This is a genomic window from Cohnella rhizoplanae (assembly GCF_948329515.1).
Classification (GTDB): Bacteria; Bacillota; Bacilli; order Paenibacillales; family Paenibacillaceae; genus Cohnella; species Cohnella rhizoplanae.
In genome coordinates this window covers 1-57,671 of record NZ_CAOJCN010000016.1, presented here as the reverse complement: position 1 = coordinate 57,671, position 57,671 = coordinate 1, and the positions used below count along the sequence as shown (strand labels likewise).

The window sequence follows — 57,671 nt, the reverse complement described above, 5'->3', positions numbered from 1 at the left end:
GCGCTCGTCGATGCCCCGATGCAGCAGCTGCTCCAGATGCGATACCTCGATCCGCATCAACGCCTCCTCTCGCGAGACGACACCCTCCGCCGCCAGGTCGACGGCGATCCGCAGCGCCGCCTGGGCATTGCGCTTGCCGCCGCGCGTCTGCAGCACGTAGAGCTTCCCGTGCTCCACCGTGAATTCGATGTCCTGCATGTCCGCGTAGTGCAGTTCGAGCCGCCCGCACAGCTCGCTCAGCTCGTCGAACACGCCCGGCATGCCGTCCTTTAACGTCGCGATCGACTGAGGCGTCCGTACGCCGGCGACGACGTCCTCTCCCTGCGCGTTCATCAGATACTCGCCGAACAGCGCCCGCTCTCCCGTGGACGGATTGCGCGTAAAGACGACGCCGGTGCCGCAGTCGTCCCCCTTGTTGCCGAACACCATGCTCTGAACGTTGACCGCCGTCCCCTGCTCGTCGGGGATACGGTTGATCTTGCGGTACACCTGCGCTCGCTGGTTATGCCAGGACTTGAACACGGCTTCGGTCGCGAGCGACAGCTGATCGTGCGCATCCTGGGGAAAGTCGATGCCCGCGAACGCCCGGACGCAATCCTTGAATTCCCCGATCAGCCGGATCCAGCCCTCGGCCGGCACTTCCTGATCCTGCTCGACGCCGAGCTCGCCCTTCAAGCGGTGCAGCAGCCGTTCGAAGCGGAACGCTTCGATGCCGAAAACGACCTGCCCGAACATCTGGATCAGACGCCGATAACAATCGTAGGCGAAGCGGGCGTTGCCGGTGGAGGCGGCCAGCCCCTGCACGGTGCGGTCGTTCAGTCCCAGATTGAGGATCGTATCCATCATCCCGGGCATCGAGTCGACCGACCCCGACCGGACGGAGACGAGCAGCGGATCGGCCGGGTCGCCGAGCCGCTGCCCCTTCTTCTGCTCCAGCCGCGCGACGGCTTCGTTCATCTGCAGCTTCAGCTCGCTGGAGATGCGATTGCCCGCCCGGAAAAAAGCGCGGCACGCCTCGGTCGTCACCGTGAACCCGGGAGGCACCGGCAATCCGACGCGCGTCATCTCCGCGAGATTCGCGCCCTTCCCGCCCAGCAGCGACCGCATCCCCGAATTGCCTTCTTCAAAGGAATAAACCCATGACGTAACGCTCATCAATCCTCGACCTCATTCTCTCCGACCGTCTCCAGGCAGCCGTCCTGCCCGCATACGCCGTATATTTTTTTCACGCCGTTGGTCGGAATCGTAAACATGACCTGCTGACAGTGCTTGCAGATGACCATACCGAGCTCGTGACCTGGCGCGGTTCCCTGTAAGGCGTTCGTCGCATTCGACATGCTGCTTCTCCTCCCGGCGGTCGCTTGAACCTACCGCCATTGAATTTTATTGTGTGTCATAATTATATATATGAGTCATTAATAATGCAATAAGTAGTATTAAAAAACAAAAATAAATGATTAATGAGACCTATAATGATGTAAGTGACTCATATATAAAACAAAATCGCGCCTCCTATTGTAGGAGACGCGATTTATGAACAAGCTTTCTTTCAATTGCTTTATTTCATTTCGAGATCAAGCAGGGACGATCTCGGCATGCACATATCCCTGCCTAACGCCGATAAGCGCATTTGGCGCTATCTCAGCCCGTACATGCCCCTGCCCGCCGCCGTTAAGCGCAATTGGGCACGATCTCCGCCGCACATACCCCGGCCCGCCGCCAATAAGCGTATTCCATTCGGGCACTATCTCGTCCGGCTAGCCCCGCAGCAGCAGCGTGTTACTTACCCTTGATGCCGAGCGCCTGCTTCAGCTTCGTGAACACTTCGGTGTTCTCGTAGATGCCGGTGAAGAGCTGCGCGTTGCGGCCCATCGCCGTGATCGGAATATCGACCGCCGTGTGGCCCGACGTCGTCCAGTCGACGACGAAGTTCTGCTTGGAGCCCGCGATAGCGAACGGTCCGTCCTCCTTGGAGATGCCGTCTCCCGACTCGTCGTCCGCGTTCGCTTCCTCGATCGAGAATCCGCCGGTCTCATGGTCGGCGAGCACGAGCACGAGCGTGTCCGGGTGCTTCTTGGCGAAGTCCTTGGCGACTTGGACGGCCTGATCGAGCTGTTGGCCTGCCTTGATCGTCATCTTGGCGTTGTTTTGGTGGGCGAACTCGTCCGTGCCTTCTTCTTCTACCATAAGGAAGAAGCCTTTTTTGTTGGTTGACAGCGTGTCGATCGCCTTCTTGGTCATCTCGGGCAGCGATACTACGGGGTTGTAGATGTCGCCTTCGCCTTCAGCCTTCTGCTGGAACATTTCCTCGTTAGCGAACAGGCCGAGCAGCTTGCCGCCCTTCGCTTTTTGCAGATCCGTCTTGTTCGAAACGTAGCTGTAGCCGAGCTGCTTGGCCTTGTCGATCAGGTTGCCCTGCGTGCCCTTGCTCTTCTCCGAAGGATCCTCGGCCGGCTCGTCCTTGAACTTGCCGGGATTGCCCGCCGGATACCAGAAATCTTCGCCGCCGCCGAGGAGGACGTCGATCTTGCTCTTGGTCAGGTATTGCAGCGCGATATCGCTTTGCTTGGAGCGGTCTTCTACGTGCGCGCCGAACGCGGCGCCGGTAGCGTCCGTCACCTGGCTGGTCGTGACCACGCCGGTAGCCTTGCCCTGCTCCTTGGCGAGCTCCATGATCGTCTTGACCGGCTTCTTGTTGGCGTCGACGCCGATCGCGCCGTTATACGTCTTGACGCCGCTGGCATAAGCGGTGGCCGATGCCGCCGAATCGGTGACCGGCACCGTGGAGCTCGTATGAATCAATCCGGCGAACGGCATGGCGTCCATCGCCAGCTTGCCCTTCTCGCCGACCGTCGCGAGACGGATCGCATTGCGCTGCGCCGCGCCCATGCCGTCCCCGACGAATAGGATGACATTCTGGGTCTGAGGGGAAGCCGCTTCAGCGCGGTCCTGCGTATGGCCCGTAACGGCACCGGTCGTGAGGATGGCGGCTGTAATCGTTCCTGCGAGCGTTGCTTTAAAAACTTGCTTCGATTTAAGTTTCAAAGAATTCCCCTCCTCATTTGGTATACAAGCTTATACTAGAACTCCTGCGTTAAGCGCGTGTTTTCGATTTATCTGCCGCATGTAAAATGGGGGGATTCTCATTTACGAAGAATTTGTTGCCGATGACGATGCAAAAAGCCCCATCGAAGCGGCACGGTTCATGCCATTCTTCGACGGGGCTTTTTCCCGTTCTGGTTCGTTCCCGTTATAAGACGGCCGACGCTTGTCCCAGCAATGAAGCGATCTCCTCCACGTCCGCGCGCTGTCCCTTGGCGATTTTGATCGTTTTCCGTTCCGGCGGCCCGCTCCAAGACGCCGGAAAAGCGATGCCGTCGGCATTGAATACGGTAAAGCTCACCGCATCCTTCGACGTCGAGATGACCGCGGCATACTTTCCGTTTTTGAGATAATGCGGCTTCTTGTACTGCATGCGCTCGAGCGCGTCCGGAACGACCCGGAAACACAGCTCCCGGAGGGCCGCGCACAACTCGGCTTGCCACGGCTCCTTGAGCTCGGCGATAAATTGCGTGATTTCCGGGTTCTGGCTCATGTTTTCTCTCCTCCGCAAACTTGAGTTGGACAGGTTTCTGCTAAGTTGACGAACGCCGAACGCTTATCTCGACACGCGCCGACCGTGTTATCTCTTTTTTAATGCGGCGAGCTGATGGCGCAGTTCTGACTCTAGCGGCCTGAGGTCGGCAGTCTCCTCTGCGGCGTCCGTCTCGCGGAGCCGCCGCAGCTCGATCCCGCCTTCGCCGAATCCGTAGGGATCCGGCATGCGCGCAGCCCAGGCGTACGCCTCTTGCTCGGAAGCCGCCTCGAGCAGCATATAACCCGCGACGACCGGATCGTCGGCCCCGCCGGAGGGGCCGGATATCATGGCCGGCGGTCCGCCCGCCCGGGGAAAGGACATCCGCATGCCGCCTGCGCTGGGCAGCAGGGTCGCCGCTTCGACGAGCACGCCCGCCTCCTTCATTCTCCGGCTGTAGTCCGCGAACGCCGCGGCTTGCTCGCGCTCCGGTCCGATGCCCGCCTCGAAGCGTGCGCTGGCCTTGATTAGGATCATATAGCGCATGATCGATTTCCCTCCCTGGATTTATGCCGTCCTAGCTTCAATCGAGGAAAAAGGACTTCAGCACCGGCGCGAGTACGTCCATCGACACGTTGTGATTTTGCCCTTTCAGCAGACGCGACTCGCCTCCAGGCACGACCGCCCCCACCTGCCGGACCGCCTCTTGGAGCGCGGCCGGGCTCTTGTCGCCGCCGACCGCCAGCACCGGGATTCGGATCGAAGCGAGCCGCGCCTCGGGAAGCGAATAATCGCCCATAATCGCAGCATCGTACGGCAGCGTGTGGGCGACGGCCCTAAGCCGCGGCCAGAACGGCATGATCCGCATCATCGCGACCGCAAAGCCGGGGGCGCCCATCAGCCGCAAAAAATACTTGACCGCTTCGTCCCGGCGGTCATCGGCAAGCAAGCGTTCAAGCTGCGCCCGTTGCACGGCAGGCGGGACCGGTCCCTTCATTCCCGCCAGATACGGAGGCTCGTAGAGCGCGAGCCGTGCGATGCCGGCGCCGCTCGATGCAGCTTCCAGTGCCAGCGCGGCACCCGAAGACAGGCCCCACACGCGCGCGAAGCCGCCATTCACCTCGATCACGGCGTTAAGATCCTCGATCTCGCGGTGTACTGCGTATGGTCGATGATCGCCGCTGTCCCCCCTGCCCCGCCGGTCATAATTAATAACCTTAAAGTCCGACGCCAAGAGTTTGGCGAGCTTCTGCAAGCCGGGAAAAGTCCTGTAGCTGAACGCGCCCCCGACCAGAATAACGACCGGACCTTCGCCGACCGCGTCGTAGGCAATTCGCGTCCCGTCTTTGGATACGGCATGTTTTGCCGCCCCTGATAACGTCTTCATCGTTCAGCCCATCCTTCGTCAATTCGAACTAGTAGGACCGCCGGTCGCGGCCTGCGCCGCGCATTCGGCCGCGCGGCGGCGCATCAGCGTCTGCTCGCGCTGGTTCTGCGTCAGGGATGCGGCCCGCTCGAACGCCTCCTTAGCCTCTTCCATGCGCCCGAGCTTCGCGAGCAGATCTCCGCGGACGCTCGGCAGCAAGTAATAGCCCCGCATGGCAGGCTCGTCCGCCAGCCCGTCGACGATCTGCAGCCCGAAAGCCGGTCCGAAGGCCATCGCGATCGCGACGGCGCGGTTGAGCTCGACGACCGGCGAAGGCGCCGTCCGGGACAGCGCCTCGTACAGCGCGGCGATCCGCGCCCAATCGGTATCCTCCGGCGTGAGCGCCTGCGCATGGCAGGCAGCGATCGCGGCCTGCAGCGCGTACGGCCCGAGCGGCCGGCCCAGGCCGCGCGCGCGCTCGAGCGCTGCCAGCCCGCGGCGGATCAGGAGCCGATCCCATAGCGCCCGGTTCTGGTCCATGAGCAGGATCGGCTCGCCCGAGGGACCGACTCTCGTCTTGAACCGCGACGACTGGATCTCCATCAGCGCGACCAGCCCGTGGACCTCCGGCTCCCGGGGCGCGGCCTCCGCCAGCATGCGGCCGAGGCGCAGCGCTTCCCGGCAGAGCGTCGGACGCATCCAGTCCGAGCCGGCCGTAGCCGAGTAGCCTTCGTTGAACATGAGGTAGACGACCTCGAGCACCGACGACAGCCGCTCTTCGAGCGCGCGGCCATCAGGCGTCCCGAACCGTTCGCGGGCGGCGGCGAGCGTCTTCTTGGCCCGGACGATCCGCTGCGCGACAGTCGGCTCCGGGACGAGGTAGGCGCGGGCGATCTCCTCCGTCGTCAAGCCGCCGAGCAGCCGCAGGGTCAGCGCGACGCGCGCTTCTCTCGACAGCGACGGATGGCAGGTCGCGAAGATCAAGCGGAGCAGCTCGTCGCCGATCTCGCCCGACTCCGCGGTTATGTCGTCCTCGGTGTACAGCGCGCAGCCGCGGCCGTATTCCTCGTATTTGCGGTCCCGCAGCTTGTTCCTCCGCAGCAGATCGATCGCCCGGCGCTTGGCCGTCGTCATGAGCCAGGCTCCCGGATTGTCCGGGATGCCGGTCTCCGGCCACCGCTCGAGCGCGATCACCAGCGCATCCTGCGCCAGATCCTCCGCCAGGCCGACATCGCGGACCATCGTCGCCAGGCGCGCGATCAGCTTGGCCGATTCGATACGCCAGACGGCGTCGATCGCGCGATGCGCGGCCTGGCCGTTCATGGCCTTCTAGGCCCTTCCAGCTGCTCGCGCAGCGCCTTTTCCTTGGCCAGCGTCTCCGGGTCCTGCGTCAGATCCGACATGTCGAAGATCTGGCGAAGCTCGATCTGGCCTTCCCCGAATCCGTGCGGATCCGGCATCCGCAGCGCCCACTCGAGCGCCTCTTCCCTGGAGCCGACCTCGATGATCGTAAACCCGGCGATAATCTCCTTGGCCTCGGTGAACGGGCCGTCCGTAATCTTCGGCTTGGCGCCTGGCTCCGGATAAGAGATTCGGATGCCCGACGAGGTCGCATGAAGCCCGTCCGCCGCGATCAACACCCCCGCCTTGGCGAGCTCCGCGTTGTACCGCTGCATCGCCGACACCAGTTCCTCGCTCGGCATGACGCCGGCTTCCGAATCCGAAGTTCCTTTGACGATCATCATAAAACGCATGGTTATTCCTCCTTTTATATGACAGGTCCCGCTTGCCGCCGCTTGAGACGGGCGCGCTCCCTGCGCTTACATGAACACGACGACCGGCAGCCCGGCAAATCGACACGCGTTCTAAAAAACTTTTTGTCCGGACTATTTATTTATCTATCTATCTATCTATCTATCGTAACTAGGTCATTTATCTAGCAAATTAATCCTACCATAATGCAGCTGCACGGCGGAGGCGATTTGCCCATCCGGGTCGCCGGCACGCCCATCGCCTTCACTGCGAGAGGCGATCTGCCCATCCGGGTCGCCGGCACGCCCATCGCCTTCACTACGAGAGGCGATCTGCCCATCCGGGCCGTCGGCACGTCCATCGCCTTCACTACGAGAGGCGATTCGCCCATCCGGGCCGCCGGCACGCCCATCGCCTTCACTACGAGAGGCGATCTGCCCATCCGGGCCGCCGGCACGCCCATCGCCTTCACTACGAGAGGCGATCTGCCCATCCGGGTCGCCGGCACGCCCATCGCCTTCACTACGGGAGGCGATTCGCCCATCCGGGCCGCCGGCACGCCCATCGGCTTCACTACGGGAGGCGATCTGCCCATCCGTGCCGCCGGCATGCCCATCGCCTTCACTACGGGAGGCGATTCGCCCATCCGGGCCGCCGGCACGCCCATCGCCTTCACTACGGGAGGCGATCCGCCCATCCGGGCCGCCGGCCCCCATCGCCTTTCATCTAAGACGCAACGCCATCCAATCCTCGTCGAAGTACCGTCCGCCGTATTTGATCGCGCGCCGCTCCGTGCCGTATACTTCGAAGCCGAGGGACGCGTAGAGCCGCTTGGCCGGCAAGTTGCCCGACATGACCGCCAGGTTGATCTGCTCCATGCCGTCGAGCGCGCGGGCTCTGCGTATCAGGTCGAGCATGAGCGCCTTGCCGACGCCCGCGCCTCGCGCGTGCGGGGCCACGTATACGCCGTACACGTTGCCTTTGTGCGCGGTCTTCATGCCCTCCTCGCGGACGAAGGTCGCGATGCCGGCCAGCGCCCCGCCTTCGCGTACCTCTGCGCCGCCTTCGCCTACCTCTCTGCCGCCTTCGCCTACCTCTCTGCCGCCTTCGCGTGCCTCCGCGCCGAGCACGAACCTGCCCGCGCCCCGCTTGATGCGCTCCGCGAACATTTCCAACGTGAATCGCGACTCCCGCTCGTAGGTCGATCCATATGCATCCGGGTCGGTCATGAGCGCCTCTAACCGAATCTGCCGGTAAGCCTCGGCGTCGGCCTCCTCCAATACGCGAATAAGCAATCCGCTCTCTCCCCTCGATCGGCCATTTTATCCCATCATAACATGCGGTCTGCCCGCCGCTACCGAGCAGCCGATATCTCTCTCCCGACACCTCAACCTCAACCTCAACCTCAACCTCCGCCTCTATCGACTCCTCCGCTCTCTTCCACCTCGTTAAACTTCCGCCCGACTCACTTCCGCCTCGTTTCCTTTCGTCCCACTCCACTTCCGCCTCGTTTCTAGTTCAATGCCGAAGGGTGCTATAATCGTAGAACAAGCAGGTCAGACCCGCACCGCATATTCGAGCGAGAATCGGAGGAGAGAGCATGGCCGATCGTACACGGCTTGACCGCAAACGTCCGGTGTCCCTGAAGGACTTTGACCCCGGCGACACGGGCGGCATCGAGAGCAAGGAGCAGGTGGAAGCCGAGATCGAGGCGCTGCGCGAACGGCTGCGCGAGGCGCAGGAGAAGCTGTACGCGAGCCGCTCGCACGGTGTGCTCGTCGTATTCCAAGGCATGGATTGCAGCGGCAAGGACGGGACGGTCAAAAAGGTGTTCTCGGCGTTCAATCCGCAGGGCTACCGGGCGGAGAGCTTCAAGACGCCGACCGAAGAAGAGGCCGACCACGACTTCCTGTGGCGTACCCACAAGCTCGTGCCCCGCAAGGGTTACATCGCTTCGTTTAACCGATCCTACTACGAAGACGTGCTGATTACCCGCGTTCACGGCCTCGTCGACGACAAGGAAGCGAAGCGCCGCCTCGAGCATATTAAAAACTTCGAAAAACTGCTGGCCGACAGCGGCGTGATCGTGATCAAGATCTTTCTTCACATCTCCAAGAAGTTTCAGCTGGAGAAGCTGCGCGACCGACTCGCGGATCCGGACAAGCTGTGGAAGTTCGATCCCAACGACCTGAAGGAACGGCAGCACTGGGAGGAATACGCCCGAGCCTACGAGGACGTATTCGAAGTGACCGGCACGAAGCGTAACCCTTGGCATATCGTCCCGGCGGACAAGCGCTGGTACCGGGACTACCGCGTGCTGCAGATCGTCGCGGAAGCGCTCGACTCGCTCGACCTGGCGTATCCCAAGGTAGACCCTGCCATATTCGGCGAGATCGACCTCGAAGAGGAGGTCGCGCGGGACGAGCGGGAAGCCCATGAGGCGCCGGCGGCACAGGAACCGCCCAGACCGGCCAGGTCTTCCAAGTCCAAGTCTGCCAAGCCGCGCAAGGATGAAAAATAAAGCAAAGCCTTCGACCGAACGCAAATTCGGCGAAGGCTTTTTTTGACGCTCTCGGCTGCCGCGCGCGGACAAGCCTCCCAAAATAAATACGGGCGACCGCTTGTCCCCCCTGTTATTTCCATTTCCGATGTGGTGAAGAATCAGTATTCAGCTGGCGCGGCCAGCGAAAAAAAACATCATGGAGGCGATTGCGATGCTTACACCGGTCGTGGGTACGTTTAGAAACGAACAGGACGTGATCGGCGCGATCGAAGCGCTCAAGGCGGCTGGGTGGAACAAAGAAGATATCTCCGTCGTCAGCCACAAGCGCGAGGCCGTCCATCACGTGGACACGGTCACCGGCACCAGCAGCGCGGAAGGCATGGTCACGGGCGGCGTGGCAGGCGCCTTCCTAGGCGGAACCGCGGGACTCCTCGCCACGGCGGGCCTGCTGTTCATTCCGGGCCTCGGACCGTTGCTCGCGGCTGGACCGATCGCGACCGTCATCGCCGGCGCCGCGGTCGGCGGCAGTACGGGCACGCTGATCGGCGGTCTCGTCGGACTCGGCATACCCGACCGCGAGGCGGAGATCTACAAGACGTTGGTCGAACAGGACCATCTGCTCGTCATCGTGAAGACCGATAGCGCTCAGCGTTCTGGCGTAGAGAGCATCTTCCAGGCGTTCGGCGCGATCGAGCCGCGCTCGTCCGCCGTATCGTTGGAGCAGGCTCCGCAGCCGGATGCCGCAGCCGTGCCCGCCGACGAGATGCGCGTCTATATCAGCGCCAAGGACGGCGACGTGCCTACGCCCGTCAAGGAACTCGTTATTCCCCACGAGAACCGGGAGGTCTGACGGATGCGCGGCAAAAGCGCGGCGCTCGCCTCGGTCTCGCTCTCCGTCTTCGTCCTCTACGCCGTCAAGACGATGAAGAAGACGATGGCGACGCTCGATGAAGCGAACCGCACGCTGATAGACGTCAAGAACTCCGCCTTGCAGGCGACGCACGACGCCACGGCGCTGATTCATACCGTTAACCGTACCGTTAAGGACGTTAAAGGTCGCATCAACACCGTGGATCCGCTGCTCGAAACTACGCATGAAGTCGGCGACGTCCTGCACACGATCGCGCACTCGGTGAAGGAGGCGCTGACATCCGGCGAGAAGGGAAGCGCGGACAACGCCGCCTCAGCCCTTCCGCATCAGGATATCGCCGTTCGCATCGGGGACCGGCCGGTCCGGCAAGCGGGTGCCGGCCGGCCCACCCTTTACCATAAATAACGACTCGGAAGGGAGGTTCGCGGGCCGCGGAAGGACATTCGCCTTCGCTACAAGATGCGACGATGGCTTAATTGGCAGTGGTGAAACCCACCTTGGCCCGGTAAGTAACATCCGTGAGTGTTTCTTCAGCCCGCTAACCCACCGTTACCCGGAAAGTAACACCCGTGAGATTGTGCCCGTCAACCCACCGTTACCCGGAAAGTAACACCCGTGAGATTGTGCCCGCCAACCCACCGTTACCCGGAAAGTAACGTCCATGAGAGTTCGCGCAAGCTGCCACACTGTCCCGCGTTAAGCCTTCCCCGCCGCGACCAGCAGGAACATCGGCCGACGGGCTTCGTCCGCCCATTCGGGGTGCTGCTGCAGCATGTCGGGCGTCGGTCTCAGCTCGGACAGCCGGTCGATGCGGAAATCCGCATCGATCAGCGCGTTCACGTAGTCCGACACCGTCCGATGGTACTTGACCACGTCATGGTCCAGGAAGCGGGCTACTCGAGGCCCCGCCTCGTGATACCGGTCCAGCGGCCAGTGGAGCTTCTCCCCCTGCGGCCCGTAATGCCAATCCTGCGCGGCGAGCGCCGTGAAGACCGGATGCTCGACGGTGAACACGAAGGCGCCGCCCGACGCCAGCCAGCGGCGGACGCCGCGGCAGACCGCGCCGAAGTCCGCCACGTAATGAAGCGCCAGCGAGCTCAGCACGACGTCGAACGCGCCGTCCGCGAAGTCGATGTCCTCGATGCCGCCCCGCACGTACGAGATCGCGGGATCGTCGGTCATCTCCCGGGCGCGCGCCAGCATTTTATCGGAGAGGTCGACGCCTACCGCCGACCTCGCCCCCTGCTCGCGGGCATACCGGCCATGCCAGCCGTAGCCGCAGCCCAGATCGAGCAATCGCTTGCCCGCCAGCTCCGGCAGCATCGTTCGCAGCTCGCTCCACTCGCCCGCCGCTCCCAGGCCGCCGACCGATCGCGGCATGCGGCTGTAATTTTCAAAAAAACGCTCGTCGTCGTATTTGTTCTGCTTCATGCGTCCTCCTCGTCGTTCCTGTACTCCAACACGTCACCGGGCTGGCAATCCAATGCCTTGCAGATCGCCTCCAGCGTCGACAGGCGGATCGCCTTCGCCTTCCCGTTCTTCAGGATCGACAGATTGGCCATCGTGATGCCGACCCGCTCCGACAGCTCGGTGACGCTCATCTTCCTCTTCGCCAGCATCACGTCAATATTAATGATAATCGCCATGGGGTTCACCTCAGACCGTCAGATCGTTCTCGGATTTAATGTCGATCGCTTCCTTCAACAGCTTCTGGAGGACGGCGGCAAATACCGCAATGACCAAGGCCGCAAAAATGACGACCATGCCGACCAGGATGATCCCCGGGGCATCGTCCCTCTCCGCGAGCAGATAGAAAAGCGGCAAACCGAGCACGTACAAGCCGCCGAAGGCGAACGCGCAGTTCTTGACCTGCTTCAGGCACTGCACGGCAAATTCCGAGAAGGCCTGGTTCTTGTCGATAAAGCCTATCAGCTTGAACGACTGATACAGGGCCCAGTAAAACGGGATCGCCGTCGCGTACAGATCCACATAAACGAAATAGCGCAAGTACGTATGGTCCGGATACAGCTCCGCCATAAAATCGGCGATCTCCGGCACCACGAAGACGCACAGCGCAAGAAACGGGATGCCGATCAGCACGACTGCAGCCTTCAAAAACAATGTGGTTCCTCGTTCCATAAAGATGTCCCTCGCTTATCGTTTGATTTATCATGACTTTAGCATAGTATTTATTGTTTTGCAATAAATAATTAACGTTAAAGAATGTATTATTGTTGTTACCGACAAACTCCCTCCGAGCATGCGGCGTTCGATTGCGGGAGGAATAATATACCTGTAAATCTTTTCTTTTTTATTGCGCCCGCCCCTCTTATAATAGTAAATGCAGGAAAATTGTCGTCACCGTTCGACAGTTTTGCAGATACCACGAGGGGGAACCTATGCGCCTTAACGATACGTTGACCATTGCGATGATGTGCGAGCACCCGAATGCGACGCGGCTTAAATACGCCTGCGCTTCGGTCGCCAAGCTGAGCGGGGTCGGCTTTTTTTATTTTGTGCCGGACGACGTCGATGTCGCCGCCCGCAAAATAAAGGGCTATACCGTCGAAAACAACGAATGGGTGAGCCGGATCTTCGACTATCCCGACGCGATCTACGATCGCGCCTGCCGGATGGGCAAGCTGTACGGCCCGGTATACGAGGCGCTTGCGCACATTCCAATCTCTACGGACAAGCCCGCTAACAAAGGCAGCAAATTGATCACTTACCGCAAGATCATGGAGAACGGCTTGTTCGCCGAATATATGATTCCGTCGGCCATCGTCTCGGGCGCCGGGCAGATCGGGAGCTGGCTGCACCGTTACCGCGACATCGTCGTCAAGCCCGTATCCGGAACGCAGGGTAAAGGACTGTTCTGCATACGAACCGCGGGCGCCGGGTTCGAGGTCACGCTAGGCCGGAGAAAAACGGCGTATCCCGACAAGGAGAGCCTGCTCGAATGGCTCGCAGCGGAGCCGCTGAACGCCGGAGGACGATTTTTGGTACAACCCTTTATCCGGAGCGCGACGCGCGAGGGCAACCCGTTCGACATCCGTGCCCATCTGTCCAGGAACGGCGAGGGCAAGTGGGGCATCGTCAAGCTGTACCCGCGGATCGGCTCGAGTCGCGGCGTGATCTCTAATATTAGCGCGGGAGGACATACCACCGATCTGAAGTCCTTCTATCAATTGGATCTGGGCAAAAAAGACTTCGTCTCGTTCCAAAAGAAGCTGAGCGAATTCTCGATCCAATTCGCCGAGCATTACCAAGGCTTGCTGGACTACAGGCTGCAGGAGATGGGACTGGACCTCGGCATCGACGCGAGCGGGAAAATGTGGCTGTTCGAGGTCAATCTGAACCGGCTCGGCACGATGTACGTCGAGCTCGAAGCCGCACAGTTAGGGATTCCTTATACGATTTATTTAGCCAAGCAGGGCCGTACGACAACCGCTTCCGCATTTAATACTAATGACAAGGGTGAATGGATTGAAAAGAAATAACGAACGCCATCAAGGGAAGAAAAATAAAAAACAAAAAGCGGCGAAGGCCTACCTGCAGCTGCTGAACGCCTCGCTGCTCGCCGCTTCGCTGACGGCAGGCGTAGCGGGACATGCCGCCAAGGCGAACGCAGAGAGCCCCGTCGCGCCGAGCGCGAGCGTGGTCCAAGCGGCCGCTTCGCAGCTGCCGGTCTATGAGGGCGACTCGCTGATGCACTTCCGGAATATGCTGGGAGCGGCGCAGCAGAACGACTCGCTCATCGGCGGGGAGGGTATCCCGCATGAGGCCGTGACCTCCCTCACCGTCGCCAAAAACACAGCCATCGTAGCAAGACTGAGCAGCGTCGACAAACAGGTCGATGAAGCAGACGACGTATTCTATAAGATCGTTAAAGGACCATCAAAAGGCGTTCTCGAACTTCTAGATAACGCAACCGGCACCTTTAGGTTCACGCCGCCCGCTGACTTAACGGAAAAAGAAATCACTTTCACTTTTGTCGAAATGTACGGCGAAGACCAGTCCAAACAAACCGAAGAGATCGAGGTGACGCTCCATATCACGGAGACCGCCGATCAAAAAGCCGTCGCAGCCGCCCGTGATGCGCTCGTGATCGGATACGCGTCAGGCGACACTGCTATGTATGTGACACAAAACTTGACGTTACCCGCCGCAGGGACTGGCGGCACGACCGTGACATGGACGAGCAGCGCGATCGGTACGGTCAGCGACACCGGCGCGGTCACGCGTCCCGTCGGCGCGGACGCCGGGGTGCAACTGACGGCAGCCGTCCGCTTGGGCGAAGCCACGGCAATCCGCGTCTTCGACATCGTCGTCAAGGCGCTGCCGCAGACGAGTTATACCCCCCCGAGCTCGAGCAGCTCGGGCGAGCAGCTGATCAGCGCGGTCCGCAGCAGCGACCAGACGCCGAACTCGGCTTCGCTGCAGGTCGCCAAGGGCGCCGACGGCAAGGCGCGGTCCGCTACGATCCGCCTGCTGGCGGAAGGCGTGAAGACGGCGGCCGGCAAGGCGCAGCCCGGCGACAAGGTGTCGATCGTCACGCCCGACCTGACCGGCGTGGATCAAGTGCTGGCCGTGCTGCCCGGCGACGCCATGGCCGCCCTGGCGGACAAGCAGGCGGTGCTGGCGATCGAGACGGGCGCCGCGGGCGCGCGCGTTCCGGCGGAGGCGTTCGACATCGCCGGATTGGCGGAGCGAGCCGGCGTGACCGCGGATCGGATCGAGCTGCGACTCGCGATGACCAAGGAAGCAGCCGCCTCCGTACCGGCGGGCGCCCTGGCTGGCGGTGCGGCGCTCAGCGCGCCGTACAGCGTCAAGCTCACGGCAGGGCTGCCGGACGGACGGCAGGTCGACGTGCCGTTCTACGACGCCAGGTTCGCGACGCTGACGATTCCGCTGGACCGTCCGGTCACCGAATACGCGAACGCTATGGGCGTCATCATCGAGGACGGCAAGGCTTATCCGGTGCCGGTCCGGTTCACCGCCGACGGCAAGGCCGAGATTCACACGACGCGCAACGGCACGTTCATGCTGATCGAGCGCAGCGCGTCCGGCTTCAACGACACGGCGGGCCATTGGGCTTCGTCGGCCATCACGACGCTGGCGAACAAGAGGATCGTCGAAGGCGCCGAGGGCACGGACGGCGCCTATGCGCCCGACGCGTCCGTAACCCGCGCGGAATTCGCCGTCATGCTCGTTCGCGCACTGGGCTTGGATACGCCGTCCGCAAGCAGCGGGGCCGGCGCGTTCGCAGACGTATCCGGCGGCGCCGCATACGCGCAGGCCGTGAGCAGCGCCATCAGCGCGGGTCTCTTCAAGGGCATCTCGTCCGACCGCTTCGCGCCGGACCAGCCCATCACGCGCGAGCAGATGGCGGCCGTCCTCGTCCGGGCGGCGAAGGCCTACCATCTGAGCCTTCCCCAGTCGGACTCGCCTACGGGCGCCTCCGGCATCGAGCGCTTCAGCGACGGGGCGAGCGTGTCCGCGTGGGCCAGGGACGAAGTCGACGCAGCGGTGCGCGCCGGACTCGTCCAGGGCGGCGGCGACGGCCGGATCGCATCCGGCGAGTCGGGAACCCGCTCGCAGACCGCGGCCATGCTGCTGCAGCTGCTGCAGCGCGCCGGCCTGATCAACTAATTCCGCTATTGCCGCCATATTCGCGGTTCACCGCAAAACAGAACAAGAGCCGGGCTTATGCCCGGCTCTTGTTCTGTTTTGCCAGATACAACGCGTAAGGAATCGCGAACCTGGCCGCTTCGAAGCCGTGGAACGTATTGCCGATCTGGTTGAAATTCGCTTCGAACAGCCACAGCGACCGGGCTTCGTCGACGCCGATGTCGAGCGCGATCTCGTGGCACGCGCTGCCCATGACCGCCTCGAAGCGGCGCACCGCCATCAGGCCGTAATACCGTACCTTCTGGTCCATCTCCATCCCCGGCGCTTCCCCGTACTGACTGGACAGAAACCAGTCCCATTTGCTCGCCAGCCTCAGCGTCTCCGCGTGGTTGGTCGCGTGCAAGCCGGAGGACAGCGACAGGAACGGCTGCACGAACACGATTTCCCACTCGTTCTCCCCGTTCCGCATCAGATGAACCCTCAGGTGAAACGGATAGCCTTCCTTCGTCACGCTGCGAACGAACCGCTGCGCGACGTAGCCCTGACCGCCGTACATCTCGAGAAACGTCCGGAACTCGCGGGCATTCAGTCGATGCAGGAACTGCTGGTCGAACAGCAGGTACTCGCCCTCGTCCGTCCGTTCGATCATGATGATGCTTTTCCCGTGAGAACCGACGGATGGCTTCATCACGATCGTCCGGTGCCGGTCCACGAACGCGGACATCGTGCCGGCGTCCTGTACCGAAGTATACGGAATGACGGAATCGGCCAGCGCAGGATGGTCCTGCATCCATTGGTATACGCGCTCCTTGCTCATCGAGCCGCTGCGGAGGAGATGGGTGAACGGCAGCGCGTCCAGCGCCACGTATAGCTGCTCGTATTCGGCGACGCCCCTCCGCTTGAACCGGTCGTAGACGACGTCGGGATAGGGACAGGTCCGCTTTTTCCAGGCGCCGCCTTCGAATACCCGCCCCCGGATGGTACGGTCTTCGACGTTTACGTTTTTCGGATGAAAGTAGAAAAAGTCCGCGCCGTGCAGCAGCGCGATGGAGGCGCACGCCTCCATGAAGCTCTGGTCGACCTGTATGCCGACGAGCATGCCTACGGTCAGCCTGTCCGTCGAAACGCCCGCTGTCGCCTGCCGCTCCTCGGCTCCGCCCCGCGCCGAACCCCCGGCAAGGCGGATCGCATAGGAGATCGCGGCGGAAGCGCGCTCCCGCTCGTGATCGCGGGTCTGCGGACTCGTATTCGCTTCATAGAACCACGTCCGCCCGTCGCCGTCTATCGCCAGATCGATGCCGAGCTCGTCCAGATCGTACGGATAACAGCCGTCCAGATACGACGCGATCTCCAGGCCGAGCTGCGCGAGATGTCCTGCGATAAAAGGGTGGCTCTCGGGGAACTCCCGCCGCAAAAAGGCCGCCAGCTCTACCGTTCCTCCGCCCCGGGCGAGATTGCTGACGATCGTACCCGGCTCGCCGACCCGCGGATAGACCTTCGTCAGGCTCCATCGTCCGTCGCCGTCCCGCTGCACGTGTACCCTGAAGTCGAACGGCTCTCCCGCCGCCGTCAGACAAGCCTGATACGGCTGCATGATGAACGGCCCGGACTGCGACAGACGGTTCAGCCGGCGCATCAACTCGGCTTCGTCGACGCGAATGACCTCGCGGCCTTCCTGCCACAGGGCGTTCTCTCCGTCCAGGGAGACGCCTACGACCGAGGTTCCCTGTCTGCCGTCGTCGGGCTTCACGACGATACGGCCGTGCAAGCGCAGGAAGGGCATGGCCGCACCCGCTTCCGTCATCCGCTCCGTCGGCATGATCAGCCCGGACAGCGCGGGGGATTCCCTCAGCATGCCGTACACTGCGTATTTGCCGTGGATCAGGCGGGTCGTCATCGCCGTCCGCTCCGCGAGTCGCCGGGCCTTGTCCGATTGCCGCTCGGGCGGCAGCGGAGAGTCGTTGAGCACCGCGGGAGGGATGCCGGTCCTCCTCGTCACCCACCCTTCGGACGCGTAGACCAGACCGTCGACCGCGTTCTGCTCGAGATCGATCGCGTCGTCGTCGAAAAAGACGAGGCTCGCCCCTCTCGCCTCCGCGGCCCGCAGCAAGGCTTCGGTCCGCTCGCGCGGCATATGGCGTACCGGATCGACGGGACTGTATATGCCGATCTCCATGGTGATCGTCCCCCTTCGCTATGTATCGCGTACTCGACGATTTATTTTACAATATAAATCATCGTCCGGTATCCGTATATTCGAGGCGGGCAATGATCCATTTTTACCCGGCCGGCCGCCGGAGGAACCGACGACGACGCAAAAAGGAGTTCTCCGGCTCCCGCGCGATCGGCGCGGAAGCAAAGAACTCCTGTCGGTACCCTAGCCGCCGCCGAGCCGTGAGCGGCCTGCAGCCTCCGTAACGCGATTAACGGCGGCCCAGCACCGCCTCGAACTCCGCCCACTGCGCCTCGGACAGCCGTACGCCGGACGCGCGGACGTTCTCCTCCACCTGCTCGGGCCTGCTGGCGCCTACGATGGCGCTCGAGACCTGCGGATGGCGCAGCGTCCAGGCGAGCGCGAGCTGGGAGAGCGTCAGGCCGAAGTCGGCGGCCATCTCCTGCAGCGTCCGCGCCTGGTGGACGTACTCCTCCTTAAGCCAGGACCGTACGGCTTCGCTTCCGTTGCCGTCGGCCGCCCGGTTGGAGGACCGCACGTCGGCGACGGACTTGAAGTTGCCGGCGAGGACGCCCTGCGCAAGCGGCGAATACGCGACCTGCCCGATGCCGTGACGGTCGCACAAGGGCAGGATCTCCGGCTCGATCCCCGGCGCGAACATGTTGTACAGCGGCTGATTGGCGGCGATCGGGCGCAGGCCGAGCTTGTCGACGACGGCTACGGCCCGCTCGATGTCCGCGGCGGACATGTTGCTGATGCCGACGTACAGAATCTTGCCTTGCCTGACCAGATCGTCCATCGCTCTGTACGTCTCCTCCATCGGCGTCTCCGCGTCCGGATAATGGCAATAATACAGGTCGATGTATTCGACGCCCAGCCGCCTCAGCGATGCGTCGCATTGCTCGAAGATATGCTTGCGGGAGAGGCCTTGCTGGTTCGGCAGGTCGCCCATTGGTCCCCTGACCTTAGTCGCCAGCACGTAGGCGGATCTGGGAATCCGCGCGAGCGCCTCGCCCACAACCCGCTCCGCCTCGCCGTTCATGTACACATTGGCCGTGTCGAAAAAGTTGATGCCCGAATCGTAAGCCTTCGTCACGAGCTGCCGGGCCGTCTCTTTCCCGACGTATCCCCCGAACGTAAGCCAGCTGCCCAAGCTGATCTCGCTGACCTTTAGTCCGGTGGCGCCCAATTTCCGGTATTCCAAGCCCATTCCCCCTCAGCCGATAGGATTCCTCCTATCCTATTCGGCCGGCGGCGGCGACATTCGCGCTACGTGCGCGGTTCATGCGCGGTTCATGCGCGGTTCATGCGCGGTTCATGCTCGGTTCGTGCGCCGTTCATGCTCGGTTCGTGCGCTGTTCGTGCGCCGTTCATGCTCCGTACAAGCGCAGCTCGTATATGGCGCACGCGCGGCTCGCCTGCGGCCTCCTCAGATCAATCCCGAGCGCCGGCCCGTTCGCTCCAGCGCGCCGATCGCGAAGTCGAGATCCTCCCGGGTATGGGACGCCGTCACGATCAACCTGACCCTGCCCTTGTCCATCGCGACCGTCGGATAGACGATGCCCTGCGCGAAGACGCCCTCGGCGAGCAGCGCGTCGGAGAACCGCATCGTATCGGCAGGCGTGCCGACGATGATCGGGATGATCGGCGTCTCGCTCATGCCGCAGTCGAATCCGAGCGCCTGGAGCCGGCCCCGGCAGTAGTTCGCGTTGCTCCACAGCCGCTCGATCAGCTCCGGGCTGCGCCCGAGGACCCGGACCGCGGCCAGGCACGAGGCCGCCACGGCAGGCGTCTGCGACGTGCTGAACAGGAAGGAGCGCGCCCTGTGGATCAGATAGTCCTTCAGCAGCGCGGAGCCCGCCATGTAGCCGCCCGATACGCCGATCGCCTTGGACAGCGTGCCGACCTGGATGTGTACCCGCCCATGCAGGCCAAAGTGGTCGGTCGAGCCCTTGCCGCAGCGTCCGAGCACCCCGCTGGCGTGCGCGTCGTCCACGTAGACGGCCGCATCGTACCGCTCCGCGAGCGCGACGATGTCCGGCAGCGGCGCGATGTCGCCGTCCATGCTGAACACGCCGTCCGTGACGATGAGCCGGGCGCGGTACGACGCGCTCTCCTTCAGCGCCTGCTCCAGCTGGTCCAGATCCTTGTGCGCGTATACTTTGCGGCTCGCCTTGGTCAGGCGGATGCCGTCGATGATGCTCGCGTGGTTAAGCGCGTCGCTGATGACGACGTCGTCCGGCCCGAGGATCGAACCGAGAATGCCCGAGTTCGTCGCGAAGCCGGACTGGAATACGAGCGTCGCCTCCGTGCCCTTGAAAGCCGCCAGCTCCCGCTCTAGCTCGCCGTGGATGCCGAGCGTGCCGGCGATCGTGCGGACGGAGCCGCTCCCGACGCCGTAGGTCTCGATCGCCTCGATGGCGGCCCGCTTCAGCTCGGGATGCTCGGTCAATCCGAGATAGTTGTTGGAGGACAGCTGCAGCACGCGGCGGCCGCCTAGCTTCATCCAGCTGCCCGAGCCGCCCTCCCATTCCGTCAGCGGCCGGTATCTGCCGTCCGCCTTGAGCTGATCGAGCTCCGCCGATAAATAGTCCAGGTTAGCCATCTCTAGTTCCCGACTCCTTCATATGGTCTGATGTCTTCGCGTTGTTCGTGGAGGAACACGACCTTGCCGCAGTTGCCGGACTTCACCAGCTCGAAGGCTTCCTCGTAGCGGTCCAGCGTGAACGTATGCGTGACGAGTCCGTCCAGCCGCAGCGCGCCGGTATCGAGCAGTCCCTTCATCTGGTACCAGGTCTCGTACATGCGGCGGCCGGTGATGCCCTGGACGCTGATTCCCTTGAAAATAAGATGGCGGGCCAGGTTCAACGGAACGTCGTCCGTCGGGATGCCGAGCAGCGAGACGCGGCCCGCGCTCGCCGCCGCCTCGAATCCGCTGCGGATGGCCGCCGGATGGCCGGACATCTCGAGCACGACCTCGGCGCCTTCTCCGTCCGTGAGCGCGCGGATCGCTTCGGCCAACGGCTGCTCCGCGCTGTTCACGAGCGCATCCGCACCCATCCGCCCCGCCATCTCCAGCCGGTTGGCGCGTACGTCGACGGCGATGATCTTGCCTGCGCCGCAAGCCCTCGCTACGGCGATCGCCATCAGTCCGATGGCGCCCGTGCCGATCACGGCGACGGACCTGCCGACGATGTCGCCGGCGAGGACCGTCTGCACGGCGTTGCCGAGCGGGTCCTGCAGGCAGGCCAGCTCGAACGGCATCTCCGGCCGGTTGTGAATGACGTTGCTCGCCGGCAGTATGGCATACTCGGCGAAGCAGCCCGGCGCGGAGATGCCGAAGCTGCGCGTGCGGGCGCAGACATGCGCGTTGCCCGTGCGGCAGGCCTTGCAGTTGCCGCATACGATATGACCTTCGCCGGATACGCGGTCGCCGGCCTTGACGCTCGTCACCCGTTCGCCGACGGCTTCGACGACGCCTGCGAACTCGTGTCCGAACACGTTCGGCGTGACGACGGCGCCCTCCGCCCAGGCGTCCCAATTGTAAATATGCAGATCCGTGCCGCAGATCGAAGACGCTTTCACCTTGACCAGTACTTCGTCCGGACCGGGGACCGGTACCGGCACTTCCATCAACGCCGCGCCCGGCCCCCGGTTCGCTTTAACCAGCCCGAGCATGGTACGTTCCCGCATTCTCATCCACACCCTCACTCAGAATCAAACTCGCTTCGTACAATATATTATACATTCGTATTATATATTGTACAATTCATTATTGAAGGTTTATATTCTGCCGCCGTCCGGTATAATGGAAAGAAAATAACGGGATACGGGTGGCTGCGATGGACGCGATTCACAAAAAGGTCGGAAAAAACCTGCAAGCCGTGCGCAAATCGCGCGGTCTCAGCCTGGATCAGACGGCCGAGCTGACGGGCGTGAGCAAAGCGATGATCGGCCAGATCGAGCGGGGAGATTCCAATCCGACGATCTCCGTGCTCTGGAAAATCGTGAACGGATTAAAAATTTCGTTTACCTCGTTAATCGAGGAGAGCAAAACGGAAGTAACGGTCGTCGAAACGGAACGGCTCGAAGCGTTCGAAGAGGAGGACGGGGCTTACCGCGCGTTCCCGATGTTTCCTTACGATCAGCGCAAAGGCTTCGAGATCTATGCGGTCCGCATGGACCCGGGATGCAGCCACGAGTCGGAGCCGCACAACGAAGACGTCGAGGAATATATCGTCGTGACGGGCGGCTCGCTGGAGGTGGAGGTCGACGGCGAGACTTACGCGATCGGGGCGGGCAACGCCGTGCGCTTCCCGGCGGATCAACCGCATGCGTACCGGAACAATACGGATCAAGTCACTTCTTATATTACGCTCATCCATTACCCTTCATGATGGCAGGCAGGCCCGCTTACCGGAATTTCCGGCGAGCGCGGCCTTTTTTTAATTTTACCGCGACCGGCCCCCTCTTCCTGACAGACTGTTGTCAGAAACCCTGTACTATCATAAGGATGTAAGGTTGATCGAACAACGGAAGATAACGAGGAGGACAACCAAAATGTACGAAACGAAAGAAGCCGCATACGCAAACGAAGCAGCCATCCGCCCATTCCGCGTGGAAATCCCGCAAGCCGACCTGGACGATCTCGCCTACCGCTTGTCCCGCACCCGTTGGCCGAACGCCCTGAACGGGGCGGAATGGAAATACGGCGTCTCGCTCGATTACGTCAAAGCGCTGGCCGACTATTGGCAGCACGGCTACGACTGGCGCGAGCACGAAGCGCGGATCAACGCCTACCCGCAATTCACGACGGAGATCGACGGCGCGCACATTCACTTCCTTCACGTCCGCTCGCCCGAACCGGACGCGCTCCCGCTGCTGCTAACCCATGCGTGGCCCAGCTCGATCGCCGAGTTCCTGGACGTCATCGGACCGCTCAGCGACCCGCGCAGCCATGGCGGCGATCCTGCGGACGCCTTCCACCTCGTCATTCCCTCCGTGCCGGGCTTCGGATTCTCCGGGCCGGCGCTGGATGCCGGATGGAGCATCGCCCGGATCGCCAGGGCCTGGCCGGAGCTGATGCGGCGCCTGGGCTATGAGCTATACGGCGTTCACGGCAGCGACTGCGGGGCGCTCGTCTCCCGCGAGATGGGCCTGCGGCGGTCCGAAGGACTCATCGGACTGCATGTCCTCCAGCTGTTCTCGTTCCCGTCCGGCGATCCCGCCGAGATGGCGGATCTCTCCGAGGAGGACGGCCGCAGGCTCCAGTTCCTGGCGAACTTCCACGAGCGGGCCGGGTTCAACGCCATCCAGTCCACCCGTCCGCAGACGCTCTCCTACGGGCTGACCGATTCGCCGGCTGGCCAGCTGAGCTGGATCGCGGAGATGTTCAACGGCTTCGGCGACCACGTCGACGCCATCGGCCGCGATGCGCTGTTGACCAATGCGTCCATCTACTGGCTGACGAACACGGCGGAATCCTCCACGCGGCTGTACTACGAGAATGCGCACGATGCCGAGGCGCCGGCGCAAGGACCGAACGGCGTGCCGACCGGACTCGCCGTATTCGGCGACGACTTCAAGTCGATCCGCAGATTCGCCGAGCGGGACAACACGAACATCGTTCACTGGTCCGAGTTCGAGCGGGGCACGCACTTCGCGGCTTACGATCAACCGGCGGCGCTGACGGGCGACCTGCGGACGTTTTTCGGATCACTTCGCCGCTGACGGCGAGCGCTTGGGTTAAGAGATGCCGGCCAATATGAGTAAAAGTAAAAACCGCGACGACGCCCGGGGCATAACCCCGTTCGTCTATCGCGGTCTTTTCGTCGTTTCTCGCTCCTACCGGTCGCAGCCGTCTTAAATCTCCATGCTCCTCCACATCATCAGCGCGGCGCCCGTGGCGACGGCGTCCTCGCGCAGCTCGCCTTTGGTGAAGACCGGCTGATACGCAGGATAGTAATAAACGTTCTGGCGCGCGGCATCGATCGCGGTCCGGTAAAAGCGCTCATCCGCGTAGATCAATGAACCGCCCAGGATGACGGTCTCCGGATGGAACAGATTGATCATGTTCGCAAGTCCGATGCCCAGATAAGCGGCAGCCCGGTCGAATAGCTCGACCGCCGGCGGATAGCCCTGACGCAGCGCCTGCAGCAGGTCTTCGTAGCGGATTTGCTCCGGCGCCAGCCGCAGCCGCTCCGCCCAGCCCCCGCCCAGCTTGGCGAGCGACCGCGCCTGCTTCTCCAGCGCCTGTATGGAGGCGTATGCCTCCAGGGCGCCGAAGTTGCCTCCCTCCTGCAGCCGCGGGCCGTCCGCCTGGACGATCATCTGTCCCACGGCCCCCTCCATATCGATCGAGCCGTGGACGACGGCTCCGTTCGACATCAGGGCGGACCGCAGCCCGACTCCGGCATGCACGTACAGCATATGCTGCGGTTGAGATTCCCGGAGCGCCCAGCGCTCGCCCATGAGCGCCGCGTTCGCGCCGTTCTCCAGCCGAGCTGCGAAGCCGGTCGCCTCCTCGGCCATGCGACAGATCGGAACATCCTGCCAGCCGGGCGCCGCAAAGTATAGCGGCCGAAGGACGGCACCTCGCTCGCGGTCCAGCGGGCCGACGGCGCCGATGCCGATGCCCCTGACCTGGCCGGGCTCGATCTTGTGGTCGTACAGAATGGCCTTGACCGTCTGCGCGACGTGCGCGATCAGCTTGTCCGGCGTCATCGCCTCGTCCATGCGCCAGCGGGTGAACGACATCGGGTTCATGCGGACGTCGAAAAAACCGAGCGAGGAATGGAACCGGGAGATCTCCAGCCCGAAAAAGTAGCCGTATGCGGGATTCGTCTCGTACAGAATCGGCCTGCGTCCGCCGCTGGAAGGACCTAGCCCCGAAGCCTGGATCAGTCCGTCCGCGGTCATCTCCTCGAGCGTGCGGGTAAGCGTGCTGCTCGGGATGCGGAAGCGGTCCAGCAGTTCGGCCTTGGAGGCGACGCCCTGCTCGGCGATATGGCGATAGATCAATTCCTTGGACGTGGGCAGTCTGCCGTCAGGATTCATGAACAGGGCACATCCTCGCTGGTTGGTTCGGCTTCATCAATTCTCTTATTATATCGAATCGCTCTCAGGCGGGCTATACCGCGGTCCTCCGCTCGGTTTAATGCCAATTTGAAATTAAGTTAGACGTTATATAGTCCATAAGAAGAAGTTATAACCCATTTATCCATTACTTTATTCCATTTTGGAATTAAGATGCTATACTGTTGAAGACAGGAGGCATCGACATGACTGAAAAACGAAAGCTCCCCCTCTCGCTTTTCCTCGCGTTTCTCAAAATGGGCCCCTTTACGTTCGGCGGCGGCTATGCGCTGATCCCGGCGATCGAACGGGAAGTCGTCGAGAAAAAACGGTGGCTGCGCGGAGAAGAGATCGCCGATATATTCGCGGTCTCGGGAACCGTGCCGGGAGCCGTCGCCGTCAATTCGGCCGCCTTCATCGGCTACAGGATCGCCGGCGTGCCCGGCGCGATCGCCGCGCTGCTCGGCATCTGCCTGCCGACCTTCGCGCTCATGATCGTATTGTCGATTTTTTACGTCCAACTCAGAGACAATCCGAAGATCGAGGCCGCCTTCACCGCGATCCGGGCGACGGTCGCGGCGCTGATCGCGTTTGCGGCGATCAAGGTCGCCCGCTCTTCGATCGCGGATTTCGCTTCGGGCGCGCTCGCCGCGGCCGCCGCGCTTTTGCTGTTCACCGGCCTCCACCCGCTATGGATCGTCGCGCTGGGCGCCGCGGCGGGCATCGCTCTGGTGCAGCTCCGCGCCCTCGCAGGCAAGAGCACGGAGATCAAGGAAAAAGAACCCGTTTTCGATTACATGATATAATCTGAGCAAATGAGGTTGCGGACATGCTGATGAGCTTATTCGCCATGTTTTTTCTCGTCGGCCTCGTCTCCTTCGGCGGCGGCTACGCGATGATCCCGTTGATTCAGGAGGAAGTGCTGAACCGCCGCGGCTGGATGGAGCCAGGCCAGCTCGCCGACATCGTCGCGGTCGCCGGCATGTCCCCGGGGCCGATCGCGACCAACATCGCGGTCGCCGTCGGCTATCGCGAAGCCGGCTGGCTGGGCGCCGCCTCGGCCGCCGCCGCGGTCGTGCTGCCTTCGTTCGTCCTGATCCTAGCGGCCGGCAAGCTATTTTTCCGCTACCGGGACAACCGGTGGCTGACCGCTTCCTTTTACGGGCTGCGGGCGGTCGTCGTCGGCATGATCGTCTACGCGGCCGTTTCGTTCGCGCAGCATGCCGGCATGGTGACGGTTGCGCCCGACTGGCGGACAGGGTGCCAGCTCGCGATTTTCGCCGGCTCCCTGTTCGCGCTCGTCTATCTGCACAAGCATCCGTTCGTCGTGATCATTCTATCCGGTCTGGTCGGCATCGCGCTCTACGGCTAGCCGGCCGGCCTCCGGTCGCCAGCTATATCTCTCTCGTAATAGGAAGGAGCCGTCCCCTTGGAACATTCCGCAAGCGCTTGTTGCGCAGCACGAAGAACGTCTCTCGAATCCGCAGCCTCCTTAGGGACGCCGGCGGAGGCCGTCACCGTACGCGCCTCTGCGCGGCCGGAGCTCGAGCCGGATATGATGCTTATCCCCGGCGGAGAATTCGTTATGGGCACGGACGCGGCCGACGGCTTTCCCGCCGATGGCGAAGGCCCGCCTCGCATCGTGCGCGTCGACGGCTTCCGCATCTCCGCCTATGCGGTCACCAACGCCCAGTTCAAGGCGTTCGTCGACGATACCGGGTACGTCACGGAGGCGGAGCGGTTCGGCTGGTCCTACGTGTTTCACCTATTTGTGCCGGACGACATCCGACCGTCCGTGACCGACGTGCCTCAATCGACCCCATGGTGGCATGTCGTGAACGGCGCGAGCTGGTCGATGCCGGAAGGACCCGGCACAGGCATCGGCGACCGGATGGATCATCCGGTCATCCACGTATCCTGGCACGATGCGGATGCTTACTGCCGCTGGTCCGGCCAGCGACTCCCGACCGAAGCGGAGTGGGAATACGCGGCCAGAGGCGGCCTTGCCCGCAAGACCTATCCGTGGGGGGACCTGCTCAAGGAGGGCGACCGGCACCGCTGCAACATCTGGCAGGGGAAGTTTCCGGTGAAAAACAGCGAGAGCGACGGGTATGCGGGCACCGCGCCCGTCCATGCGTACGAGCCCAACGGCTACGGCCTATACAATATGGCCGGCAACGTATGGGAATGGTGCGCGGACTGGTTCACGCCCGCCTATCACGCCGTCACGGCCCAGGCGAACCCGAGATTCGACCACCCTACGGGCAAGCGTTCGATTCGTGGCGGGTCGTATCTCTGCCACCGGTCGTACTGCAACCGTTACCGGGTCGCCGCACGGAGTTCCAATACGCCCGACAGCTCCGGCGGCAACTGCGGGTTCCGGGTCGCGCAATCGCACTGAGCTGCGGAGGCTGTAGCAGTACAATTTGCGCTTACGCGCCTGGCGAGCGTCGCTGCGGAGACTGTAGCAGCACAATTTGCGCTTACACGGCTGATGAGCGTCGTTGCGAAGGCTGTAGCGGCACAATTTGCGCTTACGCGCCTGGCGAGGGGCGCTGCGGAGGCTGTAGCAGCACAATTTGCGCTTACACGGCTAACGAGCAAAAAAAGGTACAGCCCCTGCTGCCAATGGGACTGTACCTTTCGCTTCAAACCGGCTTTCTCAGAGGCCTCCCCGAAACTGCGCTGTCGCCCGTTAACCCCCCATCACACCCCCGCAATGACGGAAGGGGTCGCGATCGTATGCCACAGATTGGCGCTGGTCGGTCTCGGCTCCCTCTCGTCCGCCATGCCGTCGAACGGCAAGATCTCCTGCTCCAGCTCCTCCAATCGCGCCAGCTCGCCAGAGGCGTACCCCCCCAGCCGACGCGCGGCCGTTCGGATGCGCTGCAGGAGTCCGCCCATGCGCAGGTCGAATACATCCAAACCGAAGATTCGGTTCTCCCGGTCCCATTGCTCGCGATAGGCGTCGATGAACCGGCCGGCTCTATCCGCCAGCTCGGGCAGCGTCTCCCCGGCGAACCGCGCGAGCGTCGCCCGGTCTCCGCGCCGGTAGGCGTCCCGGATGCGCAGACCCGCCTCGCACTTGAGCTCCAACAGGCGGCACAGCGAGGCCTGCGTCTCGAACAGCGCGCGCCAAGCCGGATTGCGGCCCGCCGCCTGCGCCATGCGCGCTGCGCAGCGCCCGAAATGCTCGGCGTACGCCGAAGGGATCACGTGCTTGTCGAACAGGCCGCACAGGATGTCCTGATACAGCAGGTACTTGGCCGGATTCACCGAGCAGCCGCCCGGCGCATCGTTGCCCGGCACGAGGTTGGCCGCGTCCATATCCATGAAGTCGTCGTAGTCGCCGTTCGCGCAGGTCCTGAAGCGGACGCGGAGGTAGTCCTCATCGGACCGGCCCGCATAGCACAACTCCGCCCACAGCTGCAGGACGGGCAGCACGGCAAAGACGGATGCTTCGGCGCCGTTGTCCCCCCACGCGGTCATCAGCACTTCCCTTATTCCGTTCTTCCGGCAGCTCTCATGCGCCAGAAGGCCGACATGGCGGCTGAACCGGTTGTTCGGGGCGAATCCCATCCACTTCCAAGCGCCGCCCGCGAACGCGATCCGCTCGCCGAGATGCTTGTGCTTGCGCAGCATGCCGTCGTACCGTTCCGGCGACTCCGAGTAATAGTCCCAATAGACGAGGGTCACGTCGTCCGGGATCATCTCCGCCACGTCCGCCCGGATCGGGCTGTCCGCGTCGTAGTATTCGCCAGCGCTCGCCAGCCGGAAGAACATGTCGCTCCACATCATGGGCCGGTAGCCGTACCGGCGCGCGATCTCCATTACTTTGCCGAAGTGCTTCAGCATGAGCTCGGACCGGTCCCGGTACCCGTGCTTGTCCAGATACTTGCCGAGTCCCATCATATGCGCTTCGTCCATGCCGATGTTGATCCTGCGGCTCGCCACGTGCTCCGCCATGAAGGCGAACATGCGGTCGATCAGCTCGTACGTCCGCGGTTCGTCGATCAGCAGAATATCCTGACAGTCCACGAGATGCGCATGCGACTGCCATTTGAGCGCAGTGCCCAGATGGGCTAGCGTCTGGATGCAGGGCACCAGCTCGATGCCGAACAGACCGGCGTAGCGGTCGATCTCCCGCAGCTCCTCGCCCGAATAGCGTCCGCGCATATAGCCGAAGTACGGGTACTCCGCCAGCTCGTACGTATCCTCCGTATAGAGCTGCAGCGCCTGGTAGCCCATGAGCGCCAGCTTGCGGATCAGCGCTTTGCAGCCCTCCGTGTGCAGCACGGCATTGCGGGAGCAATCCGCCATGAACCCAAGGCTGTCGTACGCCTGCGTCTCTGCGATCTCGAACGGCTCGCCGCGCTTGACGAGCTCCGCGAAGCGTCCGAGCGCGCGTATGAACTGGTGATCCTGCCCGTACTCGATCGCCCCCTGCCGCCCATCGAACCGTATGCGGATGCTCCGTCCTCCCTTCGTCCAGCGAACCGGCAGGCCGCCCTCTTCGAGACGGACGTTCAGATCGCCGGCCACCTCCGAGACGGCCGACAGCTGCGTCTCGCTCAGTCCGAGCGCTTGAATGCGAAGATCCATTTTCTATTCCCTCCCATAAATAATAGGAGGATGCCGCCCGACCGCTGCAGCATCCTCGCGTTCATCGCAACGCCGCCCTAGAGCGGGATGCCGTATACCTGCGCTTCCACGTAGTGATTCCATGCGTTGACGCTGCTGCCGTTCGACCAGAGCCGCACGTAGCGCGCCGTTACGGGGTTGAAGACGATCTCCTTGCCGGCCGCCGTCTCGGCATACTCGGCGTCCGTGCCCGCGCCTTTCCCCGAGCTGTTGTTCACGTCGTTGTTGAACACCGTCGTCACGCCCGACGAGAAGTCGGCCGTCGTCGACAGCTGCACGATGACGTCCTTGTAAATCCGGTTGTCATAGAAGCGCCACAGCTTGACGCGGTTCACGGCATAGCTCGCGCCCAGGTCGATCTGCGCGTACTGCAGCCCCTGATCCAGTCCCGCGTACAGGTTCCTGTCTCCTGCCGCGCCATCCGTCGCGTAGGCGGCATTGTTGACGAAGCTGCCCGAGGTCGGCGTCTTGCCCGCCGCCGCGTTCACGACCGACGGATGCTCGAACGCGCCGCGATCCGGCTTCTGGACGTAGAGCGTATTGCCCCAGAAGTCCTTGCCCCCGTTGGATGCGACGGCGACGCCGCGGTCGATGGCCGGTGAGGCGGCCTGCAGCTTGTAGCCGTCCAGCGCGCCGATCCCCGTCCCGCTCCCCGGGTTAACGAACAGCGGATTGGACGTGAGCATGCCCGCGTCGGGAATGACGGACGCTGACGGCACGTTGTTGCCATAGAACAAGTTGCTGTCATACGTCCAAGTCGTCTTTTTCGTATAGCCGCCCGAGCCCAGATTGTAGAAGATGTTATTCTTGAACGACGCGCCGCCGTTGCCTCCCTGGTTCACCAGCAGATTGTTCGAGAGGCCTGAACCGACGTAGAAGACGTTGTTGTAAAATTGCATATTGCCGTAATTCGCCCCGCTACACACGGTGATCATCTGATACTTGTCGTTCTGGCTGATGTTGTAGCGGAAGACGCCGTCCGTCACCGAGCCGCCCGTCTCGTTCTGGCAGATGAGGACCGTACCGCCCTCGTTGTCGTGGCTGTAGTTGTATTGGAAGACGAGCCCCTTCGTGCCGTTGTCGAAATCGAAGGACATGCCGTCCTTGATCGTCTTGCCGCCGGATACCTCGTTATACTGATAGACGGTGTAATCGCCGTTGTACGTCCACATGCCCGCATTGTAGTCAACCTGCGCCTCGTTGTAGCCGTCCACGCGGTTATGCTCGACGAGCGCGCCGGTCGACACGTGCGGGACGATGCCGTCGCCGCTGACGTGGAGCACCTGGTTGCCCCGGATGACCACGTTCGTCGCGGGCGTCCACGGCCGGTTCGCGTTGCGGACGCCGCCCTGCTGATCGCGGTCGTACCATTCGGAGTTGACCATGATGCCGGTGCGGGTGACATTCTCCACCTTGTTGTTCTCGATTAGCACTTGGTCGAACTTGGTGACGCGGTTCGGCGAGCCGTCGGACCTGGCCCGCACGACGACGTTGATGCCCGCGCTGCCGTTGACCGTCTTGCTGTGCAGGCCGTTGACGTCATGGATGTACAGGTCGTGCAGGTGAATGTCGCGCAGCACGGCGACGTTGACAATATCGCTCGAGGCGCCTGCCTGGTAGTCCTCGCCGATGACGAGCACGCCGCTGCGGGCGGTCGCGCCTTGCGCGGCGGTCCGATTCGTAATCTCCAGATGGCCGATGCTCCAGTATTCCTGATTGTAGAGCCGGACGGCCGCATTCGCCCCCTGGCCGTCGATGCGCGGATCCGCGCCGGTACCGTACCTGTCCAGCGCGATCCGGCTGCCGGCCGCGCCCGAGCCCTTCGGCTGCAGCGTGCCCGTCCACGTCTGCCCCGCCTTCAGCAGAATCCGGTCGCAGGGGCCGAACGTCGTCGCGTTCACCTTGGCCAGCGTCTTCCAGGCTGCCGTCTGCGACAGTCCGGTGTTGCCGTCGCTGCCCGCCGTCGCATCTACATAATACGTCTTGTTATCCGCATGCGCCGTACCGTTCACGAAGAGACAAGCAAAAAGAATGACGAGACCGTACATCCAATGTTGCGCTTTCATGAATATTCCTCCTTAGGATTCGGTGCGTGTAAGAGACGAACAGCTTCCGGACAACCCTTCGCTTGCAAGCGGCCGCCTCGGAAGCCGATCGAATCGGGTGCAGGGTCCGGCAGGGCCCGGCACGCTCAAGACGGAATTACCGGATCCCCTCTTCCTTGGCCTTCGCGTTCACTTCCTCGATCATCTTGTCGAGGCCCTTGGCCTTGTAGCTTTTCAGGATGTCGTTCCAGGCCTGCTCGACCGGGTCCTTGGACAGCATGACCTTGAGCAGGTCGTCCTGGTCGAGGACGGTGAACTTGTCCTTGGTCGGCGTGGACATGTAGGTCAGACGGATGTCGTACGACGGCAGCTTCGTGTTTTGAAGCACCCAATCGATATAATCGACGGCTTCCTTGCGGATCGACTCGTTCGCGATGAGCGGATTGTCCATGTTGTAGCTGTCCGACGTCTCGTAGGCGACCAACTGCCTCAGGAAGTTGCGGGCCGGATACTTTTCGTTCAACGAGGCCGTTTCGATCATGACCTTTTTGCCGCCTTCGACCTTATAGTCCACGCCTTCTTTGCCGTAGACCAGCAGATCCTTGCCTTCGGGCGACAGAATGTAGTCGTACAGCGCCATGATGCGGTCCATCTTCTTGTCGTCGACCTTGCTGCTGAAGTAGCTCTCCGACCAGTAGGTCTTGAAGATCGCGTGCGAGCGTTCGCCGTCCGGACCGACGAGCGGCTTGAGCACCTTGACGCTCCGCGCGATGTCCGTATCCGGATACGCGGTCTTCCAGCGCTTCTCGTAGATATCGCCGTTGAAGTTGATGAAGCCGCCGCCGCTGAGGAGGGCCGCCGCCTTGCCGGACACGAATTTATCGTACGAATCGGACCCCTTGGCGAGCGCGATGTCCGGATCGATCAGGCCCTTGTCGTACATGTCCCGCATATTTTGCAGCGCGGGCAGCGCCTTTTTGGAGAACACCGCCGGGACGAGCCGGCCGTCTTCCTCGATCCACTTGAAGTCGCTGCCGCTGCCGTCGCTCGTGGCGACCGGGTTGCCGTATAGCCAGAAAAGGCCGCCGATCAGCTTGTTCTGCGTCGTCGTGAGGCCCGCGATATGCTTGCCCTCCGGATCCGCCTTCGTGATCGCTTCGAGCATGGACTTGAATTCGTCCCAAGTCTCGGGCTCCTTGGTGACGCCGGCCTTCTGGGCGAGATCCCAGCGGTAGAGCACGACGCGGTCGAGCGCGCTCCAGTCGACGCTCGGGAACATTCTCCGCGGCACCGTATAGTACTTGCCGTCCACGCTCAGCCCCTTGATGTCCGGCGCTTCGAAGTACGCGGCGAGATTCGGATACTTGGCGAGATCCGGCAGCGCCTTGACGACGCCCTGATCGACCCACTTGCGCTGGTACTGGGTGCCGATCGCGTCGATCGCGAAGATGTCCGGCAGCTGGTCCGACGCCGCCCACATCTGGATTTTCTGCGCGTAATCGTCCCAGGTCGTATTGACGGCCTTAAGCTTGACATTGAATTTCTGAAGCACTTCCTGGGCGATCGGGTCCTTGGCGATCTTGGCGATCTCGGCATCGGCGTCCCAGAACGCGACCGAGATCTCCATCGGATCCTTGTACGGGTTGTCGGCCGCCGCGGAAGCGTCCTGCGACGCGCCGGAGGCGGACGCCGCCGGGGAAGCCCGATTGTTTTCATTGTCGTTGCCGCCGCATCCGGCGAGCAAGGCCGCGGACAAAGCCAGGCCGGTCGCGACTGTCGCGATTTTTTTAACCATGTGTATGAATCCTCCCTTTGACGATTATAGGATAAAAATTTATATCGTTAAAATTTCTTATCCTCTATCCTTTGATGGAGCCGACCATGATGCCTTTGTCGAAGTGCTTCTGCAGGAACGGATACACGGCGACGATCGGAATGCTGGAGATGACGATCGCTGTCATCTGCAGCGCCGGCGTATACACCTTGGCCGTCTGCCGCTGCTCCGCCAGCGTCTGGGCCATCAGGCTGAGCATGGAGTTGGACGTGATCAGCGTCTCCCGCAGGTAGATCTGCAGCGGCGCCTTGGAGGCGTCGCTGATGAAGATGAGCGCGTACCACCATTCGTTCCACCGCTCCACCGCATAGAAGAGCGCGAAGGTCGCCATGAACGGGGCGGAGATCGGCAGGATGATTTTATAGAGAATGTAAAGGTCGTTCGCCCCGTCCAGCTTGGCCGATTCCTCCAGGCTCTCCGGGATGCCGCCGAAGTAATTTTTCATGATGATCAGATAGAACGTGTTGAGCCCCGCCGGGATGATCATGACCAACAGGTTGTTGACCAAGCCCAGCTCCTTGACGATCAGGTAGAAGGGAATGAGCCCGCCGTTGAAAAACATCGTGAACAGGATGAGGCTCAGCATGGCGTTGCGACCCGGCATGCCCCGCTTGGACAGCGCGTAAGCCCCTGCCACGGAGATCGCCATGCTGAACGCGACCCCCGCGACCGTGACGATGATCGAGTTCAGGAACGACGTCCAGAACTTCGCGTCCTGCAGCAGCAGCTTGTAAGCCGACAGGTCGAACGAGAGCGGGAGAATGTAGAAGTCGCTCTTGCTGATCGCCTCGAACCTGGCCACCGAGACGATAAGGACGTTGTAGAACGGAAAGAACGTAACGATCGTGAGGAGCCCCAGGACGATAAACGCCCAGATATCGAACGGACTCCATTTTTTCTTATTAGCGGCCGCTTGGGCGCTCATGGGCGATCCTCCCCCTTCGCTGTCTTCATTAAAGCGTCCCCGATCAATAGAGTCCCTGCTCGCCCATCCGCTTGGCGAACGCGTTGGCGGCCCACAGCAGCACGAGGCTGATGACGGACTTGACGACGCCGACGGCCGTCATATAGCCGAAGTCTCCGCCGACGGTGAAGGACGTGCGGTAGATGTACGTATCGATCGTATCCGCCACGGAATAGACCGGCGAGCTGTACAGATTGAAGATCTGCTCGAAGCTGGCTCCCTGCGTCAGCATCTGGCCGACATGGAGGATCAGCAGGACGGCCACCGTGCTCTTGATGCCCGGCCATGCGATGTTCAGCAGTCTGCGGAACCGGTTCGCGCCGTCCACCTCGGCCGCCTCGAACAGCTCGGGATTGATGCCCGCCAGCGCCGCCAGATAGATGATCGAATCCCAGCCGATCTCCCGCCAGACATGGGTGAGATACAGGATCGGCCTGAACGCCCTTTCGTCCACGAGCGGCGCGCTCGGATCGGCGCCCAGCAGCATCGCGATCTGGTTGTAGATGCCGTCCTTGCTCAGGATGTTCGTGACGATGCCCGCGAGCACGACCCACGAGATAAAGTGCGGGAACGTGAGGACCGTCTGGAAAAAGCGCCTCGCTTTTTTACGGGAAAATTCATACAGCACGATCGCCAGAATGATCGGCATGGGGAAATGGATGATCAGCTTCATGAGACTGATGACGATCGTGTTGATGAAGGCCGTGCGGAAGTCCGGATCGGTCAGCAGCGTCCGGAAGTTGTCCAATCCCGTCCAGGGGCTGCCGAGTATGCCCTTGCCGTAATTAAATGTCTTAAAGGCCAGCGTCACGCCGTACATCGGACCGTAGCTGAACAGCGCGTACCAAGCCAGAATCGGCAGAACCATCAGATAAAAGTACTTGTACTGCAGCATCGTCTTGCCCAATCTCCGCTTCGGAGTCCGGGCCGTCATCGGATCGGCCAATCCTCTCTCCGCCCTTCCCTCGTTGTCTTGGCGCCAAGTAAGCGTTTTATATGCTAAATTATAAGGAGCGCCGAGGGAGCCGAGTATAGAGGATTCAATTCAGGCATGTGGATTATATGCGCTTGGCCCCGCAGGGTACGGCAGGTTCGGAAGATCGGACATATCGAACGTAATATCGTCCATACCCGCGCCCGGCCGGGGCCGATAGGATGAACTTTATAGGAAGCAATCGAGCGATACGGGAGGGCTAGCATGAGCATGCACACAGTGATTATCGCCGACGACGAGCAGTGGATCGTGGAGGGCATCAAAGCGGCGGTGGGCTGGGCCAAATACGGCTTCGAGGTCGTCGGGGACGCCGAGGACGGGCAAGCGGCGCTCGATCTGATCGAGGCGCTGCGTCCGACGCTCGTCTTCACCGACATCAAGATGCCGGTCATGAACGGCCTGGAACTGATCCAGCAGGGCAAAGCCGTCTCCCCGGACACGCTGTTCGTCGTCCTCAGCGGGCACGCGGAATTCGCCTACGCGCAAAAAGCGATCAACTACGGGACGTTCGGCTACTGCCTCAAGCCCTTCGAGATCGACGAGATCCACGGCATGCTCGCGCGGATCGCGCAGCATCTCGCATCGAGCGCCAAGAAAACGGCGTCCTCTCATTCGTACGAGCTGTACGAAGCCGTCTGCGCGGGCGACCTGGACCGGGTCGGCCTATTCCTGGATCGGAAAGGGATGCCGGTCTCGCCCCGGACGCCGGTCGTCCCGGTCGTGGTGCAGGGGCCGCATGCGCCGCCTGCCGCAGGAGGCGCCTCCTTCCTGTCGTTTCCGATGAGCCGCCGCCGTCATGGATATCTCATGGAGGACCGCCGGAAGGCGGCATTCCTCCAGGGACTGAGCGGCGGGAGCCGGCCAATCGAATGCGGCGTAGGCGTAGGCCCGGCCCTGACGGACGTCCGGGAGCTCGACGCGGCCCTGGAGGCCGCCTCGCTCGCGGCCTACGGCATGTTCGCCACCGGACAGCCAGGCGTCTACCCCGCCGCCCCGCCGGTCGAGCGTCCGATCGAGGACAAGCTCAGGGAGATCGCCCAGACCCTGGAGCGCAAGGACCGGCTGGGCTTCATCTCGGCCATGGATTCGACCAAGGAACGCTTCCGGAACGGTTCCTTTACGATCAAAGAGGCCTACGTGCTCTACACGTCGGTGCTGTATTTGTTCCCGCGCGAAGGCCCCAAGCCGGGCGGACGCTTTTTCGAAGGATACGAGCAGCTCTATTACCGGTACGGCACCGCGGAAGCGATGGTGGACGACCTGGTGACGATGACGCTGGAGTCCCTCACGGAGGGCATCGAAGCGGTGGAATCCCGCATCTCCCACAAGAAGGTGAAGGAGATCGTCCTCTACATTCGCAACCGCTTCAACCAGGAGCTCTCCATCCAGAGCTTGTCCGAGCAGTTCTATCTGAGCCCGAACTATCTGTGCCAGCTGTTCAAAAAAGAGGTCGGCGAGACGATCGTGGAGCATATCTCGCGGCAGCGGATCGAATACGCCTGCAAGCTGCTGGAGGAGACCGGCCTGTCCATCTACCAAGTCGGGGAAAAGTGCGGCTTTCACGATTATTTCTACTTCACCCGGATCTTCAAGCGATATCGCAAAATGACGCCCACGCAATACCGGGAGCGCGCATGAGCCGCTTCAACAAGCTGTCGATCCGTACGCAAGTGCTCCTGATCGGGGCCCTCATCGTCGCCATCATTCCCTTTGTCATCGTGCGCGTGTACCAGCAATCCAGCGCCACGATCATCGACCAGAACACGGAGTACAATACGGAGCTCGTCTCGATCCTGAAGCAGCGGGTATCGGCCAACTATGCCAGCGTATCGGCGCTGATGATGAATCTGGGCTACGACACGACGCTCCAGAAGTTCCTCCTGGAGTCCGACAAGCTCAAGCTGTACGATCTGTCGCAGAAGGTGGAGAGCCTAATGAGCGTCGTGCGGAACACGAACCCGGATATTCTCGACATCGTCGCGATCGGCCGCGCGGGGTCCTATACCTCCCTAGCGGGAAGGTCCCAGCGCGTTCAAGAGCTGATGGCCACGGCGAGCGGGGACGGTACCGTGCACTATCGCGGATACAGCCCGCCGGACAAGGTGCTCGACAAGGGCAAGCTGCTGTTCGGCATGAACATCTTCGCCTCGGGCGATACCCAGTTCTATGGAGAGAGAATCGGCTATATCCTGGTCATCCTGGACATCAAATCGATCCATTCGGCGTTCGAGGGCTATCCCCGGCTGGCCGGGACGAACTTCTTCATGACGGACGACAAAGGCGTCATCTACGCGAATAGCGACGAGCCGGAGAGCATGCTGGGGAAGATCGGGACCGACGCGACCGACGGCGGGAAGGCTTCGGTTCAGAAAATCGGCCGCAAGAAATATGCCGTCCAAACGTTCGAGCTGCCGGAGATATCGGGGAAGATCGTGACGGCCGTCCCGATTCACAATCTGATGAAGGAGCTCGAGCGGCTGCGCAAGACCAGCTACTGGCTGCTCGTCGTGACGCTGCTGGTCGTCTCTATTCCCTATACGATGCTCATGATGAATATCCTGAGGCCGCTGACGAGGCTCATTCGGTTCATGAAGCGTCTGAAGGGCGGCAACCTGGAGGTGCTGCACGACAAGGTCGACCTCAAGGGCTACGCGGAGATCGAGGTCATCTCCAGCGAATTCAACACGATGCTGGCGCGCATCAACGATCTGACGGACCAGCTGGTCGATACGACGGCGAAGCTGTACGAGCTCGACCTGGAGAAGCAGCGGGCGGAGTACGCGTACCTGCAGAGCCAGATCAATCCGCACTTCCTGAGCAATACGCTGGATTCGATCAAGGGCATCGCCATCGTCAAGGGGAACCACGACATCTTTGAGATGACGACGGCGCTCAGCTCGATGCTGAGGTATAGCATTAAGGGCAAGGACGAGGTGAGTCTCGCGGACGAGTTCAAGATCGCGGAGGCCTGCGTCAAGATTCATCAGGGCCGGTTCCCTGGCAGGATCTCGTTCAAAATGATCTGCCCTGCGGAGCTGCAGGACATCCCGGTGCCGAGGATGATCCTCCAGCCCATCGTCGAGAACGCGCTCGGCCATGGTCTGGAACCGCGCGGCCGGGGCGGCGTCCTGCTCATCAGCGCCGCGGTGAACGCGGACGGACGGCTCGAGATCGGCGTGGAGGACAACGGCGTGGGCATCGAGCCGTCTCGCCTGGCGCAGCTGACGGAGCTGCTCTCGAGCGGGAAAGCGGAGCCCGGCGGGCATATCGGCGTAAGCAACGTCAACAACCGGCTGCGGCTGAAGTATGGCGAGCCCTGCGGCATCCGGCTGCACAGCGAGCCGGGAAGGGGGACGCAGGTCGTGCTGACGCTGGCGGGACCCGGCGCGCAGGCGCCCGGGAGGCGTCCCGGACATGAGGCCGTCTAGGCATAGGAGGCAACGGCATGCGCGGCGGCAGTCGCCGCCGGCCCGCTAATGGAACCATCCGTACAACGGAATGAACAGCAGCGATGTCACGATGCCGGCCAGCGCCATGGACACGCCGCTGACGCTGCCCTGCAGCTCGGAATCCCGGATCACCCGGCCGGTACCGATGCCGTGCGAGGAGGTGCCGATGGCGACGCCGATCGGCATATCGCCGGAGATGCCCAGCCGGCGCAGCAGCGCGGGCCCAACCATGCTGCCGAGCAGCCCGGTCAGGACCGTCAGCACGGCGGCGAGCTCCGGAATGCCGCCGGCCTGGCGGGCGATCTCGACCGAGATCGCGCTGGAGACGGACTTCGGCATCATGGTCGCCATCAGCTCCCGCGAACCGCCCATCAGCCAGACGAGCAACCCGGCGCCGGCGATGCCGCTCACCGATCCCAGCGTAACCCCGGACACGATCGCGGCGAAGTAGCGCCGGAGGAATACCCGCTGCTTGTAGAGGGGCACGCCCAGCGCTACCGTCGCCGGTCCCAGGAAAAAGGTGATCAGATCGCCGCCCGCCCGGTAGCTGTCATACGGAATATCAAGCAGCAGCAGGAGCGCGATGATCGCGCCCGAGCACAGGAACAGCGGATGGATCGACTTCCGCTTGCCGTGCACCTTCAAGGCGATGACATAGGCGCCGACGGTAACCGTCACGCCGAACAGCGGATGCCCGTATATCGCCTGCAGATTCATAGGCTCTCCTCCGCCGATCCGGAAACCGGCTCTTGCGGTGCCGAGCGTCCGACCCGGGCGGCGACGCCGCCGGCCACCAGCATGACGAGCAAGGTGCTTCCCACGAGACTGACGATGATCGCGAGCCCGTTTTCCCGCAGCATCGGCAGGAAGGCGATCGTCCCCACGATAAACGGCACGAAGAACAGCATCATATGCCGCGTCAGCAGCTCGGCGGAGCGTTCTACCCACTCCAGCTTGACGAGACGCAGGAACAAGGACGCCGTGAACAGAATAAGACCAAGGACATTGCCCGGAATCGGTATACGCAGTGCATGCTCCGCAACCAATCCCAGTAAATTAAAACCGAGTAAAACGGCGAATCCGGCCATGGGCAGCGCTTCCTCCAATCGATGTGCACGCTAACCATTTTAACCTTTGATGAACCGCACCGTCACTAGGGTACCTTGTCCCGGGCTGCGATCGATCGCGAACTCAGTTGGCCGGGTCCTCTACTTTCACCAAACCCTTGAATGTATAAGCCAGCACAGGCTTGCCTGCCAGCTCAATCCCGTTATCTCCGCACTCATCGCGGAAGGATAGCCAATCCTCTTCGTCATATTGCTGGATCGAGATCCCGTTCCCCACGTGGATGCACAGAATATACGACGCTCCCGTACTTGAACGGCAATCCAGTACATAATGCTCCGATATCTCGCGGCCCTCCCGAACGTAGGCGGTAATGCTTGCTTCTTGTATCGGCTCATCGCCGTCCGATAGGATGCCGGCCGCATCCGGGGCCACGAGCGATTCGCTCAGAATCGCCTCTATCCCTGCCCCGGCGAAGCGTTCCGCATCTGCGAACGAGTTGATCTTTCTCACGGAAGTCCTCATCTCCATTCTGTTCGCCCGACGTCATTCAGCCTGAGCAGCCGCCCAGATCGCTTGACCGCCCAGCGTAAGTACGCCGTTCTCTTTCCTTTTCGCGGTATTTACCATCGCTTGAGCTAATATTTCCGTCGGCAGCGGTCTTTGACCCCGCAGCATTCCGATCTTGTTTAGATACTGAAGGGCCTTCTTGGAGGCTACTTCCATGGCGCGATCGCTATTTTTCCGTACCAGTAGCGGCGGGTTGTAGATCGTAAGTTTATCAAAAGCCAGCGCCTTAACGGCTTCCTCTAATCTGCCCTTCATCCTCGAATAGAAGAAGCGAGCCTTCGGCGAGGCAAAGCCGGCGGATACCAAGACATAGTTGTTCACTCTGTTACCTCGGGCGGCTTGAGCGAACCGGTACTGGTATTCGTAATCGATTTTCCACTGCGCCTCTTTGCTTCCAGCGGCCTTGATGGTCGTTCCCAGGCAGGAAAACAAGACGTCCCCCTGCACCAGATGCTCCCATTGTTCCGGCCGGTCGAAGTCGATCACGTGTACCTTCAGCTTGTGATGCCGGATATCCGGAGCGCGCCTGACAAAGATATCGATCCGCTTGAAGGATTCGTCCTTCAGCAGGATATCCAGCAGGTCCGCGCCCGTGGCGCCAGTGGCGCCTATGATCAATGCGTGCATGTTCGATCCCCTTGTTCCGCTGAATATCGAAGCCTGTATTGATTATATCATCACCGTTCTATCGCTACCGGCGTCGTCTCTTCATTTTGATTTGCACGGTCAACAAGGCGATCACGATAACGAAAGCGACGATGAACAACGGATACTGGATCTTATCCATCATGGAGGGTTCCCCCTGCGGATCCTTTTGAGAGAGCTTTTTAGCGGGTTCGTAACCTGCGCCCAATGCTTTTAGTTCGTCCTGTGCGGTCGCGAGGGTCTTATTCCCTTCGCACAGTCCTGTCTCCAGCCGATCCGGATCGCCGTAAGCAAACACGATATATTCTTCATTCACTTTAAAATCCTCATACCCGCAGCTTACCGAGCTTACTGCCGTGTACACGGTCGTTTGCGAAGCTAATTCTCCCTTCCACACCTTGTTTACTTCCATTTGGACCTTCACGGGATCTGCGGAGGACCAATTCCTGCCGCTGACGGGGTTTGATAAACTTAACACTTTGCCTGTAAAAACCGCGGTTTTACGTTGAAGTTGATCTTCTATGCCGGGTCGTTCAGCGCAAGAGCATGCATGGACGGCCGCAGGCTTGACTATGAAAAAAGTACCGAGCACGAAAACGCCCAACCATAAGAGCTTCATGGTTCTGCTCCACATTGCATACACCTCATCTTTTCCGGATGATTTTCCACTTATTTCTAATAGACGTCATTCACCAACAATTGTTGCGTACGATTCCTCAATACGGTATGTTCCCGGCGAGCGTTTCCGGCTGAATTCAAAAAGCCGCCCGGCGACCCGGGCGGCTCTTCATTCAATAGCTATATCTATTTATCCGCGTAATCCTTGGCGTGGTATGGCCCGCCCTCCCGCATGACCGTCCATAGCGGGTCCGTGTCGTGCGGCATCGTGGCCATCATGCCGTCGTGCCACTCGTTCAGCAGATACACGGCTTCCTTGCAGACGTCGCGCCGTTCCCCGGCGAGATCGCGCTGCTCGAACGGGTCGTTCTTGAGGTCGAACAGCATCTCCCGCGGGAAACCGTGATGGCCGTCGTGATAAGTGCGGATGTACAGCCAATCCTCGAAACGGACGCTGCGCTGGCACACGTGCGCGCACTGCGAGAAGACGAGGTAATCCCTCCCCTCCGCGCCGCCCTTCAGCACCGCGTCCGCGTAGCTCTCTCCGTCCCAGGACGGCGCGCCCGGGATACCGAGCAGACCGGCCAGCGTCGGTCCCAGATCGAGGTGATAATGCAGTCCATCGTCGACGGCTCCCTGCGCGCCGCCCGGCCAGCGGACGATCATCGGGATGCGGCAGGTCGCCTGGTCAGCGGTCCCGTGCTCGGAGTAGATGCCGAGCTCGCCCATGTTCTCCCCGTGGTCCGCGCTGATGAGGATGGCCGTATCCTCCAGCACGCCGAGACTGCCGAGCTTCGCCAGCACTTGGCCCACATGCGCGTCCATATAGCGGATCGCGGCGTCGTAGTTATCGAGGATGACCCGCAGGTCTTCCCGCCGCTCGATCGGCTTGCCGTGCCGCGGATGCCGGTAGTAGTGCGACTTGGCGAGCGCGTTCATATCGTCGATGCTGTGCTGGCCCTTCTTGGCCAGATGGCGCTCGAACACGTCCTCGGTCAGCCAGTCGGGCAGCGGATCCCCCGCGAACGGGCTGCCGTAGTCGACCGGCGCGCGATACGGCGTATGCGGATCCCAGAAGTTCAAGTGCAGGAACCAATCGTCCTCCGCACCGTTATCCTCGAGCCACTTGAGCGCCACGGGCAGCACCTGCTCGGCGGACTCCTGTCCCTTGCCGCCGATGTTGTACACTTCATTGAACCCGGCATTGAACGTCCAGGCCGAGTGCCGCTCGGAGAACGTGCTGATCGAAGCCGTCTTCATCGCCGCCTGCCGGAGAACCGCCGGGAGACTCTCCATAGACAGCCTGTCGTTGAAGTCGCGGCCCGGGCCGTCCCGGCGCATGTCCGCCGCGGTGCCGCCGTGTCCGACGATGCCGTTGTGAATGCCGAACCGGCCGGACATGAGGGCCGAGCGCGACGGCAGGCAGGGAGCGTCCGAGCAGTAGTAATTCGTAAAGCGCACGCCTTCCCTGGCGACCGCGTCGATATTCGGCGACGTGTCTCTGTGATAGCCGTAGCAGCCCAGATGATCGGGGCGAAGAGAGTCCAGATCGAGATACAAAATTCTCATTATGCGGTACCTGCCTTTGCTGTATTTAACCTTTGACCGCTCCCGCGACCCCGTCTACGAAGAAGCGCTGGAGCAGCAGGAAGATGACGACGATCGGGAGGATCGCGATCGCCCCGCCCGCCGCGATGCCGGTCCAGTCGACGACGTTCTCGCCTTGCAGCGCGTAGAGGCCGACGGCGAGCGGACGCAGATCGGGCTTGCTGAGCGTCAGGATCAGCGGCAGCATGAACGAATTCCACGACCAGATGAACTGCATGATTGTCACGCTCCCGACGACCGGCTTGGCCAGCGGGAGCATGATCTGCGCGAACGTCCGGAAGAACCCGCTGCCGTCCACGACGGCCGCTTCCTCCAGCTCGTTCGGAATCTCGCGGAAGAACGTAGCGAACAGCAGGATGAAGATGATGTGGTTGCCGCCCGCTTCCGCCAGTATAACGCCGAGCAGGTTGTTCATGAGGCCGAGATTTTTGATCAGATCGAAGATCGGAATGATCGCGAACTCCATCGGCACGAACATGCTGGCCACCAGGAGCGCGAACACGAGCTTTTTGCCGCGGAACGAATGCCTGCCCATGATGTAGCCGCAGGTCGCCGTCGCGAAGAGAACCAGGAGGATCGTGCTCGCGGAGATGACGACGCTGTTCAGGAAGTAGGTGTCGAAGTTCGCCCCCTCCCAGGCGCGCCTGAAGTTATCCAGCTTGAAGTCGCTGGGAATCAGCTTGAGGCCGTTGGAGAAAAACTCCCCTTCCGTCTTGAAGGCAGCCGACAGCATCCACAGAAACGGGTAGATCCAGACGAAGCAGAACGCGATCATGATCAGGTGAAATAGCGATTTTCTCAGCTGCCTCATAGCGGCGAACGCCCCTTTATCCGCTTGGTGATCACGTTCTGCAGGGCGGCCAGCACGCAGATCGTGACGGCGAAGAAGATGCCCGCGGCGGCGGCGTAGCCGAGCTGCGGCAGCCCCATCTCGCTGGAGAACGCATAGCGGTAAATATAAGTCGACACGACGTCGGTGGCGAAGAACGGCCCGCCGTTGGTCATCGTCTTGATCAGGTCGAACGCCTTCAGCGAGTTGACGACGTTCAGCAGCAGGATGACCGCCCCGATGGGCAGAAGCAGCGGCACGGTGATGCGGAAGAACAGCTTCGAGCCGCGCGCGCCGTCCATCTCCGCCGCTTCGTAGAGCTCCTTCGGAATGCTCTGCAGCCCGGCCAGCCAATACACCATGTTGATGCCGAGGTTTTTCCATACCGACACGATGACGACCGTGAACATCGACCAGCTCGGATTCCCGAGCCAGTCGATCGGCGCATCGAGCAGCCCGATGCCGTGCAGCGCGCCGTTTACGGCGCCGTCGCTGCCCCAGATGAACACCATGATGATGCCGACGATCGACGTCGTCGTGACGACGGGCAGGAAGATCAAGGTCCGATAGAAGCTCGCGCCCCGAAGGCCGGGACGGTTCAGGATGACGGCCAGGACGAGCGGTACGATCAGATGGAGGGGCACGACGCCCAGCATGAACTTGAAGCTATTTTTGAATGCGTTCCAGAAGTAATAATCGTTCGCCACGCTGACGAAATTGTCCGTGCCCACGAAGGTCGAATCCGAAGTCAGACCCGACCAGTCCAGCATCGCGTAGTAGATGCCGGCCAAGATCGGCCAGGCTTGGAACGCCAGGAACAGCAGCAGCGTGGGCGTTAGAAACAACCAGCACCAGGCCTGCACCTTCAGGCGCGATTTCTTGGTTTCTCCAGTCCGTCGCATGTTGTCCTCCACATCGGCTGAGCGGTCGTCACTTCAGCGCTTGATAGTCTTCGGCGGAAAAATCCTTGTCCGGGCTCCAGTTCGAGAAGGAGAAATCGCTGCGCTCGACCTTCGCGCCGCCTGCCTTAGCTTGCTCGATCGCCGCGTCCAGCGCTTTGTCGGTCTGGCCAGAGAGCTGCTTCAGCAGCGTCGCGGGATCCTTGAGCGCGCCGGCGACGGCGCCCTGGAGAATATCGCCGAGGCCCGGTTTCGGATCCTTGAAGTTCGCCAGCACGGCCGATACTTCGGGATTGCGTACCGCCACGCTCGGGATGAGTCGCGAATATTGCTGCACGATATCGTAGTACTGCTTGAACTGCGGGATGTCCGCGGACGACTCGTTCACGTCCTTAAGGACCGAGAAGCGGTCGCCGTTCTTGACCAGGACGGATTGATATTCCTTGCTGAAGTATTCCTTGAGATAAAGAGCGGCCTCCTCCGGATGCTTCGTTGCGGCGGACATGCCGATCCAGGGCGCATAGGTCGACCTAGGCAGATATCCCTTCTGCCCTTCGTCGGGCACCGGAGGCGCCATGACGCCGAAGTCCAGGTCCGGGTTGTTCTTGGTCCAGGTGCCGACGTTCCATTCGCCCTGGACGATGAACCCCGCCTGTCCTTCGGCGAACAGCGCGCGGGCTTCCGGCGCGGAGAGGCTCATCGTCTTCGCGTGATAGCTGCCGTCCTTCTTCAGTCCCGTGAACAGATCGAACACGCCAAGCATCGCTTCGGAGTCATAGGAGGCCTGTCCGTCCTTCAGGCTGAGCGGCGACTCGGAGCCGAAGCCGCTGCCGGCGAGCGCCGACCATTCGATCGCGGCGAGCTTCCAGCGGCCGATCTGCTTGCCGCCTTCGATGATGCCGTAGTACTTGCCCTTCCCTGCATCCGTGATCTTCATCGCGGCTGCGCGGAATTCACCGTACGTCTTGGGCGGACTGTCCGGATCGAGACCGGCTTCCCGGAACAGCTTCTTGTTGTAGAAGACAAGCGTGCTGGGCACGCCGGTAAGCGCCGGGATCGAATAGATCTGGCCGCCAAGCATCGTCGTGCCTTCCGTGAACGCCCCGTCCACGAAGCTGCTCTTGAACGCGTCGTCGATATAGGCGTCGAGCGGCTGGTACCAGCCTTCCTTCACGGCCGTGCTGAGCTTCATCGTGGCGGGGATCGGGAACAGGTCCGGCGCGTCGCCCGTCTTGATGGCGGTCAGGATCGTATTCTGGAACTGGTCGACCGTCAGCAGCGTGTATTCGATCTTGATGTTCGGATACTTCGCTTCGAAGTCTTTGATGAATTGTTCGCGGTAGGACTTCTCGCTGTCGGCCCAGTCCATGACCCGGAGCGTCACCCGCTCGCCGGACGACGAAGACGGCGCAGCGGCCGGGGACGAGGCTTGCGAGCTGGCGGGCGCGCCGGACGAGGCGGCCGGAGAGCTCGACGGCTCGACGCTTGCCCCGTTGTTGGAGGCGCCGGCGCAAGCCGTCGCCATTTGTACGATTAGTGCGGTTGATAGTAGCGCTCCCGCGTGCTTCACTTTTCTTCTCAATGCGAATCCCCCTTGGCTCATGTAAGGTTGGCATCACAAAAAAACTTCAAGACCCCCGCGCCGGCAGCGTTTTTAGACACGCTCGGCATGGTTTCTTGAAGTTAATGTTAATTTATATTTGGTAATCGAACCATGTAGGGACGATGCTTCTTTTTGTAAGTTTGATACTTTTACGATACTCCGTCGGCGCCTGACCGAACGTTTTTTGAAACGCCCTGCTGAAGTGGGCGGCATCGTAATGTCCGCTTTGCTGGGCGATGTGGTCGATCGTATATTCCGTGTTTTCCAGCATCTGCTTGGCCTTCTGCAGCCGCATTTTTTTCAGCATCTTCATCGGGGTGATCCCGTAGATCTTCTGGAACGCGCGGCTGAAGTAGACGGGATTCATATGGTAGAGCTGGGCGAGATCCTCGCGGGTGATGTCCTGCTCCAGCCCGTTCTCGATATAATGCAGCGCGTTGTTGAAGCGATCCGTGATCATCGGGTCCCGCGAGGACCGCCGCTCCCCGAGCTTCGTGCTCTCCAGGATCTCGTGCAGCAAGAAGAAGGCGAGGAACCCCGTCTGGACGGTGCGGAAATCGTCGTTCTCCTGCAGCCATAGGCTGCGAAGCTCGTCGAACTTCTTTTCGTACAAGTCCGGATCGCGGACCTTGACCACCTTGCCGAGCGGGAATACGTCGAAAAAATCCTGCTCCCCCTTTACCTTCACGTCGACGTTGAACAGATAGTGGACGCCGTCGGTCTGCGAGATGACGTTAAACGGCTTGTGCGGGCGATGGATCATCACGTCCCCGGTCCTGGCGACGAACTCCTTGTCGTCGAGCGTCGTGATCACCTCTCCTTTTTGAATATAAGAGACGGTATAGCACGACTGTACGTAATCGAAAATGATTCTGGACTTGTACTGGACCTTCGTTACGTTCAACACGGCGATGCGAAGCTGGTCGTGAACGACGTAGGACATGCCTTGCACCTCCCTCCGATGCTGGTTAGTCTTCGAACAATTCGCCCAACACCTTGTCCCGGTTATCCAAAAACCGCTTGGTCACGATATAGTGAAGCGTGTCCTCGTAACGCATCTCCCGGATCGGCGTCTCGTCGAAATTCAGGATCTGCGCGCCCGGGTATCCCAGCAGAATCGGGGAGTGCGTCGCGACGATGAACTGCGCGTCCCGCTCGAGGTCCTTGACGATCCGCATGAAGGCCAGCTGCCGGGCCGGCGACAGCGCCGCTTCGGGCTCGTCCAGCAGGTAGATCGCGCGCTTGCCGAACCGGTGCTTGAAGAGGGACAGGAAGGCTTCGCCGTGCGACTGCCGGTGCAGCGAGCGTCCTCCGTATGCGCCGAGACTCTCGGGCATCGTATCCAGATGCGAGGCAAAGTGGTAGAACGTCTCGGCTCGCAGAAAAAAGCCGTTGGTTACCTTGGGCAGCCAAGACAGCCGGATCGCGTCCCCGAGCACCGAGCCTGCGGCGTCCACCTCGTACAGGTTGTTTCTGCTGCCGCCCGCCTGGTTGAATCCGCATTGATAAGCGATCGCTTCCAATATCGTGGATTTGCCCGATCCGTTCTCCCCGGCCAGGAAGGTCACGTTCGCCTGGAAGTCGAGCCGCGTCAGGTGGCGTATCGCCGGAACGTCGAACGGATACGCGTCCCGGTCCCCGCCGCCGATCAGCGTCAGACTGCGCAGGAACATAGGGTCACCTCCTCCAGCGTGTTGTTCGTCCGTATACCTACTACGGTAACGATTTAACGCGGCAGGGTCAACAGCTGCCGGCCGACATGCGGCTCCGCCTACAACAAAAAGAAAAGAACCGGAAGCCTAAGCTCCCGATTCTCCCCAAAGTTACCCGATCAAAGCCAGGTGGACCCGCGCCCCCGTATGATTCGTCTCCAGCGCCAGCGCCGCCTGCAGCTCTTCCTTCGCCTCGTCCTCCCGTCCGAGTCCGAGCAGGCCGAGGCCTCTCATGTATCGGCAGTGAATCCGGTTGCGCTTATTCAGATCGTCCTCGAAGACGAGGAAGTCCGGTAGCGACACGGCAAAGTAATCGAACTTCACGTCGTCGTTCAGATGCCGCTCGGCATAGTCGATCAGCTTGTTGAAGCGGCGCTTCGCTTCCTTGTCGACGCCGAGCTTGCGCCACGCCAGGCCCTGGTAGAAAATCATGTCCGGCGGCTGGTCGTTGTAGTACATCGCGCTGGCCGGCTCCTCCAGTCCCTGCGAAGCACGCCGGAAGCTCTCTTCGGCCAGGTCCGCGCGTCCCAGGCCCTCATAGGCGAGACCTAGATAGTAATAGACGTTGTTCTCCTGCGCGCCTTCTAGCTTGCCCTCCCCGAGATTGTCCGGGTAGACGAGCGCCGACTGCAGATGGGCCGCGGCCGCCTCGTAGCGGCCGGCGGCGAGATCCAGCTTCGCCGACTCGACATGCGCCAGCACGTGCTGGCCCGTCGCTTTGCCTTCGCCGCCCTCCCACGGGTGGAACTGGCGCGCCGCCAGCGCTTGCAGCGCCTCGGCATGACGGCCCATCGCGTTCAGCAAGGTCACATACTCGAGGTAGAGGTCGTCGCGCTTGTCGACGAGCGGCTTGCGGGCGGCCAGCGCCTCGAACCGCCGCTCGGGGTCGTAGCCCAGCTTTTTGTACAGCTGGTCGAGCTCGTAGAGCACCCGGGCATCGTCCTCGCGCAGGGCGTACGCGCTCTCCAGCGAGGCCAGCGCGCGGTCCGCGTCGCCGAGCTTGTTGAAGTACGCGAGCGCGAGATTGCGGTGGACCGTCGCGAAGCCGCCGTTCGCCGCGCGCGAGGCCTCCCAGGCCGCGACGGCGTCCTGGTGGCGCCGCTTGTCGTAGAGCCAGTTGCCCAGGTAGTAATTCGCCTTGTCGTCCGCCGCGTCGGCGCGTACCGCGCTCTCGAGCACGAGCAGGTCGAACAGACTGTTCGGGAAGCAGTAGTCGGGATTCGACGCGCGCCCCGCTTCGCGGAAGAGCTTGGCCTGATCCGCGTCTCCGGCCGCCTCGTACAGGTAGCCGAGCGTATAGTGGACCATCGGGTAGGCCTCGGCCGAAGCCTCCGGCGCGATCCGGCGGAGCACGGCGATCGCCTCCTCGTGCAAGCCCGCGGAGGCATAGTCCGCGGCCAGGCTTAGGTAGTTGTGCGCGTCCCCGCGCATGAGGCGCAGCAATTCCCCGCGCGCCGCCGCAGACTCGGCCGCGTCGCCGGCTTCGGCGAGCGCCAGGACGCGCTCGTTGGCGGCGCCGAAGTCCGCCACGTCGATCGCCAGCGTCTCGTCGGCATAAGCCAAGGCCTCCGCGATGCGTCCGAGCCGGCGCAGCAGCGCCGCCTTCAGATGGCGCGCCTTGTAGTTGCGCGCATTGCGGACGATCGAGCGCTCCGCCAGCTCCAGCGCCTCGCCGTAGGCGCCCTTCGAAGCCGCGATCTGCGCGAGCGTGAAGTAGCCGGCGTCCTGCCAGGCGGCCGACCAGGTCGACTTGTACAGCGCGGCGAACGCCTCTTTGTCCTTGCCCTGCAGCTTCAGCGCAAAGCCGAGCTGATACAGCGCCTCGCCGTCATATGGATTCGGGTTGCGCCAGGTCAGCGACTTGACCGCCGCCCTGAAGTGCGCTTCCGCCTCGGCGAACCTGCCGCGCCGCAGAAGCAGCGTGCCGTAAGCGACATTGATGCGAATGTCGGACGGGTCCCGCTTCAGGCCCTCTGCATAATAAGCCTCGGGCTCGAACGTCGCGTGACGATACTGCTCCAGATGCAGACCGGCCAGGTACAGCTGCTCGTTGGTACGCAGCTCCTGCGGCTCCGGCAGCGGCTTGGCGGCCTCCGGCACGTCCTCGATCGAAGGCGCGGCCGGACGGTACGCGATCAGGACGCGTCCCTCCGCGCTCGCGATCGATACGGTCAGATCGTGCGCCAGATCGCCTTCGTCCAGCGTCACGACCGACTTGAACGTCGAGGTCGGCGACAGCGAGACCGTCTCTCTCAAGTAAATGCGACTCCTGCCCCGCAGCTCGATGACGGCACCTTCGAATACGGAGGTCGCATATGCCTGTACGGTGGCTTCGCGCGCCGCATCGTCGATCTCGAGATTCACGGCCGCGTCCACGGAGGCGTTCTTGACGACCCCGATATTCTTGTAAGGCATGAAGTACTGCGTGAACGACTTCTCCTCGTATGGCGCGAGCCACGTGAAGTCGGGCTGGTTATCCGTATAGACGCCGGTCATGAGCTCGATGTACGGCCCGTCCTCGTCCGTCAGGTTGCGGTCCCAGGCCTGCCCGAATTCGCCGTTGCCCCAGGTCCACTGCTTTTTGCCCGGCGAGACATGGTGGTTGGCCACATGCAGCAGGCCGGCCTGGACGCCATGGTCGTAGCCGCCTACGAAGTTATAGTCCGATTTGTACGCCATATAGGAGGTCGGCACCGGAATGTTGCGGTAACGGGAAATGTCGACGCCCGCGGAGTAATCCATCTTGTAGTACGTGCCCGTCGCGATCGGAAACCGCGACACGTCGCGCTTGCCGTGGTCGAACACGGCCGTCACGTCCGGCGGGAAGACGGACTGGGTATGGTCGTTGACGGCAACCGCAGGGTTCGCCCACCATAGGAACGTCTGCGGCTCCGGCGTGCGGTTGTACAGCTGCGCCGAGATCTCCAAATACGCCTTTCCCGGATGCAGCGTGAAGCCCGCCGTCACCTTCGTGCCGTACATGCGGTCGATCTCGCTTACCCATACGGTCGCGGCGCCGTCCTCGCGCGTCTCGAGCTTATACTCGACCGGACCGTACGTGTTTGGACGGTGATGCTGCGGCCAGTTGAACTCGATGCCCCCGGAGATCCACGGTCCGGCCAGTCCCACGAGCGCAGGCTTGATGACCCGGTTGTAGTAAACGAAGTCGTAGTCGTTCGTCTTGTCGAGCGCGCGGTAAATGCGGCCGCCGAGCTCCGGCATGATTTCGATGCGCACGTATTCGTTCTCCAATATCGCCAGCCGGTAGTTCTGCGGCTTCTTATCGTCCTCGATCTTGTCGATGACCGGATGCGGGTAGACCCGTCCCGAGCTCCCCTGGTATACCCGTTTCTCCAAGAACATCGGGTTCCGGTCAGGCGCGCCGATCCCGTAGGTCGGGATGGAGACGTCCTCTTCCCATACCCGCACGGCCTTCGCCCCGACTGGCGCCGCTTGTTGTGCCAAGATGAATCCCTCCTCCGATTAATAGCTTAAATGTACGATAGGCCGCCCCTCTCGCCAATTCACGGAATTCGGATTATGATGGAGGATATGCGGATTATGCGATTCGGAGACTCTATACGGAAGAGGGCGCTGATATGGATACCATTCAGAAGAAGGAGGGCTTTCCGGAGGAGAAGCTGTTCGTGGCGCCCGAATATCTCGCGGAGGAGCTCGCCGCCTTCGAGCTGACGCGGAATCTCTACGTAAGCGACATCGGCTACTTCCCCCATGCCCGGCATCACTATCGGGAGCGGTCCGACGGCTGTGACGCGCACATCGTCATCTACTGCGCCGAAGGCGCGGGCTGGGTCGAGCAGGATGGCAAAATGTCTCCCCTGTCGGAGCGGCAGCTCGCGGTCGTCCCTGCCGGCACCCCTCATCGATACGGCGCTTCCGAGGATAAACCCTGGAGCATCTACTGGTTTCACCTGCGGGGCGAGCAGGCAGCGGCGCTTCTTCGCCTATACAATCTCGGCGGCGTACCCGTCACCGTGCCGATCGGCTTGCAAGCTCATTTTCTGGAGAGCTTCGAGCGCTGTTACGGCTTATTGGCCGACAAGCCCTACTCGCTGCCCGTTCAGGTCCACGTCTCCCAGACGCTCGGCCAGCTGCTCGGCGCGATCGGTCTCGGCACAGGCGGCACCTCCCGCCATCGCAAGCGCGAAGAAGACCTCGAGCGGGCGACTCGTTATATGAACGATCACCTGCACGCCACCATCACGTTGCCGCGGCTGGCCGCGCATACAGGCTTGTCCCGGCAGCATCTGATCTACTTATTTAAGCAGGAGACCGGATTTCCCCCGATAGATTACTATTTGCGCCTTAAAATGCAGAGAGCCGGACAGCTGTTAAGCCTAACCGGCATGTCTATTAAAGAAATCGCCGCCGACGTCGGCTTCGCCGATCCTTATTACTTTTCCCGCATGTTCAAAAAGCTGATGGGCGTCTCTCCCTCCGAATATCGCAGCGTGCCTAAAGGGTAACCGCTTATTTTCGAATGGCTGCATATTGGATTTTTTTGGAATCTTGCTTGAGGGAACATTCGATTTTTTCCCGTTTTAACAATATCCCCTTCAATCAGGAAACCTCGCTAGGCCGCCCAGTCCTTTTCTAACTTCCTGCCTGCCCTTGCTTGCTCCCTAACTGCTCCCTACCTGCTCTCTACCTGCTCTCTACTTGCACTCTACCTGCTTCCTACCTGCTTCCTGCTTGCTTCCTACCTGCTTCCTACCTGCTTCCTACCCTCTCCCTGCCTGCTACCTCCATTCATTCGTTCGGCCGGATGCCCTCCCTATCCCCTTGAGCAAGGTCAATTCCATGACTGATTTTTGCCTCAAAAGAACGTGCATTTTAAACCACTTTATGTTAATATAAGAACAAATGTTCCTATCGGAGGGATTGCAATGCCCAGCCGCTTCTCGATCTATGACGCTGTGCCGGCCTATAGCGAAGAAGACTGCGCGGGCGCTCTGTTCGCCGCCAAGTGGCCGGACGGGTTTCGTTGTCCCTGCTGCGCGCATCCTCATTATTACAAGGTGTCGTCCCGCGGACGCCATCTGTTCGAGTGCCGCTCCTGCGCCCATCAGACTTCCCTCACGGCAGGGACGGCGCTCGAGGGTACGCGCACGCCGCTAACTAAGTGGTTTCAGGCGATGTTCTTGATGCAGATCGGTATTAGCGCCAAGCAGCTGGCCGAGTTGATCCGGGTGACGTACAAGACGGCTTGGCTGATCAATCACAAGCTGCGCCACGCGATCGGGGAGTGGGACCGCATGCGGCCGCTCGAGGGCGACCTTCAATTGCTCGGCGATTATTACGGTTACGAATACCATCGCTACTTTAGCAGTTTAATCGTGCAGGGGGAGCTGAGGCCGCAGCCAGTCGTGGTCGGCGTCTCGCTCGATGGAGCAGGAGAGATCGTTCATGTGAAAATGAAGGCCGTCGACGGTCCCGAAGGCGACCGTCCGGCGATTCGCGGCGGAGCCGGCGGCGAGGAATCGATGGAACGTTTTGCGCAAAAACATGTCGCCGGCGGCGAAGCCACCGGACATGCCGATACCTCGAGCGCGGCCATCGGGGGCGGTCCGCCGCGCATATCGCCTGGCGCGAGGCCGTGCGCTGGGTGGCCCGCACGTTCGGCGGCATCGGTCCGAAGCACCTGCAGGCATACCTCAACGAGTTCTGCTTCCGCCGCGTGTGTCGCCACGATATGCTGGCTGAACTCATCGCAAGCTGCGGTACGACGGAGACGATTACCTATCGAGGATTGGTGGGCGCTCGCTCCGGCATCCGGCCGATCCGTTGGGTATATAGACGTCCTGCACGTAGCGAGCAACGGATCGGGTAGCACTATAACATCAGCGACGGCCATCCCGCGTAAACAGTAAAGGACTGTCATGGGAGCAAAGGCAGCTGCGCTGGATAGACCGTTGTTTTCCAAGCGCTATTTGCCATGCATAATTTGGCTGAACAGGACCTGGAAGTGCAGGCTCGGCCTTGTTGTTGGTTGTGCAGTTTTTAGTCGTGTAAGCGTTATGGGCATCATCCCCCCGTCATCCTGACTGAAAGGGATATCGTTAAAACGCGAAAAATGGTAGTCGCGTTCCCTGCCCGTAAAAGAGGCCGCCGGCAAATAGCCGGCGACCTGCAATGAGAATATTGACCGATTAAGTCTGCTCGGTCGCCGAACCGGCGCCGGACGCCTGGTTGCCCAGACGAACGGACAGCGACCACGCGCAGGATCCACGGGGCGGTACGATTCGCGCCGTGCCATTGGCTATCGCCCTGTCCAGTACGTCATAGTAACCGATGGAGGGCTCCAACGCGATGGCATTGCGGATGTTGTACATTCCTTCGTCGACCCATATCCCGAGATAAGGGACGCGCTCGGGATCGACTTCCATCCGCAACCAGTCTCCGCTTCGTTCGCAGGTCAGGCCGCACCAGCCTTCTGCTACCGGGCCTGGCGCGTAATACTTGCGTCCGTCGCCCGTCTGCTCCGTCCCGATGACCGCTTCCCCCGCCCACGGATACGTGACGCCTTCTTGCCTTGAGGCGCCGCCGTACACGCACAGCATGTCTTGGACCGATGGCGGGAGCTCGACGCGCGTGGGCTCCGACACCGCGAACTGCGGATGCGGCACCCAGAGGAACGGTAGCGGTTCGTCGCCCAGATTCTCAGCGATATAATCCATCCGCAGCGTATCGTCCGCCGCGAAGCTGAGGGTGCGGCTCAGCCTGTAAGGCATCGCCACCCCGTTGACCGAGCAGACGACGCTGCCTTCGTCGAAGGCTTCGTCCCAGGCCAGCGGCCAGACCTCGCCGTGGTCGGGAAGCAGTACCTTCCCTTCGGCATCCGCCGCGCAGGTCCCGATCGTCGGAAAGCATTCGTCCCAGCCGCTCATGTCCGCGTCGCCGAAGGAAGAGCCGTATGCCGGCTGCGGCAGCTCGTGCAGGTCGGCTTCGACAAGCCATTCCTTGCCTGTCGGTTTGTAGCGCAGGGAAACGATTTTGCCGCCGAGCCCCGGGATCAGTTCAACCCGGACACTGTCCGTCTCCAGGACGATCGAGTCGCGGTTTTTGTATCTCCCGTTCCGTTTGAGCGCTAGCGCGCTGAAGTTTGACCGGCTCCTGTCGCGATCCTGGGCGGCGCCCATCGGATTCTCAGTCAAGGAAGTCCCTCCATTCGTCTCTCCTTATGGCTCGTACGATAAACAAGGCATCAGGATAACTGTACACAAGGAGGCGCCTCTTGCCAATTCACGAAAATCGGTTATTCATGGAGAATAGTCCGGTCGTTTTGAGCGGAAGCCCGTAGGGAAAATGGAGGCTTATGATACGACGGATGAATTCTCAACGGGAACGAGCCGAACCTGAACGAGCGCCAGGCCGATGTGATCGTTGAACTTGATCTCGTCGGCGGTGAGACGGAGCTGGTGCCGTCCTGTCCGGTCCAGACGAATGCTGCCGCAGCGGGAGACGGCTTGCCGATAATAATGCGTCGCCGCGTTCGTCACGGTCTCGTCCTGACGGATCTCCGCGCGCGTCTCCTGCTCGCCTACGGCGACGCGAATGCGATGACCGCCCTTCCAGGCGTTTTTGTGGTATAAGCCAGAGGTTGTGACTTGGACCTCATACGCGCCGGACTCGTAAGCCTCAAAGGTCCAGGACAGCCAATCCAGCTCGCTATACCAGTTTTTCACGACGCCAACCTTGGTCACTGACGGCGGCTCGGCAGCCGCCGTGACGGCGCCGTCGGTGGCGATCCGTCCCTCGCCGCGGGTCGCGCCGCTCCCGGCTCCTGCGCACAGGTGGAGCTCCGCGCGATTAGCCGGCAGCAGGACGGTGCCGTCGGCCTGCTGGATGAGTCCGGGGACGACATCGGGACCCGCCGCAAGTTCCAGGGCGAGCACCGGCAACAGCTCGCGCTCCCGTCGCGCGGGCAGGCGGATGCTCGCGGTATAACGGCCGAGCACCGCGCTCTCCTCCTGCTCGAAGGCGCAAGACTCCTCGGGCCGGGACAGCAGGTACGCCCGATGGATCGCGGAGCGCAGGCCGTTCAATGCGATCGCATCGTCGTCGGGCCAGCGGTGCAGGTGCAGGTACAGTCTGCCAGGCTTCGTCGTTACCGGACCCCACGCGAGGTCATGCGCGAACGGCGTATGCAAGGTGCCGTGCACCGCTTCGCCGTGCACCGCCATCCAGTCTCCGATTTCTTCGAGAACATGCTCGCTTGCCTCCGGGAAGCGGCCGTCGGCTCTCGGGCCGATATTTAACACGTAGTTGCAGCCTTTGCCGGCCAGGCTCGTCAGCAGGCCGACGACGTCCGCCGCGCTTTTCCACAGCGTGTCCTGCGCCTTATAGCCCCAGGTGTCGTTCAGGGTCGCGGGGACCTCCCAATATCCGTCCAGAACGCCGGCGGGTACCTCGTTATCTCCGAGGCTGCCGTAATCCCCAAGCCCGTTGCCTAGACGCGAATTCATGATGCAGTCCGGCTGCAGGCTGCGGACGAGCGCGTACAGCTCCTCGCACTGCGCGCGGGTGATCTCGAAAGGCGTGTCGAACCAGACGATATGAATCGGCCCGTAACCCGTCAACAGCTCGGTTAACTGAGGCTTCACTTTTTTCTCGAAGTAACGCTCGAACCGCTTCGCGCCGCGATCGGGAAAATCCCAGTCGTTGCCCCAGCTCATGCCGTTGTTCTTAGGCACCTGCGGATCCGCCGCGTCGCGCTCGTGCCAGTCCAGCGACTGCGAATAGTAGAGACACAGCTTCATGCCGTGCTTGGCGCAGGCTTCCGCGAGCTCTGCCAGCGCGTCGCGGCCGAACGGCGTCGCGTCGGCGATATTGTACGGATCGACGCCGGACCGGTACATGGCGAACCCGTCATGATGCTTCGCGGTGTAGATCAGGTATCTCATGCCGGCCCGCTTGGCGGCGAGCACCCACCGTTCCGCGTCGAAGCCTTCGGGCGAGAAGGAGGCCGCCAGCTTCTCGTACTCCTCGATCGGAATTCGGAATCGGCTCATGATCCACTCGCCAATATATTCCATATATTGTTCATCCCATTTTCCGGCGGGGACGCTGTACAGCCCCCAATGAATCATCATGCCGAAACGCGCTTCCTGCCACCAATCCAGCCTTTGATCCGCTACTAAACTGTTAGATAGCATCGTATTTTACCGCTCCTTTGTCCCTATCCTTTTTACTAAATAGGATTGTATATTTATCTATATATAGTATTATAT

51 protein-coding genes (1 of these 51 running past the window's edge) are annotated in these 57,671 nt (G+C 61.6%); 14 read left to right on the top strand and 37 right to left on the bottom strand.

Translation table 11 applies throughout. The features are described from left to right. The 10 genes from ppdK to PQG80_RS20640 form a co-directional block, all read right to left on the bottom strand. Nucleotides 1-1,155 carry the 5' end (the start) of a pyruvate, phosphate dikinase gene (gene ppdK / locus PQG80_RS20685; protein WP_271753442.1) on the bottom strand. It extends 1,521 nt beyond the left edge of the window, so the window shows 1,155 of its 2,676 coding nt (coding positions 1-1,155); it begins with the start codon at nt 1,153-1,155; its stop codon lies off the left edge, out of view. Further along, complete coding sequence (locus tag PQG80_RS20680) at nt 1,155-1,337, bottom strand: GapA-binding peptide SR1P (protein ID WP_271753441.1); 183 nt, start codon at nt 1,335-1,337, stop codon at nt 1,155-1,157. The genes ppdK and PQG80_RS20680 overlap by 1 nt, the downstream gene beginning before the upstream one ends. 442 nt (nt 1,338-1,779) lie before the next feature. After that, nucleotides 1,780-3,045, bottom strand: a complete 1,266-nt coding sequence (locus PQG80_RS20675) for an alkaline phosphatase (protein WP_432432788.1) — start codon at nt 3,043-3,045, stop codon at nt 1,780-1,782. 205 nt (nt 3,046-3,250) lie between these two features. Continuing rightward, nucleotides 3,251-3,595 carry a DUF1801 domain-containing protein gene (locus PQG80_RS20670; RefSeq protein ID WP_271753439.1) on the bottom strand — a complete coding sequence of 115 codons (345 nt, stop codon included), beginning with the start codon at nt 3,593-3,595 and terminating at the stop codon, nt 3,251-3,253. Between the two features lie 87 nt (nt 3,596-3,682). Continuing rightward, the gene (locus PQG80_RS20665) at nt 3,683-4,120 is read right to left on the bottom strand and encodes a YciI family protein (protein ID WP_271753438.1); all 438 of its coding nucleotides are present in this window, start codon (nt 4,118-4,120) and stop codon (nt 3,683-3,685) included. Between the two features lie 37 nt (nt 4,121-4,157). Further along, entirely contained in the window at nt 4,158-4,961 is an 804-nt protein-coding gene (locus tag PQG80_RS20660) for an alpha/beta fold hydrolase (protein ID WP_271753436.1), read from the bottom strand. An 18-nt stretch (nt 4,962-4,979) separates the two neighbouring features. After that, nucleotides 4,980-6,263 (bottom strand): RNA polymerase sigma factor, encoded by a 1,284-nt coding sequence (locus tag PQG80_RS20655; RefSeq protein ID WP_271753435.1) that lies wholly within the window; start codon nt 6,261-6,263, stop codon nt 4,980-4,982. Then, nucleotides 6,260-6,694 (bottom strand): YciI family protein, encoded by a 435-nt coding sequence (locus PQG80_RS20650; protein ID WP_271753434.1) that lies wholly within the window; start codon nt 6,692-6,694, stop codon nt 6,260-6,262. The genes PQG80_RS20655 and PQG80_RS20650 overlap by 4 nt, the downstream gene beginning before the upstream one ends. A 182-nt stretch (nt 6,695-6,876) precedes the next feature. After that, complete coding sequence (locus PQG80_RS20645; RefSeq protein ID WP_271753433.1) at nt 6,877-7,389, bottom strand: hypothetical protein; 513 nt, start codon at nt 7,387-7,389, stop codon at nt 6,877-6,879. Nucleotides 7,390-7,414: 25 nt separating this feature from the next. Beyond that, nucleotides 7,415-7,987, bottom strand: coding sequence for a GNAT family N-acetyltransferase (locus tag PQG80_RS20640; RefSeq protein WP_271753432.1), 573 nt, complete (start codon nt 7,985-7,987; stop codon nt 7,415-7,417). Between the two features lie 305 nt (nt 7,988-8,292). On the opposite strand from PQG80_RS20640, the gene PQG80_RS20635 reads away from it, so the two are divergent. The 3 genes from PQG80_RS20635 (at nt 8,293) to PQG80_RS20625 (ending at nt 10,471) form a co-directional block, all read left to right on the top strand. Next, nucleotides 8,293-9,213 carry a PPK2 family polyphosphate kinase gene (locus PQG80_RS20635; RefSeq protein ID WP_271753430.1) on the top strand — a complete coding sequence of 307 codons (921 nt, stop codon included), beginning with the start codon at nt 8,293-8,295 and terminating at the stop codon, nt 9,211-9,213. A 193-nt stretch (nt 9,214-9,406) separates the two neighbouring features. Beyond that, on the top strand, nt 9,407-10,045 hold the full coding sequence (locus PQG80_RS20630) for a general stress protein (RefSeq protein WP_271753429.1): 639 nt from the start codon (nt 9,407-9,409) through the stop codon (nt 10,043-10,045). 3 nt (nt 10,046-10,048) lie between these two features. Beyond that, nucleotides 10,049-10,471: a DUF948 domain-containing protein gene (locus PQG80_RS20625; protein ID WP_271753428.1), complete on the top strand. Its 423-nt coding sequence runs from the start codon at nt 10,049-10,051 to the stop codon at nt 10,469-10,471. 291 nt (nt 10,472-10,762) lie between these two features. On the opposite strand, the gene PQG80_RS20620 is transcribed toward PQG80_RS20625, so the two are convergent. Genes PQG80_RS20620 through PQG80_RS20610 form a run of 3 tightly spaced genes read right to left on the bottom strand, consistent with a single transcriptional unit; the run spans nt 10,763 to nt 12,205 of the window. Continuing rightward, on the bottom strand, nt 10,763-11,497 hold the full coding sequence (locus PQG80_RS20620) for a class I SAM-dependent methyltransferase (RefSeq protein ID WP_271753427.1): 735 nt from the start codon (nt 11,495-11,497) through the stop codon (nt 10,763-10,765). Continuing rightward, complete coding sequence (locus PQG80_RS20615) at nt 11,494-11,712, bottom strand: helix-turn-helix domain-containing protein (RefSeq protein ID WP_271753426.1); 219 nt, start codon at nt 11,710-11,712, stop codon at nt 11,494-11,496. Before PQG80_RS20615 ends, PQG80_RS20620 begins: the two co-directional genes overlap by 4 nt. Nucleotides 11,713-11,722: 10 nt before the next feature. Next, on the bottom strand, nt 11,723-12,205 hold the full coding sequence (locus PQG80_RS20610) for a DUF2975 domain-containing protein (RefSeq protein WP_271753425.1): 483 nt from the start codon (nt 12,203-12,205) through the stop codon (nt 11,723-11,725). 260 nt (nt 12,206-12,465) lie between these two features. On the opposite strand from PQG80_RS20610, the gene PQG80_RS20605 reads away from it, so the two are divergent. Beyond that, entirely contained in the window at nt 12,466-13,566 is a 1,101-nt protein-coding gene (locus PQG80_RS20605) for a YheC/YheD family protein (protein ID WP_271753424.1), read from the top strand. Then, nucleotides 13,553-15,718: an S-layer homology domain-containing protein gene (locus PQG80_RS20600; RefSeq protein WP_271753423.1), complete on the top strand. Its 2,166-nt coding sequence runs from the start codon at nt 13,553-13,555 to the stop codon at nt 15,716-15,718. The genes PQG80_RS20605 and PQG80_RS20600 overlap by 14 nt, the downstream gene beginning before the upstream one ends. 55 nt (nt 15,719-15,773) lie before the next feature. Here PQG80_RS20600 and PQG80_RS20595 read toward each other — a convergent pair whose 3' ends face one another. The 4 genes from PQG80_RS20595 to tdh all read right to left on the bottom strand — a co-directional run bounded on the left by PQG80_RS20595 (nt 15,774) and on the right by tdh (nt 21,563). Beyond that, nucleotides 15,774-17,873: a YheC/YheD family protein gene (locus PQG80_RS20595; protein ID WP_271753422.1), complete on the bottom strand. Its 2,100-nt coding sequence runs from the start codon at nt 17,871-17,873 to the stop codon at nt 15,774-15,776. Nucleotides 17,874-18,120: 247 nt separating this feature from the next. Then, the gene (locus PQG80_RS20590) at nt 18,121-19,074 is read right to left on the bottom strand and encodes an aldo/keto reductase family protein (protein ID WP_271753421.1); all 954 of its coding nucleotides are present in this window, start codon (nt 19,072-19,074) and stop codon (nt 18,121-18,123) included. Between the two features lie 225 nt (nt 19,075-19,299). Then, nucleotides 19,300-20,475, bottom strand: coding sequence for a glycine C-acetyltransferase (locus PQG80_RS20585; RefSeq protein WP_271753420.1), 1,176 nt, complete (start codon nt 20,473-20,475; stop codon nt 19,300-19,302). A 2-nt stretch (nt 20,476-20,477) separates the two neighbouring features. After that, a complete protein-coding gene (tdh, locus tag PQG80_RS20580) occupies nt 20,478-21,563 on the bottom strand; it encodes an L-threonine 3-dehydrogenase (protein WP_271753419.1) in 1,086 nt (361 codons plus the stop codon). Nucleotides 21,564-21,712: 149 nt separating this feature from the next. On the opposite strand from tdh, the gene PQG80_RS20575 reads away from it, so the two are divergent. Both PQG80_RS20575 and PQG80_RS20570 read left to right on the top strand, forming a co-directional pair. Next, entirely contained in the window at nt 21,713-22,267 is a 555-nt protein-coding gene (locus PQG80_RS20575) for a helix-turn-helix domain-containing protein (RefSeq protein ID WP_271753418.1), read from the top strand. Between the two features lie 163 nt (nt 22,268-22,430). Next, nucleotides 22,431-23,600 (top strand): epoxide hydrolase family protein, encoded by a 1,170-nt coding sequence (locus PQG80_RS20570; RefSeq protein ID WP_271753417.1) that lies wholly within the window; start codon nt 22,431-22,433, stop codon nt 23,598-23,600. Nucleotides 23,601-23,732: 132 nt separating this feature from the next. Here the strand turns inward: PQG80_RS20570 and PQG80_RS20565 are convergent, their stop codons facing one another. Next, complete coding sequence (locus PQG80_RS20565) at nt 23,733-24,926, bottom strand: ROK family transcriptional regulator (RefSeq protein WP_271753416.1); 1,194 nt, start codon at nt 24,924-24,926, stop codon at nt 23,733-23,735. A gap of 224 nt (nt 24,927-25,150) precedes the next feature. Between PQG80_RS20565 and PQG80_RS20560 the strand changes: the two genes are divergently transcribed. From PQG80_RS20560 to PQG80_RS20550, 3 genes are read left to right on the top strand one after another with little or no spacing between them, the layout of a single operon-like run. Beyond that, entirely contained in the window at nt 25,151-25,750 is a 600-nt protein-coding gene (locus PQG80_RS20560; protein ID WP_271753415.1) for a chromate transporter, read from the top strand. 23 nt (nt 25,751-25,773) lie between these two features. Next, nucleotides 25,774-26,316 carry a chromate transporter gene (locus PQG80_RS20555; RefSeq protein WP_271753414.1) on the top strand — a complete coding sequence of 181 codons (543 nt, stop codon included), beginning with the start codon at nt 25,774-25,776 and terminating at the stop codon, nt 26,314-26,316. 57 nt (nt 26,317-26,373) lie between these two features. Then, nucleotides 26,374-27,345: a formylglycine-generating enzyme family protein gene (locus PQG80_RS20550; RefSeq protein ID WP_432432787.1), complete on the top strand. Its 972-nt coding sequence runs from the start codon at nt 26,374-26,376 to the stop codon at nt 27,343-27,345. Nucleotides 27,346-27,650: 305 nt separating this feature from the next. Here PQG80_RS20550 and PQG80_RS20545 read toward each other — a convergent pair whose 3' ends face one another. The 5 genes from PQG80_RS20545 to PQG80_RS20525 form a co-directional block, all read right to left on the bottom strand. After that, nucleotides 27,651-29,546: a beta-N-acetylhexosaminidase gene (locus PQG80_RS20545; RefSeq protein ID WP_271753413.1), complete on the bottom strand. Its 1,896-nt coding sequence runs from the start codon at nt 29,544-29,546 to the stop codon at nt 27,651-27,653. Nucleotides 29,547-29,623: 77 nt separating this feature from the next. Continuing rightward, a complete protein-coding gene (locus PQG80_RS20540; RefSeq protein ID WP_271753412.1) occupies nt 29,624-31,651 on the bottom strand; it encodes a right-handed parallel beta-helix repeat-containing protein in 2,028 nt (675 codons plus the stop codon). A 136-nt stretch (nt 31,652-31,787) separates the two neighbouring features. Beyond that, complete coding sequence (locus tag PQG80_RS20535) at nt 31,788-33,425, bottom strand: extracellular solute-binding protein (protein ID WP_271753411.1); 1,638 nt, start codon at nt 33,423-33,425, stop codon at nt 31,788-31,790. A gap of 64 nt (nt 33,426-33,489) precedes the next feature. Next, a complete protein-coding gene (locus PQG80_RS20530) occupies nt 33,490-34,389 on the bottom strand; it encodes a carbohydrate ABC transporter permease (protein WP_271753410.1) in 900 nt (299 codons plus the stop codon). Nucleotides 34,390-34,432: 43 nt separating this feature from the next. Continuing rightward, nucleotides 34,433-35,362 carry an ABC transporter permease gene (locus tag PQG80_RS20525; protein ID WP_271753409.1) on the bottom strand — a complete coding sequence of 310 codons (930 nt, stop codon included), beginning with the start codon at nt 35,360-35,362 and terminating at the stop codon, nt 34,433-34,435. Nucleotides 35,363-35,626: 264 nt separating this feature from the next. Between PQG80_RS20525 and PQG80_RS20520 the strand changes: the two genes are divergently transcribed. Both PQG80_RS20520 and PQG80_RS20515 read left to right on the top strand, forming a co-directional pair. Next, on the top strand, nt 35,627-37,060 hold the full coding sequence (locus PQG80_RS20520; protein WP_271753408.1) for a response regulator transcription factor: 1,434 nt from the start codon (nt 35,627-35,629) through the stop codon (nt 37,058-37,060). Beyond that, complete coding sequence (locus PQG80_RS20515) at nt 37,057-38,850, top strand: sensor histidine kinase (RefSeq protein ID WP_271753407.1); 1,794 nt, start codon at nt 37,057-37,059, stop codon at nt 38,848-38,850. Before PQG80_RS20520 ends, PQG80_RS20515 begins: the two co-directional genes overlap by 4 nt. Before the next feature lie 45 nt (nt 38,851-38,895). Here the strand turns inward: PQG80_RS20515 and PQG80_RS20510 are convergent, their stop codons facing one another. From PQG80_RS20510 to PQG80_RS20455, 12 genes are all read right to left on the bottom strand, one after another. Further along, nucleotides 38,896-39,588 (bottom strand): LrgB family protein, encoded by a 693-nt coding sequence (locus tag PQG80_RS20510; protein WP_271753406.1) that lies wholly within the window; start codon nt 39,586-39,588, stop codon nt 38,896-38,898. Continuing rightward, nucleotides 39,585-39,959: a CidA/LrgA family protein gene (locus tag PQG80_RS20505; RefSeq protein WP_271753405.1), complete on the bottom strand. Its 375-nt coding sequence runs from the start codon at nt 39,957-39,959 to the stop codon at nt 39,585-39,587. Before PQG80_RS20505 ends, PQG80_RS20510 begins: the two co-directional genes overlap by 4 nt. 103 nt (nt 39,960-40,062) lie before the next feature. Next, nucleotides 40,063-40,449, bottom strand: coding sequence for a hypothetical protein (locus tag PQG80_RS20500; RefSeq protein WP_271753404.1), 387 nt, complete (start codon nt 40,447-40,449; stop codon nt 40,063-40,065). 33 nt (nt 40,450-40,482) lie between these two features. Beyond that, complete coding sequence (locus PQG80_RS20495; RefSeq protein WP_271753402.1) at nt 40,483-41,133, bottom strand: NAD(P)H-binding protein; 651 nt, start codon at nt 41,131-41,133, stop codon at nt 40,483-40,485. Between the two features lie 64 nt (nt 41,134-41,197). After that, nucleotides 41,198-41,770, bottom strand: coding sequence for a hypothetical protein (locus PQG80_RS20490; RefSeq protein WP_271753401.1), 573 nt, complete (start codon nt 41,768-41,770; stop codon nt 41,198-41,200). Nucleotides 41,771-41,955: 185 nt separating this feature from the next. After that, a complete protein-coding gene (locus tag PQG80_RS20485; protein WP_271753399.1) occupies nt 41,956-43,338 on the bottom strand; it encodes a sulfatase family protein in 1,383 nt (460 codons plus the stop codon). Between the two features lie 25 nt (nt 43,339-43,363). Then, entirely contained in the window at nt 43,364-44,188 is an 825-nt protein-coding gene (locus PQG80_RS20480) for a carbohydrate ABC transporter permease (RefSeq protein ID WP_271753398.1), read from the bottom strand. After that, nucleotides 44,185-45,108 carry a carbohydrate ABC transporter permease gene (locus PQG80_RS20475; protein WP_271753396.1) on the bottom strand — a complete coding sequence of 308 codons (924 nt, stop codon included), beginning with the start codon at nt 45,106-45,108 and terminating at the stop codon, nt 44,185-44,187. Before PQG80_RS20475 ends, PQG80_RS20480 begins: the two co-directional genes overlap by 4 nt. 28 nt (nt 45,109-45,136) lie before the next feature. Beyond that, nucleotides 45,137-46,687, bottom strand: coding sequence for an ABC transporter substrate-binding protein (locus PQG80_RS20470; protein ID WP_271753395.1), 1,551 nt, complete (start codon nt 46,685-46,687; stop codon nt 45,137-45,139). Between the two features lie 112 nt (nt 46,688-46,799). Further along, entirely contained in the window at nt 46,800-47,651 is an 852-nt protein-coding gene (locus tag PQG80_RS20465) for a helix-turn-helix domain-containing protein (RefSeq protein WP_271753394.1), read from the bottom strand. A gap of 25 nt (nt 47,652-47,676) precedes the next feature. Further along, nucleotides 47,677-48,381, bottom strand: coding sequence for an AAA family ATPase (locus PQG80_RS20460; protein WP_271753393.1), 705 nt, complete (start codon nt 48,379-48,381; stop codon nt 47,677-47,679). Between the two features lie 150 nt (nt 48,382-48,531). Further along, nucleotides 48,532-51,888: a DUF5107 domain-containing protein gene (locus tag PQG80_RS20455; protein ID WP_432432789.1), complete on the bottom strand. Its 3,357-nt coding sequence runs from the start codon at nt 51,886-51,888 to the stop codon at nt 48,532-48,534. A gap of 131 nt (nt 51,889-52,019) precedes the next feature. Here PQG80_RS20455 and PQG80_RS20450 point away from each other — a divergent pair, with 131 nt between their 5' ends. Beyond that, the gene (locus PQG80_RS20450) at nt 52,020-52,907 is read left to right on the top strand and encodes an AraC family transcriptional regulator (RefSeq protein WP_271753389.1); all 888 of its coding nucleotides are present in this window, start codon (nt 52,020-52,022) and stop codon (nt 52,905-52,907) included. A 420-nt stretch (nt 52,908-53,327) separates the two neighbouring features. Next, nucleotides 53,328-54,311: an IS1595 family transposase gene (locus tag PQG80_RS20445; RefSeq protein ID WP_271753388.1), complete on the top strand. Its 984-nt coding sequence runs from the start codon at nt 53,328-53,330 to the stop codon at nt 54,309-54,311. A 279-nt stretch (nt 54,312-54,590) separates the two neighbouring features. On the opposite strand, the gene PQG80_RS20440 is transcribed toward PQG80_RS20445, so the two are convergent. Together PQG80_RS20440 and PQG80_RS20435 are read right to left on the bottom strand one after the other, a co-directional pair. Continuing rightward, nucleotides 54,591-55,595, bottom strand: a complete 1,005-nt coding sequence (locus PQG80_RS20440; RefSeq protein ID WP_271753387.1) for an aldose epimerase family protein — start codon at nt 55,593-55,595, stop codon at nt 54,591-54,593. 159 nt (nt 55,596-55,754) lie between these two features. Continuing rightward, nucleotides 55,755-57,596 carry an alpha-L-fucosidase gene (locus PQG80_RS20435; RefSeq protein WP_271753386.1) on the bottom strand — a complete coding sequence of 614 codons (1,842 nt, stop codon included), beginning with the start codon at nt 57,594-57,596 and terminating at the stop codon, nt 55,755-55,757. Nucleotides 57,597-57,671: the final 75 nt, after the last annotated feature.

What these genes read in the sequence shown, in the direction of transcription:
- PQG80_RS20680 (WP_271753441.1), bottom strand. Translation starts at nt 1,337, where the DNA reads ATGTCGAATGCGACGAACGCCTTACAGGGAACCGCGCCAGGTCACGAG.
- PQG80_RS20670 (WP_271753439.1), bottom strand. Translation starts at nt 3,595, where the DNA reads ATGAGCCAGAACCCGGAAATCACGCAATTTATCGCCGAGCTCAAGGAG.
- PQG80_RS20665 (WP_271753438.1), bottom strand. Translation starts at nt 4,120, where the DNA reads ATGCGCTATATGATCCTAATCAAGGCCAGCGCACGCTTCGAGGCGGGC.
- PQG80_RS20660 (WP_271753436.1), bottom strand. Translation starts at nt 4,961, where the DNA reads ATGAAGACGTTATCAGGGGCGGCAAAACATGCCGTATCCAAAGACGGG.
- PQG80_RS20655 (WP_271753435.1), bottom strand. Translation starts at nt 6,263, where the DNA reads ATGAACGGCCAGGCCGCGCATCGCGCGATCGACGCCGTCTGGCGTATC.
- PQG80_RS20650 (WP_271753434.1), bottom strand. Translation starts at nt 6,694, where the DNA reads ATGCGTTTTATGATGATCGTCAAAGGAACTTCGGATTCGGAAGCCGGC.
- PQG80_RS20645 (WP_271753433.1), bottom strand. Translation starts at nt 7,389, where the DNA reads ATGGGCGGATCGCCTCCCGTAGTGAAGGCGATGGGCGTGCCGGCGGCC.
- PQG80_RS20635 (WP_271753430.1), top strand. Translation starts at nt 8,293, where the DNA reads ATGGCCGATCGTACACGGCTTGACCGCAAACGTCCGGTGTCCCTGAAG.
- PQG80_RS20630 (WP_271753429.1), top strand. Translation starts at nt 9,407, where the DNA reads ATGCTTACACCGGTCGTGGGTACGTTTAGAAACGAACAGGACGTGATC.
- PQG80_RS20625 (WP_271753428.1), top strand. Translation starts at nt 10,049, where the DNA reads ATGCGCGGCAAAAGCGCGGCGCTCGCCTCGGTCTCGCTCTCCGTCTTC.
- PQG80_RS20620 (WP_271753427.1), bottom strand. Translation starts at nt 11,497, where the DNA reads ATGAAGCAGAACAAATACGACGACGAGCGTTTTTTTGAAAATTACAGC.
- PQG80_RS20615 (WP_271753426.1), bottom strand. Translation starts at nt 11,712, where the DNA reads ATGGCGATTATCATTAATATTGACGTGATGCTGGCGAAGAGGAAGATG.
- PQG80_RS20610 (WP_271753425.1), bottom strand. Translation starts at nt 12,205, where the DNA reads ATGGAACGAGGAACCACATTGTTTTTGAAGGCTGCAGTCGTGCTGATC.
- PQG80_RS20605 (WP_271753424.1), top strand. Translation starts at nt 12,466, where the DNA reads ATGCGCCTTAACGATACGTTGACCATTGCGATGATGTGCGAGCACCCG.
- PQG80_RS20595 (WP_271753422.1), bottom strand. Translation starts at nt 17,873, where the DNA reads ATGGAGATCGGCATATACAGTCCCGTCGATCCGGTACGCCATATGCCG.
- PQG80_RS20585 (WP_271753420.1), bottom strand. Translation starts at nt 20,475, where the DNA reads ATGGCTAACCTGGACTATTTATCGGCGGAGCTCGATCAGCTCAAGGCG.
- tdh (WP_271753419.1), bottom strand. Translation starts at nt 21,563, where the DNA reads ATGCGGGAACGTACCATGCTCGGGCTGGTTAAAGCGAACCGGGGGCCG.
- PQG80_RS20575 (WP_271753418.1), top strand. Translation starts at nt 21,713, where the DNA reads ATGGACGCGATTCACAAAAAGGTCGGAAAAAACCTGCAAGCCGTGCGC.
- PQG80_RS20570 (WP_271753417.1), top strand. Translation starts at nt 22,431, where the DNA reads ATGTACGAAACGAAAGAAGCCGCATACGCAAACGAAGCAGCCATCCGC.
- PQG80_RS20565 (WP_271753416.1), bottom strand. Translation starts at nt 24,926, where the DNA reads ATGAATCCTGACGGCAGACTGCCCACGTCCAAGGAATTGATCTATCGC.
- PQG80_RS20560 (WP_271753415.1), top strand. Translation starts at nt 25,151, where the DNA reads ATGACTGAAAAACGAAAGCTCCCCCTCTCGCTTTTCCTCGCGTTTCTC.
- PQG80_RS20555 (WP_271753414.1), top strand. Translation starts at nt 25,774, where the DNA reads ATGCTGATGAGCTTATTCGCCATGTTTTTTCTCGTCGGCCTCGTCTCC.
- PQG80_RS20545 (WP_271753413.1), bottom strand. Translation starts at nt 29,546, where the DNA reads ATGGATCTTCGCATTCAAGCGCTCGGACTGAGCGAGACGCAGCTGTCG.
- PQG80_RS20540 (WP_271753412.1), bottom strand. Translation starts at nt 31,651, where the DNA reads ATGAAAGCGCAACATTGGATGTACGGTCTCGTCATTCTTTTTGCTTGT.
- PQG80_RS20535 (WP_271753411.1), bottom strand. Translation starts at nt 33,425, where the DNA reads ATGGTTAAAAAAATCGCGACAGTCGCGACCGGCCTGGCTTTGTCCGCG.
- PQG80_RS20530 (WP_271753410.1), bottom strand. Translation starts at nt 34,389, where the DNA reads ATGAGCGCCCAAGCGGCCGCTAATAAGAAAAAATGGAGTCCGTTCGAT.
- PQG80_RS20525 (WP_271753409.1), bottom strand. Translation starts at nt 35,362, where the DNA reads ATGACGGCCCGGACTCCGAAGCGGAGATTGGGCAAGACGATGCTGCAG.
- PQG80_RS20520 (WP_271753408.1), top strand. Translation starts at nt 35,627, where the DNA reads ATGAGCATGCACACAGTGATTATCGCCGACGACGAGCAGTGGATCGTG.
- PQG80_RS20515 (WP_271753407.1), top strand. Translation starts at nt 37,057, where the DNA reads ATGAGCCGCTTCAACAAGCTGTCGATCCGTACGCAAGTGCTCCTGATC.
- PQG80_RS20510 (WP_271753406.1), bottom strand. Translation starts at nt 39,588, where the DNA reads ATGAATCTGCAGGCGATATACGGGCATCCGCTGTTCGGCGTGACGGTT.
- PQG80_RS20505 (WP_271753405.1), bottom strand. Translation starts at nt 39,959, where the DNA reads ATGGCCGGATTCGCCGTTTTACTCGGTTTTAATTTACTGGGATTGGTT.
- PQG80_RS20495 (WP_271753402.1), bottom strand. Translation starts at nt 41,133, where the DNA reads ATGCACGCATTGATCATAGGCGCCACTGGCGCCACGGGCGCGGACCTG.
- PQG80_RS20490 (WP_271753401.1), bottom strand. Translation starts at nt 41,770, where the DNA reads ATGAAGCTCTTATGGTTGGGCGTTTTCGTGCTCGGTACTTTTTTCATA.
- PQG80_RS20485 (WP_271753399.1), bottom strand. Translation starts at nt 43,338, where the DNA reads ATGAGAATTTTGTATCTCGATCTGGACTCTCTTCGCCCCGATCATCTG.
- PQG80_RS20480 (WP_271753398.1), bottom strand. Translation starts at nt 44,188, where the DNA reads ATGAGGCAGCTGAGAAAATCGCTATTTCACCTGATCATGATCGCGTTC.
- PQG80_RS20475 (WP_271753396.1), bottom strand. Translation starts at nt 45,108, where the DNA reads ATGCGACGGACTGGAGAAACCAAGAAATCGCGCCTGAAGGTGCAGGCC.
- PQG80_RS20465 (WP_271753394.1), bottom strand. Translation starts at nt 47,651, where the DNA reads ATGTCCTACGTCGTTCACGACCAGCTTCGCATCGCCGTGTTGAACGTA.
- PQG80_RS20460 (WP_271753393.1), bottom strand. Translation starts at nt 48,381, where the DNA reads ATGTTCCTGCGCAGTCTGACGCTGATCGGCGGCGGGGACCGGGACGCG.
- PQG80_RS20450 (WP_271753389.1), top strand. Translation starts at nt 52,020, where the DNA reads ATGGATACCATTCAGAAGAAGGAGGGCTTTCCGGAGGAGAAGCTGTTC.
- PQG80_RS20445 (WP_271753388.1), top strand. Translation starts at nt 53,328, where the DNA reads ATGCCCAGCCGCTTCTCGATCTATGACGCTGTGCCGGCCTATAGCGAA.
- PQG80_RS20435 (WP_271753386.1), bottom strand. Translation starts at nt 57,596, where the DNA reads ATGCTATCTAACAGTTTAGTAGCGGATCAAAGGCTGGATTGGTGGCAG.